The 46,525-nt window shown below is 34.9% G+C and carries 43 protein-coding genes and 1 tRNA gene (1 of these 44 only partly in view); 37 read left to right on the top strand and 7 right to left on the bottom strand.

The window, feature by feature from the left end; all coding sequences use genetic code 11:
• Window positions 1-413, top strand: partial view of a ribosome recycling factor gene (gene frr, locus OXQ85_RS18035; RefSeq protein ID WP_267406279.1) — the 3' portion only. It extends 142 nt beyond the left edge of the window; the window shows 413 of its 555 coding nt (coding positions 143-555); its start codon lies beyond the left edge, outside the window; it ends in the stop codon at window positions 411-413.
• Between the two features lie 53 nt (window positions 414-466).
• On the opposite strand, the gene OXQ85_RS18040 is transcribed toward frr, so the two are convergent.
• The 6 genes from OXQ85_RS18040 to OXQ85_RS18065 all read right to left on the bottom strand — a co-directional run bounded on the left by OXQ85_RS18040 (window position 467) and on the right by OXQ85_RS18065 (window position 7,831).
• Window positions 467-1,099, bottom strand: coding sequence for a hypothetical protein (locus tag OXQ85_RS18040; protein ID WP_267406280.1), 633 nt, complete (start codon window positions 1,097-1,099; stop codon window positions 467-469).
• Window positions 1,100-1,204: 105 nt separating this feature from the next.
• A complete protein-coding gene (locus OXQ85_RS18045; protein WP_267406281.1) occupies window positions 1,205-1,990 on the bottom strand; it encodes a hypothetical protein in 786 nt (261 codons plus the stop codon).
• A gap of 138 nt (window positions 1,991-2,128) precedes the next feature.
• Window positions 2,129-3,577 (bottom strand): LptF/LptG family permease, encoded by a 1,449-nt coding sequence (locus OXQ85_RS18050; RefSeq protein WP_267406282.1) that lies wholly within the window; start codon window positions 3,575-3,577, stop codon window positions 2,129-2,131.
• A 122-nt stretch (window positions 3,578-3,699) separates the two neighbouring features.
• Window positions 3,700-4,347 carry an outer membrane lipoprotein carrier protein LolA gene (locus OXQ85_RS18055; protein WP_267406283.1) on the bottom strand — a complete coding sequence of 216 codons (648 nt, stop codon included), beginning with the start codon at window positions 4,345-4,347 and terminating at the stop codon, window positions 3,700-3,702.
• A 70-nt stretch (window positions 4,348-4,417) separates the two neighbouring features.
• Window positions 4,418-7,009: a DNA translocase FtsK gene (locus OXQ85_RS18060; RefSeq protein WP_267406284.1), complete on the bottom strand. Its 2,592-nt coding sequence runs from the start codon at window positions 7,007-7,009 to the stop codon at window positions 4,418-4,420.
• Between the two features lie 348 nt (window positions 7,010-7,357).
• Window positions 7,358-7,831, bottom strand: a complete 474-nt coding sequence (locus OXQ85_RS18065) for a hypothetical protein (protein WP_267406285.1) — start codon at window positions 7,829-7,831, stop codon at window positions 7,358-7,360.
• 192 nt (window positions 7,832-8,023) lie between these two features.
• Here OXQ85_RS18065 and OXQ85_RS18070 point away from each other — a divergent pair, with 192 nt between their 5' ends.
• From OXQ85_RS18070 to OXQ85_RS18100, 7 genes are all read left to right on the top strand, one after another.
• Window positions 8,024-8,575, top strand: a complete 552-nt coding sequence (locus OXQ85_RS18070) for a cysteine hydrolase family protein (protein ID WP_267406286.1) — start codon at window positions 8,024-8,026, stop codon at window positions 8,573-8,575.
• A gap of 42 nt (window positions 8,576-8,617) precedes the next feature.
• Entirely contained in the window at window positions 8,618-9,265 is a 648-nt protein-coding gene (locus OXQ85_RS18075) for a cysteine hydrolase family protein (RefSeq protein WP_267406287.1), read from the top strand.
• 28 nt (window positions 9,266-9,293) lie between these two features.
• Window positions 9,294-9,938 carry a cysteine hydrolase family protein gene (locus tag OXQ85_RS18080; protein ID WP_267406288.1) on the top strand — a complete coding sequence of 215 codons (645 nt, stop codon included), beginning with the start codon at window positions 9,294-9,296 and terminating at the stop codon, window positions 9,936-9,938.
• An 80-nt stretch (window positions 9,939-10,018) separates the two neighbouring features.
• Window positions 10,019-10,600: a Crp/Fnr family transcriptional regulator gene (locus OXQ85_RS18085; protein ID WP_267406289.1), complete on the top strand. Its 582-nt coding sequence runs from the start codon at window positions 10,019-10,021 to the stop codon at window positions 10,598-10,600.
• Window positions 10,601-10,899: 299 nt separating this feature from the next.
• Window positions 10,900-14,145, top strand: coding sequence for a cytochrome c biogenesis protein CcsA (gene ccsA, locus OXQ85_RS18090; protein ID WP_267406291.1), 3,246 nt, complete (start codon window positions 10,900-10,902; stop codon window positions 14,143-14,145).
• 325 nt (window positions 14,146-14,470) lie between these two features.
• On the top strand, window positions 14,471-15,337 hold the full coding sequence (locus OXQ85_RS18095) for an SPFH domain-containing protein (RefSeq protein ID WP_267406293.1): 867 nt from the start codon (window positions 14,471-14,473) through the stop codon (window positions 15,335-15,337).
• Window positions 15,338-15,562: 225 nt separating this feature from the next.
• The gene (locus OXQ85_RS18100) at window positions 15,563-15,751 is read left to right on the top strand and encodes a hypothetical protein (protein ID WP_055986973.1); all 189 of its coding nucleotides are present in this window, start codon (window positions 15,563-15,565) and stop codon (window positions 15,749-15,751) included.
• 151 nt (window positions 15,752-15,902) lie between these two features.
• Here OXQ85_RS18100 and OXQ85_RS18105 read toward each other — a convergent pair whose 3' ends face one another.
• Entirely contained in the window at window positions 15,903-16,103 is a 201-nt protein-coding gene (locus OXQ85_RS18105) for a hypothetical protein (RefSeq protein WP_267406294.1), read from the bottom strand.
• Between the two features lie 135 nt (window positions 16,104-16,238).
• On the opposite strand from OXQ85_RS18105, the gene OXQ85_RS18110 reads away from it, so the two are divergent.
• The 29 genes from OXQ85_RS18110 to OXQ85_RS18250 all read left to right on the top strand — a co-directional run bounded on the left by OXQ85_RS18110 (window position 16,239) and on the right by OXQ85_RS18250 (window position 46,375).
• Window positions 16,239-17,789: an aldehyde dehydrogenase family protein gene (locus tag OXQ85_RS18110; RefSeq protein WP_267406295.1), complete on the top strand. Its 1,551-nt coding sequence runs from the start codon at window positions 16,239-16,241 to the stop codon at window positions 17,787-17,789.
• A gap of 113 nt (window positions 17,790-17,902) precedes the next feature.
• Window positions 17,903-19,231, top strand: coding sequence for an L-lysine 6-transaminase (lat, locus tag OXQ85_RS18115; RefSeq protein WP_267406296.1), 1,329 nt, complete (start codon window positions 17,903-17,905; stop codon window positions 19,229-19,231).
• A gap of 62 nt (window positions 19,232-19,293) precedes the next feature.
• A complete protein-coding gene (locus OXQ85_RS18120; protein WP_267406297.1) occupies window positions 19,294-19,524 on the top strand; it encodes a DUF2007 domain-containing protein in 231 nt (76 codons plus the stop codon).
• A 384-nt stretch (window positions 19,525-19,908) separates the two neighbouring features.
• Complete coding sequence (locus OXQ85_RS18125; RefSeq protein WP_267406298.1) at window positions 19,909-20,184, top strand: SemiSWEET family transporter; 276 nt, start codon at window positions 19,909-19,911, stop codon at window positions 20,182-20,184.
• Window positions 20,185-20,408: 224 nt separating this feature from the next.
• On the top strand, window positions 20,409-20,921 hold the full coding sequence (locus OXQ85_RS18130) for a GNAT family N-acetyltransferase (protein ID WP_267406299.1): 513 nt from the start codon (window positions 20,409-20,411) through the stop codon (window positions 20,919-20,921).
• A 117-nt stretch (window positions 20,922-21,038) separates the two neighbouring features.
• The gene (locus OXQ85_RS18135) at window positions 21,039-21,494 is read left to right on the top strand and encodes a transcriptional regulator (protein ID WP_267406300.1); all 456 of its coding nucleotides are present in this window, start codon (window positions 21,039-21,041) and stop codon (window positions 21,492-21,494) included.
• A 1-nt stretch (window position 21,495) separates the two neighbouring features.
• Window positions 21,496-22,680, top strand: coding sequence for an efflux RND transporter periplasmic adaptor subunit (locus OXQ85_RS18140; RefSeq protein WP_267406302.1), 1,185 nt, complete (start codon window positions 21,496-21,498; stop codon window positions 22,678-22,680).
• 1 nt (window position 22,681) lies between these two features.
• Window positions 22,682-25,828, top strand: a complete 3,147-nt coding sequence (locus OXQ85_RS18145; protein ID WP_267406304.1) for an efflux RND transporter permease subunit — start codon at window positions 22,682-22,684, stop codon at window positions 25,826-25,828.
• Window positions 25,829-25,911: 83 nt separating this feature from the next.
• Window positions 25,912-27,327 carry a TolC family protein gene (locus OXQ85_RS18150; protein ID WP_267406305.1) on the top strand — a complete coding sequence of 472 codons (1,416 nt, stop codon included), beginning with the start codon at window positions 25,912-25,914 and terminating at the stop codon, window positions 27,325-27,327.
• A gap of 195 nt (window positions 27,328-27,522) precedes the next feature.
• Window positions 27,523-27,596: transfer RNA gene (locus OXQ85_RS18155), tRNA-Ala, on the top strand.
• Window positions 27,597-27,636: 40 nt separating this feature from the next.
• Entirely contained in the window at window positions 27,637-28,017 is a 381-nt protein-coding gene (locus tag OXQ85_RS18160) for a hypothetical protein (RefSeq protein WP_267406306.1), read from the top strand.
• A gap of 166 nt (window positions 28,018-28,183) precedes the next feature.
• Window positions 28,184-28,753, top strand: coding sequence for a C40 family peptidase (locus tag OXQ85_RS18165; protein ID WP_267406308.1), 570 nt, complete (start codon window positions 28,184-28,186; stop codon window positions 28,751-28,753).
• 54 nt (window positions 28,754-28,807) lie between these two features.
• Window positions 28,808-29,410: an isoprenylcysteine carboxylmethyltransferase family protein gene (locus OXQ85_RS18170; protein WP_267406310.1), complete on the top strand. Its 603-nt coding sequence runs from the start codon at window positions 28,808-28,810 to the stop codon at window positions 29,408-29,410.
• A gap of 105 nt (window positions 29,411-29,515) precedes the next feature.
• Window positions 29,516-30,328, top strand: coding sequence for a 2,3,4,5-tetrahydropyridine-2,6-dicarboxylate N-succinyltransferase (locus OXQ85_RS18175; RefSeq protein ID WP_267406311.1), 813 nt, complete (start codon window positions 29,516-29,518; stop codon window positions 30,326-30,328).
• Window positions 30,329-30,357: 29 nt separating this feature from the next.
• Window positions 30,358-31,527: a glycosyltransferase family 87 protein gene (locus OXQ85_RS18180; protein ID WP_267406312.1), complete on the top strand. Its 1,170-nt coding sequence runs from the start codon at window positions 30,358-30,360 to the stop codon at window positions 31,525-31,527.
• 3 nt (window positions 31,528-31,530) lie between these two features.
• Window positions 31,531-32,460 (top strand): glycosyltransferase family 2 protein, encoded by a 930-nt coding sequence (locus OXQ85_RS18185; RefSeq protein ID WP_267406313.1) that lies wholly within the window; start codon window positions 31,531-31,533, stop codon window positions 32,458-32,460.
• Window positions 32,461-33,237: a polysaccharide deacetylase family protein gene (locus tag OXQ85_RS18190; protein WP_267406314.1), complete on the top strand. Its 777-nt coding sequence runs from the start codon at window positions 32,461-32,463 to the stop codon at window positions 33,235-33,237. It abuts the gene before it with no gap.
• Window positions 33,234-34,331: a glycosyltransferase family 1 protein gene (locus OXQ85_RS18195; protein WP_267406315.1), complete on the top strand. Its 1,098-nt coding sequence runs from the start codon at window positions 33,234-33,236 to the stop codon at window positions 34,329-34,331. The genes OXQ85_RS18190 and OXQ85_RS18195 overlap by 4 nt, the downstream gene beginning before the upstream one ends.
• 251 nt (window positions 34,332-34,582) lie before the next feature.
• Window positions 34,583-35,440 (top strand): ATP phosphoribosyltransferase, encoded by an 858-nt coding sequence (gene hisG / locus OXQ85_RS18200; RefSeq protein WP_267406316.1) that lies wholly within the window; start codon window positions 34,583-34,585, stop codon window positions 35,438-35,440.
• Window position 35,441: 1 nt separating this feature from the next.
• The gene (gene hisD, locus OXQ85_RS18205) at window positions 35,442-36,737 is read left to right on the top strand and encodes a histidinol dehydrogenase (RefSeq protein WP_267406317.1); all 1,296 of its coding nucleotides are present in this window, start codon (window positions 35,442-35,444) and stop codon (window positions 36,735-36,737) included.
• Window positions 36,724-37,749, top strand: coding sequence for a histidinol-phosphate transaminase (gene hisC, locus OXQ85_RS18210; protein ID WP_267406319.1), 1,026 nt, complete (start codon window positions 36,724-36,726; stop codon window positions 37,747-37,749). Before hisD ends, hisC begins: the two co-directional genes overlap by 14 nt.
• A 4-nt stretch (window positions 37,750-37,753) precedes the next feature.
• Window positions 37,754-38,848 (top strand): bifunctional histidinol-phosphatase/imidazoleglycerol-phosphate dehydratase HisB, encoded by a 1,095-nt coding sequence (hisB, locus tag OXQ85_RS18215; RefSeq protein WP_267406320.1) that lies wholly within the window; start codon window positions 37,754-37,756, stop codon window positions 38,846-38,848.
• Window position 38,849: 1 nt separating this feature from the next.
• Window positions 38,850-39,428, top strand: coding sequence for an imidazole glycerol phosphate synthase subunit HisH (hisH, locus tag OXQ85_RS18220; RefSeq protein ID WP_267406321.1), 579 nt, complete (start codon window positions 38,850-38,852; stop codon window positions 39,426-39,428).
• A gap of 2 nt (window positions 39,429-39,430) precedes the next feature.
• Complete coding sequence (gene hisA, locus OXQ85_RS18225; protein ID WP_267406322.1) at window positions 39,431-40,153, top strand: 1-(5-phosphoribosyl)-5-[(5-phosphoribosylamino)methylideneamino]imidazole-4-carboxamide isomerase; 723 nt, start codon at window positions 39,431-39,433, stop codon at window positions 40,151-40,153.
• Window positions 40,146-40,898, top strand: a complete 753-nt coding sequence (hisF, locus tag OXQ85_RS18230; protein ID WP_267406324.1) for an imidazole glycerol phosphate synthase subunit HisF — start codon at window positions 40,146-40,148, stop codon at window positions 40,896-40,898. Before hisA ends, hisF begins: the two co-directional genes overlap by 8 nt.
• Window positions 40,895-41,485, top strand: coding sequence for a bifunctional phosphoribosyl-AMP cyclohydrolase/phosphoribosyl-ATP diphosphatase HisIE (gene hisIE / locus OXQ85_RS18235; RefSeq protein WP_267406326.1), 591 nt, complete (start codon window positions 40,895-40,897; stop codon window positions 41,483-41,485). The genes hisF and hisIE overlap by 4 nt, the downstream gene beginning before the upstream one ends.
• A gap of 207 nt (window positions 41,486-41,692) precedes the next feature.
• Window positions 41,693-41,947 carry a hypothetical protein gene (locus OXQ85_RS18240; protein ID WP_267406327.1) on the top strand — a complete coding sequence of 85 codons (255 nt, stop codon included), beginning with the start codon at window positions 41,693-41,695 and terminating at the stop codon, window positions 41,945-41,947.
• A 69-nt stretch (window positions 41,948-42,016) separates the two neighbouring features.
• A complete protein-coding gene (locus OXQ85_RS18245) occupies window positions 42,017-43,228 on the top strand; it encodes a T9SS C-terminal target domain-containing protein (RefSeq protein ID WP_267406328.1) in 1,212 nt (403 codons plus the stop codon).
• A 42-nt stretch (window positions 43,229-43,270) separates the two neighbouring features.
• The gene (locus tag OXQ85_RS18250; protein ID WP_267406330.1) at window positions 43,271-46,375 is read left to right on the top strand and encodes a hypothetical protein; all 3,105 of its coding nucleotides are present in this window, start codon (window positions 43,271-43,273) and stop codon (window positions 46,373-46,375) included.
• Window positions 46,376-46,525: the final 150 nt, after the last annotated feature.

Here is a 46,525-nt window from a genome sequence, read left to right on the forward strand (position 1 = left end):
GGGCTCCGACTCCGCTTAATCAGGTGGCTAACGTTTCTGTACCGGATGCCATGACAATCTCTATTCAACCTTGGGACAGAACAGCGATCAACGCTATTGAAAAGGCAATTATTAACTCAAACTTAGGTTTTGCACCTTCTAACAACGGGGAAAATATTATCCTTAATGTACCGCCTTTAACAGAGGAAAGAAGACGCGAATTGGCAAAACAGGCTAAGGGAGAAACTGAAGATACAAAAATCGTTGTAAGAAACGCAAGACAAAATGGTTTGAAAGAACTTAAAAAGTTAGACGGTGTTTCTGAAGACCTTATTAAAGGGATTGAAGTAACTATTCAGGAGCTTACAGATAAATATGTGAAAGCTTGTGATGATCATCTTAAAGTAAAAGATGCTGAAATTATGAAAGTATAATTTTCAGTCTTGAAAATATAAAAGAGGTTTCCGCTTTGGGAATCTCTTTTGTTTTATGGGCAAAGTACTTTGTCTTTTTTATCTTTGTTTTTCAGAATGGTTTGGTAGGTTTTCATCAATTCTTTTACATCACATTTTCCTTCTTTATTCGGAACCGTTTCGGGATCTACATTTTTACCGGCTGATCTGATGATGAAGTTTTTCTCTAAACACTGGATCGGATTATCGTTTTGCAGATAAATTCTTTGTTGATTGATACTGTCTTTTGTAATCGGTTTTTCAGGAGTTCCACCATCAAATTGCCATAATGTATCATCTTTAAAAATAAAAAATACCTTGTCATTTTTCACATAATATTTCGTGACAGAAGAAAAATGACTATCCGAAAAAAAGTGTTTTACCATTTTCAGGCTCTTGTTTTCATAATAGAAATACACGTCACCTTCTATTTCTTCACAGTTATAATCAAAGCCGGTTGAATCGAGTTCTTTAGCTAATAATTTATTGTTGAGAAGAGCAAATTCTTTCTTGATTTCATCAATGTTTTGAGGATTTTCGTTGGATTGGGTTGAATCATTTTTAACTATTAAACTATCTTTTGATGATTCATTTTGAATAGCCGAATTCGATTCTTTTTTGCATGAAATAACCAATGCGAGGCAAAGTGTTGTGATTACAATTTTCATATAATAAATTTGGTTGCCCAATAATACGAAAAAAATATACTTCAGATAAAGAAAAAAGCAGTTTCAAAACTGAAACTGCTATTATTTTTATTAAAATTAAACTGTCTATTTACAGTTTTCGTTATAATCGTAAATTACTTCATTTACAATAGATAATTTGTCTACGGTTGCATTTTTAATTTCATCTCTGATGAATTTTCCAAGACCTGTTCTTTGCTTTTCTTCATTTTTTAAAGAACCATATTCACCTTTTGTCATTTTTCCTTTGGTGAAAGGGCAATCTGCAATCGCTATTTTTACTTTTGCAGGCGTAAAATCTTCAACTTTTCCTCCTTTTTTTGAATAAACATAATCCGGATTGTTGATCAATCTGTCAGATTCCTGCTTGGTAATAGCTTGCGAACTGTTGGATAGTAATGCCGTTGGATAACCGTATAATTTATACACTTTAATCTTACCTTCTGTTACCAATTCTGCAAACTGAGAGGTTCTCGTAAGATTATTTAAGGCTTTAAAACCTGCGCCCAATCCTGTAGAGCTTTCAGAGCTGTTAAGTGCTTCTCTGGTATTGGTATATTTTATAGATTGAAAAACTCTTGGCGTATCACCTTCAAAAAGCATATATTCTTTAATATCATCGGCATCATACGTTTTGAATTTTATTCTGTTTTTCGTTTTATCGATGTCTGAAACTGCGGCAAATTTAACTTTCACCTGATTTTGCCACGGACTGGAATAACCACCGTATAACTGTACAACCCCGTCTACTTTTTTTCCGGCTTTATCGATGATATAACCATATTTTTCACCATTGTACGTTTCAGTTTCTTCCTGAGCATAAGCATTGAAAGAAGCAAGGCTTAATAAACCCACGAGTAAAAATTTCTTCATGTTATTAATTTTAAAATTCGGACAAAGATAATTTTTTATCCTTAATTAAAGATTAAATAAATAAAATTAATATACCATAAAAAAGATCCAGAAAACTCTGAATCTTTTACTATTATTTCGAAATTTTTAATTAAATAATTATTGATAACGTTTGTGTTCTTCGCTTTTTACAAACAGCTTTCTGATTGGTTTAAAGAATGCTTTGTATTTTTCAGCATCAAACAACTGAGAGTCGGTCAGTGCTTTAAATGTCATCCAAATTCCGAAAGGAAGCAAGATCATATTCGGAAGCCATGCTGCTAAATAAGGATCCATTGTTCCGCCCCATGCAACGTTTTCGATTCCGAGATTCATTACATAAAATATGATGAAAATCACGATAGCAATAATCACCGGAACTCCCATTCCTCCTTTTCTGATGATGGAACCTAAACTCGCACCAATTAAAAAGAAAATAATACACGTTACAGAATAAGAAAGAATTCTCTGTTGATAAATAATAACTTTACTGAAGTACTTTACATTTTGTTTGATCTCAGTAGTTTTCCCATCCACCGTATTTTTAAGATTATCCAGTCTGCTATGTGCATTGAAAATCATTTCAAGCTTTTTATTGCTTTTTACAGTGTCTAGTTTTACCTGTTGTTTTGGCTTAGCTTTAGATTTATTTTGATCCATATAGCCAATCACAGGATTTGCCTGATTCATCGCGTCGCTGCTTACCGTGGTAAAAAACGTCTGATTATCTTTCTTAATTTTCGCAATGGTCGTATTAAGCTCGGTATAGGTATTGAAGCGGTAATCGTCTGTAATTTGTTCTTTTTCAATAGCCTGATTAATGATTTCGCTAATGTCGAAATGCGAAACCAACGTATCGAATTTTATCGCCTGATCGGGTTGTTTCTGCCTTGCGTCGCCACCTTTAATATTGTCTTCATAAATATATCCGTTATATAAAACCAATTTTAAAAAGTTTTTATTGGCAGCCGGAGCAAATTTCCCTTTTTCAGCAACGATGGTCTGTTGATTTTCGTAGTTACTTGCTTTTTTATGAACGAAAACCCCTTCTATGTTTTCACCGTTTTCACCATAAATCTTATCAAATTTCACCATATATCCGGGAAGCTGATCGAGAAACTGACCGGGAGTGAAATTCAATGCGGGTTTGGTTTGTGCGATGTTAAAAAGCATATTCTTTGCCTTCTTCTGGAAATCCGGAATAATATTATTAGAGAAGAAGTAGAGTAGGATAGCGAGAATGGTGGTTACGCCAAATAACGGCAGCATTACTCGTGTTAGTGAGATTCCGGCGGCTTTCATGGCGGCAAGTTCGTACCGCTCTCCAAATTCTCCGAATGACATGATACTTGCCAAAAGAATCGTCAACGGAAGTACCAAGCTGACGACGCTTACCCCAAGATAAAAAAGTAATTTAAGGATTTGCCAGTAGCTTAATCCTTTTCCCATAAATTGCCCCAATTGAACCCAGATAATGTTTACAATAAAAATGAAAAACAATACACTGAATATAAAGAAAAACGGTCCAAAGAAGGTTTTTATGATATATCGATCTAGTATTTTTAACATGCGCCAAAATTAATGAAAAAGCCACAAAGTTTTCTTTGCAGCTCTTATATTTTATGAAATTTTTATGAAAGAAAATGGCTTCTACGCTAAATCGCTCCTCTGCCTTATTCACTTTCTTTATTTTACAATTCTGTAATCACGTAATTTTTAAACTTATTCTTGTCAAAAACAAACATATTAGGATCTAATTCCTGATTTTCTTTGTATTCTTTGATAGCAATTACGGCAACATCTTTATTGTTTCCGTGTTGTTCTAGTTTTACCATTTGCTTTTTCGCCGAATCTACAAAAAGATAAACATATTTTAATCCGTTTGCTTTTACAGGAGTCAATTTTATGAAATCTACATTCACGCCATTTACGTTTTTCTTACCTCCGTACGTTACATTATAATCGTTTCTGTAGGTGGTAAGATAATTGATAGGAGAGAACATGGTACTGCTTCCGTTAGGCTTGGCAATGGTAACTTCCATATCATCAGCGCTGATGTTGTAGATTTTATTGCCGTCAAAAATCTGCTCAGTATCCATGATCTTCAGTTTGTATTTATCGCCTGCTGTGTAATAAATTCCGGGTTCCGTTTTGGCTACCTGACCGTTTACACCGCTTCCGAATGAAAATTTGAAATACGAATTCTTTTTAGATTTATAATTTGCTGTAATGTCGTCTAAGATTTGTTTAGCCTTCGCATCAATTTTCTGTGCGTTAGAAAAACCAACGGCTCCCACAACAAAACTTCCTAATATAATTTTTGAAATAATACTTTTCATTTTTTTCTTAATCTTTTAATTTTAGATTTTTATAAGTCTTAAAGGTTAAACCTAAATCCTTTATTTATGCTTAACTGCGCAGGTCTTCCAAAAACTGTTCCAAAGAATGAAGATCGCTGATAATAACTTCTCTTGCTTTTGCACCATTAAAACCGCCTACAATTCCGCTAGCTTCCAGCTGATCCATAATTCTTCCTGCTCTGTTGTAGCCTAACTTTAATTGTCTCTGAAGCATAGACGTCGAACCTTGCTGAGTCGAAACAATAATTCTTGCTGCTTCCTCAAACAACGCATCTTTTTCATTTGGATCAAAAGCACTTACCGTACTTGTAGAATCTTCAGAAACATATTCCGGAAGGATAAATGCCGAAGCATATCCTTTCTGTTCGCCAATAAATTCTGCCACTCTTTCAACTTCAGGCGTATCTACAAAAGCACACTGAAGTCTTAAAATTTCATTTCCATTAAAATAAAGCATATCTCCTTTACCGATCAACTGGTCTGCACCCGGCGAATCTAAAATCGTTCTTGAATCGACACTTGAGATTACTCTAAATGCCGCTCTCGCAGGGAAGTTGGCTTTAATCATACCTGTAATTACGTTTACAGAGGGCCTTTGTGTTGCAACAATTAAGTGAATTCCAACCGCTCTCGCCAGCTGTGCTAATCTGGCAATTGGTAATTCTACTTCTTTTCCGGCTGTCATGATCAAATCGGCGAACTCATCCACCACCAAAACGATGTATGGCAAATAACGGTGACCGTTTTCAGGATTTAATTTTCTTTCCGTGAATTTTTTGTTGTATTCTTTTAAGTTTTTACAGAAAGCATTTTTAAGCAAATCATACCTCGTATCCATTTCGATACAAAGAGAGTTCAGCGTGTTGATTACTTTGTTGGTGTCTGTAATAATCGCTTCTTCTGCATCAGGAAGTTTTGCTAAGTAATGTCTTTCAATCTTTGAGTATAAAGAAAGTTCCACTTTTTTAGGATCCACCATTACGAATTTCAGTTCGCTTGGATGTTTTTTGTAAAGAAGAGAAGTCAAAATTGCGTTAATCCCAACCGATTTACCTTGTCCCGTTGCACCCGCCATTAGTAAGTGAGGCATTTTTGAAAGATCGGCCATGAAAATTTCATTCGAAATCGTTTTACCGAAAACAACAGGCAAATCCATATCTGTATTTTGGAATTTCTGCGAGGCAATCACCGAACGCATAGAAACCATCGTAGGGTTTTTTCTCGGAACCTCAATCCCAATCGTTCCTTTTCCAGGCATCGGAGCAATAATTCTGATTCCTAAAGCCGAAAGATTTAACGCAATATCATCCTGCAGTTTTTTAATGGCTGCCACACGAATTCCCGCTTCCGGTACAATTTCATATAAAGTAACAGTTGGCCCAATCGTCGCTTTAATTTCAGAAATTCCTACGTTAAAGTTTTTCAGCAATCCAACGATTTTGTTTTTATTTTCTTCTAATTCATCTTTGTTAATAGAAATTTCTTCGTTTCCGTAATCTTTCAACAATTCAACAGGTGGCATCTGGAATTTAGCCAAATCAAGCTTATGATCGTAAAGACCGTGCTGATCTACCAATTCCTGAGATTTTCTGTCGGAATCGTCTAAAATATCTACAACCGGAGCTACCTCAACATTAAATTTAATTTCCTCTTTTACTGCTGTTGAAACTGCTGCGACCGAAGTCGGAGTAGGCGTTGGATGAAGATCAAAAGCCTGTTCCGGAGTTGACGTCGGAAAGTTAGGTTTTGTATTTACGTTTAAATTAATCGAGTTTGAAAAATCATTTTTATTGTCTTCTTCAAATGAAGTATGATTTGGCGTAACGATCGTATCTAAATTGGTAGAAACCGGAACTTCAGGAAATCCTTTCGGAACGCTCACTGGTTCCGGTTCTGTAAATTTAGGAGCCGGTTTTTGAACAACTTCTGTTACGGTTACCTTGGGCTCTTCAGCTTTTACTTGTTGAATTTCTTCTGGCGTTTCAATTTCTTCGATTAATTCTTCGTCTGCTTCAAAGTTTTCATCAGAACTTGGCATCATCGATTTTACTTTTCCAATGGTATTTTCGTTGATTTCGTTGAATTTATTTTTAATTGAACTTGGTCTTAAATTAAATTCCAATACGAAATACAGGATAATACTCGAAATCAAAACCAGCCAAAGACCGTAACTTCCGATAATGGCATTCAAAGAATCCATAATCTGGTATCCGTAAACGCCGCTCAAGACGCCTTGCCCTTTTGTAATGGCTCCGAATAAAATAGGAAGCCAGCAAATGAAAAACAAAGAGTGACCAACGGTTTTCCAAGGCTTGAAGATTTTCTTTTTCAGAATAATTGTTCCGAAAACCAAAAATAAAAAGGCTATAATAAAAGAAGCGACCCCGATACTTTCAAAAATGAAAATATTTCCGAGCCAGTCTCCCAATTTTCCAAAAATATTTGAAGATTTTATACTTTTATCGAGCATAGTTCCTGCCTGGCTTTGGTCTGCCTTCCAGTTTGTTAAATAAGAAACAAATGAAAACGTAAGAACTATAGAAAAAAGAATAAACGTGAGCCCCGAAAATACTCGTGGCTTTGATAAAAATTTGCCTTTATCAGGCGATTCCTGCTGCGTGTTTTGTGTCTTTTTATCCATAATATAATGTGGGCAAATTTAGTGTTTTTTCAACATTCAAAGAATCTTTTTTATTTAAAAAGAATGGTAAATTTCGCCTTTCACAAAAGGCTTTTTCGTTTTGTTTTCTTTGAATAATTTTGATTAAAAATATTTAAAATAATTGAATTATCAGTCTAAATTTTCCTTTGTTTTGATTTAAAAATAGTAAAAAATATGTTTTAAACTGTATCGTAAAACTTTTTTAACTTGTCTGAATGATGTCTTTCTTTTTTTAGAATAGATTTTAAATACAATATTTTAGCCAACAAAAGAAAAAGCCTTTTAAAACTTTAAAAGACTTTCAATATTGTATAAATTGTAATGAATTTATTTCAAAAGCGACCAAACTAAAACGCCAATTCCGGTGTAAACGGCCACAGTGATAATATCTGCAATAGGTTGTGAAAAACGTTTTTCAGCAATTTTTTCACTATTGATTTGGTTCTTATGGAATTTCAGAATTTTTTTAGGACTACGAATCGGATGGGCAACCAAGCTGTCGCTTTCCCAACGATCCACGATTACTTTGTAAGTTTTGCCATCAACTTCAATTCTCACATTTTTATTGGGAGTCAATTTCTCCTGAATACTCATAGGAGCGGGCGGTTGTGGCGAACTCAAATTTTGAGGCGCTTCCGTGATGCTTTTTGCTTGAAGGGCAATGTCATTATTCGCAGTAGCTGTTTTTTTTGATCCGGATTTTGTTTCTGCTGAGGCTGGATCAGGCTGTTTTTTTACCTGATACGTATAACAACTCACAAGAAAAAATGATATGATGATGAGATAAAGATTCTTTTGCATTGGCCAAATTTAAGAATTAAACGGAATATTTCGCATTTTCTTTTACAAGATCCATCCTTTTTAAAAAAGTTTAATGATAGATAATTTTATAAAGAAGATTTGCATAAATCACTTTTTGAACTAGTTCAAATGTATTGCGCTTTCCACGGTATAACTTTGCAAGTGTAAAATTAAATAATTAATAAAATCATTATGAAAAACGCACTTTTAATTATCGATGTTCAAAACGACTATTTCGTTGGAGGAACACATACTTTATATCAACCGGAAATCGCAGGTGAAAATGCGGGTAAATTATTGAAAGATGCTCGTGAAAAAGGAATAGAGGTTATCCATATTCAGCATATCGCAACCAATGAAGGTGCTGATTTCTTTTTGCCAAATACTTACGGAGCTGAAATTAATGATTGTGTAAAACCGCTAGAGGATGAGAAAATTATTCAGAAAAATTATCCGAACAGTTTTAGAGAAACAAAACTTTTAAGCTACCTGAGAGCTTTGGGAATCGAAGATCTTGTGGTTTGCGGAATGATGACTGATGTTTGTGTAGATGCAACAGTGAGAGCTGCAATGGATAATGGTTTTAATACCACTTTAATCGGCGATGCTTGTGCTACTGAAAGCAGAGAATTGTATGGTAAAACAGTTGAAGCAAAAGACATTCATACAGGTTATCTTGCCGGGTTAACGGCTTTGGGCGGACTTTACGCGAATGTAATGACAACTGAAGATTATTTGAAATAATTTAAAAGCTATTATAAAAATTAATTTAAAATTTTCACACAAATGATAAAGTTTCTTTTAAAGACCTGTGTGGTCGCATGTGTTTTCTTAACGTCTGTTTTGCAGAATGCTTTTGCTCAAAGTACAAATTTTGACAACAGTGCGCTTCTGATTATCGATGTTCAGAACGATTATTTTCCTGGTGGAAAAATGACGTTGGTAAATGCTGACGGAGCAGGGCAAAAAACAAAAGAATTGCTGGCGGCTTACAGAGCAAAAGGTAAGCCTGTAATTCATATTCAGCATATTGCAACGAATGCCGGAGCTACTTTCTTTTTACCAAACACTGCCGGAGCGGAGATCAACGCATTGGTTACTCCAAAATCAGGAGAAAAAGTAATTGTAAAGCATTATCCGAACAGTTTCAGAGATACAGATTTGCTGCAATATCTGAAAAGTATTGGGGTTAAAAACCTTACCATCACCGGAATGATGACGGATGTTTGCGTGGTTTCTACAACAAGAGCTGCTTTCGATTTCGGATTCAATAATACTGTAATCACAGATGCGACAGCTACGAGAGACAGAACGCTGAACGGAAAAACAGTAAGTGCTGCAAATGTTCAGAAGTCTTATTTGGCGGGATTAAATTCTCTTGGAGGGTTATATGCTAAAGTGAAAACAACAGCACAATTTGTAAATGGTCAATAATTTAAAATTTAATTCAAATTCAATAAAAATGAAAAAACTATTCTTAGGATTGTTATCTTTAATGCTGATGGTTTTAGTAGGATGTCATGATTCAGATAATGTAAAAAATACTAAATCGGATACTGCATTATTAATTATAGATGTGCAAAATGACTATTTTCCTGGCGGAAGCATGGAATTGGTAGGCGCAAAAGAAGCGGGTGAAAACGCAAAGAAAATGTTGGAATATTACAGATCTAAAAAAATGCCAATCATTCATATCAAGCATATTGCAACCAACGCAGGAGCTACTTTCTTTTTACCAAACACTCCGGGAGCGGAAATCAATGCTTTGGTAGCGCCTAATAAGGATGAAAAAGTAATCATCAAACATTATCCAAACAGTTTCAGAGAAACAGATCTTCAGGAATATCTTAAAGCTCAGGGCATCAAAAATCTTGTAATTACAGGGATGATGACAGACGTTTGTGTAGAGTCTACAACAAGAGCTGCTTTCGATCTTGGGTACAACAATACAGTAATTGGGGATGCTTGTGCAACAAGAGACAGAGAATTGAATGGTGAAGTGGTTCCGGCTGCTACTGTTCACGAATCTTTCCTTGCGGGTATTTCTGCACTGGATAACCTTTATGCTAAAATTGTAAACACGCAAGATTACCTTAAAGGAAAATAATAAAACAAAACACAAATGATTAGTTTTATAAGTAAGGATACCAATAATTATTGGTATCTTTATTCGTTAAAAAAGATAAAATGCTGGAAAAACTATATAAAAACATCGGATTACGTGTTCAATTTTCTGAAGAAGAATTCAAACAATTTTCGGCTCCTTTTGAGCTTAAAAAATTTAAAAAAAGAGAAGTTGTTCTTAGCGAAGGAGAATATTGCCTTTTTGAAGGTTTTGTAACGAGCGGATGTTTTAAAGTATATTTTATGAACGAAGAAGGTTTGGAGCAAACTTTATATTTTGCTGTTGAAAACTGGTGGATTTTAGATCTCGATAGCCTTATCAATAATGTCCCAAGTACTTTAAGTATTGAGGCACTGGAAGATAGCGAGGTGTTGATGATCTCTAAAAAAGATAAGAATTTGTTGTACGAAACTATGCCACAAGTAGAAAAACTCTTCAGGATCATGAATCAGCAGACTTCTATTTCGCTGCAAAGAAGGATTTTATCTCTAATGCATAAAACAGCAGATAAACGTTATATCGAGTTTCTTGAAAAATATCCAACTTTGGAACAAAGATTAACTCAACAGCAGGTTGCTTCTTATCTTGGGATTTCTCATGAATTTTTAAGTAAAATCAGAAAAAGAACTGTCTTAGGTAAATAATTTTCAGTTTAAATTTTTCTTTAAAATCAGGAATCTATCTCTTTTGGTGCTGTAACATGCTATATATTATTATTTTAAGTCAAATTTAAATATTTTGTAAATAGAATTGCTCAATAACTAGAATTGCTATTATGAATTCATATTTTTCAGAGATTACAATTTAAATTTTTCTCAATTTAAATTAGCTTATTAAGAATGATTCAAAATAGCGTAAACAGGGGCTAAAGTGATAAAAAACAGCTTTTTTTAACGTCTTTGTGGTTTTACATGCTTATTTTTGCATGTCAAGTATATAAATCATGAAGAAGCTCCAAGATATTCTTATCTCAACCAGAACAATGGCTGTATTGTTGCTGGTTTACGCGTTCGCGATGGCTTATGCAACGTTCCTTGAAAATGATTACGGAACGCCCACGGCAAAAGCACTAATTTATGAAGCAAAATGGTTTGAATTAATCATGCTATTGCTCATTCTCAACTTCATCGGAAATATCGGAAGATATAGACTTTGGAAAATAGAAAAATGGCCGATTTTGGTTTTCCACTTAGCATTTGTATTGATCTTCGTCGGAGGTGCTATCACAAGATACATCAGTTTTGAAGGTACAATGCACATTCGGGAAGGGGAAACATCTAACGAAATTGTAACCGACAAAAATTTCTTTAAAATTAAAATCGAAGAAAAAGGTGATGCTCTTGATTATCAGGATATTCCTTATATGATGTCTCCGTTGCATAAAGATTTCAATGCGACTTATGATTTCCACGGAAAAACGGTGAAAATTGAAGCTAAAGATTATATTCAGAGAAAAAAAGACAGCTTAATTGCTGATCCTAATGGTGCTGAATATCTTCACCTGGTTTCAACAGGAAATACCGGAAGACAAAATATTTACATCAAACCGGGAGAAACTAAATCAATCAACGGTACATTGGTAACTTTCAACAGAGCAATTGATGGCGCAGTTGAATTTAGAAATGAAGGTGGAAAATTGTTCATCAAAACTCCTGTAGATGCAACGTATATGACGATGGCGACTCAGGCGACAGGAAATACAACGAAAGACGAATTCCAGCCGTTGGCCATGAGAAGTTTATACACGATCAATGAGTTGAAACTGGTTGTTCCTGAAGGTCTTAAAAAAGGCAAACTGTTAGCGATTGAAGGTGACAGAAAAAAAGACCAGAACGTTCCTGATATGTTGAAAGTTGAAATTCAGGGGCCAAAAACAAAACAATTGGTTGAACTTTCAGTTGAAAAAGGAAATCCGAATGGTTTCAAACAAATCACAATGGATGGTTTGAATATCATGTTAGGTTTCGGACCTAAAGTTTACAACACTCCTTTTGCACTTAAACTAGATGATTTCGTGATGGAGACTTATCCCGGAAGTTCATCGCCGAGTGCTTATGAAAGCCACATTAAAATTATCGACGAAGGAAAAGAAACGCCTTTTAAAATTTATATGAACCACGTTTTGAATCATAAAGGATACCGTTTCTTCCAGTCTAGTTTCGATCCGGACAGAATGGGAACAGTACTTTCTGTAAACCACGATTATTGGGGAACTTTAATTTCTTATATCGGATATACATTTTTATTCGGAGGAATGTTCTTTATGTTCTTCTGGAAAGGAACGCACTTCTGGAAATTAAATAAAATGCTGAAAGATGTAAATAAAAAGAAAACGGTTGCTGTTGTTTTATTGCTTTTAAGTTTCGGTTTGAATGCTCAGAAAATTGAAACCCACGGAACTACAGATGGAAGCAGAGAGCATATTCACGTTGAAGGTGATGGTCATACACACGATACAGGTTCTGAAACAATTCGTCCGCAAGGCGCACAGCCTTTTGGTAAAATGAAAGTGGTTTCTGCTGATGAAATTATTGCAAGAAATAAGATCAGCGCAGAGCATGCAGAAAAATTCGGACATCTTTTGGTGCAGAATTTTGAAGGAAGAATTGTTCCGATCAACACCGAAGCTTTAGATGTTTTAAGAAAACTGTATAAAAAAGACGAGTTCAAAGGAACGGACGGCAAATCGCTTACTGCAGACCAATGGTTTTTATCAGTAAATACAGATACACCAAGCTGGACGATGGTTCCGATGATTAAAATCGGTTCAAAAGGTGGTGATGCATTAAAGCAAAAAACAAAGGCTAATGATGACGATTACACGTCATTAATGAACCTTTTCCCGGCAGATAAAAACGGAAATTTAACGTATATTCTTGAAAGTGATTACAATGCTGCTTTCCGTAAAAAACCGTCTGAACAGACAAATTATGATAAAGAAGTAATTGCTGTAAATGAAAGAGTTCAGATTTTCAACGAATTTTTCAGCGGACAGTTTATGAGAATCGTTCCTGTAAAAAATGATGCGAATCATACATGGCATTCTTGGTTGGATCAAAAGTTCGAACCAGATATGGAATCTCAGCAGGTAATGGGGCCTTATTTTGCAGAAGTTTTACAGGCTCAACAAAACGGAAACTGGTCTAAGGCAGATGCTGAATTATCAAAACTTTCAGATTATCAGCAAAAATGGGGTAAAGCAGTTGTTCCTTCAAAATCTAAAGTAGATCTTGAGGTTTTCATGAATAAAGTAAACATCAACTTTAAATTATTAATCTTCTATACCATTGTTGGAGGTTTGCTTCTCATTCTTGGTTTTGTTGAATTATTCAAGAAAAATAAAGTTTTAAACAAGGCTATTAAAGCAATTATTGTTATTGGAATTATAGGCTACGCTTTCCACTTCTTAGGATTGGTGGCGAGATGGTATATTTCTGGTCACGCACCTTGGAGTAACGGTTATGAAGCTATTATCTTCATCTCTTGGGTAGGTATTACTGCTGGTTTAATTTTATATAGAAATTCAAACGCTTTGATTCCTGCAGCCGGATTTATGGTAGCGGTTATTATGATGGGGTTTGCACACGGAGGTTCAGCGCTTGATCCACAGATTACGCCACTTGTGCCTGTATTGAAATCATATTGGTTGATCGTTCACGTTGCGATTATTACTTCAAGTTACGGTTTCTTCGCCTTGTCGATGATTATTGCCGTAATTTCATTGGTATTCTATATTATTTCAAATAAAGAAACGTATAAAATTCACCATGATACGACATTGAAGGAATTGGTTATTGTTTCTGAAATGTCTTTAACGATTGGTTTATTTGCATTAACAGTTGGGAACTTTTTAGGTGGAATCTGGGCAAATGAATCTTGGGGAAGATACTGGAGCTGGGACCCGAAAGAAACTTGGGCTTTCATTTCGATCATGGTGTACGCATTTGTATTGCACATGAGATTAGTTCCGGGATTGAGAAGCAAATGGGCATTCCATGTAGCGACAATGTTTGCATTCTGTTCAATGGTTATGACGTATTTCGGAGTTAATTATTACCTAAGCGGTCTGCACTCTTACGCAGCAGGAGATCCGGTTCCGGTTCCGGCTTGGGTGTATATCGGATTAGCTTCAATGGCACTTTTATCAGCTGTTTCTTTCTTTAAATTTAAAGCGTTAAACAAAAAATAAATTCCATTTATAAATAAAACAGTATCCCTGAAATTAATTTTTCAGGGATTTTTTTGTGCAACATTTAAAGACTTAGGAAACTGAAGCATTAAGAAAATTAAAAATTAATCCGTTAAAAAATTTCCACTGTTCGAAGCGCGACACAAATATTCAATTAACAAATCGGTTTTGAATTCGCGCGAGTTTTGGGAATTTTAGGATTAAATTTTAATTTTTAGCATTCAGTTTCCAAGTCTTGAATTTTTGTTTCTTTTGTTTCAAGACAAAAGAAATTATTACTATCTTTATGATATCAAAATAATATCAAATTTTAAAAATCATATTTATGGAAAAAATCCTAAAACCAATTTCAGGTTACCTTACATTGGTTATTTGTTTAGGCTTATTTATCGTAGCGGCTTATTTGTTTATCACCTCAGTTGAAACAAATATTTTACTGGTCGGTGTGGCATTGATCTGTTTTCTTCTATCATGCTTTTTATTGAAAGGATTGATGATTATTCAGCCTAATCACTCAAGAGTTTTGAACTTTTTCGGAAAGTATGTGGGCACAGTAAAAGAGAACGGATTGTTCTTTATTAATCCTTTGTATTCTTCTCAAAAAATCAGTTTGCGTTCAGAAAACCTTCAAGGACAAACTTTGAAAGTGAACGATAAAATGGGTAATCCAATTGAGATTGCGGCGGTATTGGTTTGGAAAGTGGGAGATACCTATAAAGCGGCATACGAAGTGGAAAGATACTCTGATTATGTGAGAATGCAAAGTGAAGCAGCGGTGCGACATTTGGCGGTAAGCTTTCCTTATGATAATCTGGAAGATGAACATGCAGATATTACTTTGAGAGACGGTGGTGATCAGGTAAATAAAATTTTAGAAGGTGAATTGCTCGAAAGATTAGCTCCTGCAGGAATTGTGATTCAGGAAGCCCGAATTACACATTTGGCGTATGCTTCCGAAATTGCCGGAGCGATGCTTCAAAGACAGCAGGCAACAGCGATTGTGGCAGCAAGAACTAAAATTGTGGAAGGCGCAGTTGGCATGGTAGATTTAGCCTTGAAAAAACTTTCAGAAGATAATATCGTTGAGTTGGATGATGAAAGAAAAGCAGCAATGGTAAGCAATTTAATGGTCGTTCTTTGTGGCGAAAAAGCCGCAACTCCAATTTTGAATGCGGGAACGCTTTATAATTAATAATGAAGAATTAATAATTAAATTTTGCTTTGTAAAGCTTAAAGCAAAGAGTTTCAATTAGGATTAGGTTTGTCAGGCTGAGGCTCTCGAAGCCCTCATAATTATCATTTGCTGAGTGAAACGCCTTTGCGAACAAAAATATTCACAGCAAATTAAAAAAAATATTTGCGCCCTTTGGGTTAAAAAACAAAAGACATCAAGCAAGAAATCAGAAAAGTAAAAAAAATGAAATCAGAAAAAGCTCAGAATCCATCAGAAAACAAAGGCAAAAAATCTTTCGTCTTAAGGATCGATGAGTCCACATACAAGCTTTTGGAGAAATGGGCGAATGATGAATTCCGAAGTGTAAACGGGCAGATTGAGTATTTGCTGCATCAAAGTTTAACGAATTCGGGAAGGAAAAAGAAAGAGTAATCTTTTATATCTATTGTTGAAAATTTCGACAATTTAGATATTTACAGATAAAATTAGCATTATCAGTCTGAATGAAGTGGAAGAGAAGACCTTCAAAATAAAAAAGCAGAGAAAAAATCTCTGCTTTCTGTGTTTTTTTATCTCAATTAAATTAATCAAATATTCCTGTAAAATAGCCTGCAATCACGCTCCACGCATTTTTTCCAAGAAAATAAATAAGAGTAGAAGAAATAATTCCTTTTACGGTAAAAAATATAATTCCACCGATTCCAAATTTCTTCACCAGGCTTTTCCATTTCGATGGTTTCTTTTCCTCTGTAGCCGGCTCGTTGATCGTCTTATTATTTTCCATTTCTGAAATTCAAATGATTACCCTACAAAGATAAGCATGTTTATAATTAGTCCAAATAAAAAACACGTTAAAAAAATTAAAATTTTGCGGTTCGCATAATATTTTTAACTTTAGGCAAAACGAAAAGTAATATTTATGTCTAAAAAAGTAAAGGATTTTGGAATCGAGAAAACACTCAAAAATCTAGGAATTAAAGATGAAAATAAAGGAACTTCAGTAGGCGGAAAATATTTTGCATCAGGAAAGACAATAGAAAGCTATTCTCCTGTAGATGGCAATTTAATTGCTAAAATAAAGACTTCCGGAGTATCAGATTATGATAAGGTGATCGAAACTGCTGAAAAGGCATTTAAAGAGTTCAGACTCATTCCGGCTCCTAAAAGAGGGGAAATTGTAAGACAGCTTGGTCAGAAATTAAGACAATATAAGGACGATTTAGGAAAACTTGTTTCTTATGAAATGGGTAAATCTTTGCAAGAAGGTTTAGGTGAAGTTCAGGAAATGATCGACATCTGCGACTTTGCTGTGGGAGTTTCAAGACAGCTTCATGGCTACACCATGCACTCCGAAAGACCTGGACACAGAATGTACGAGCAGTATCATCCACTGGGAATTGTAGGAATCATTACGGCATTCAACTTTCCGGTAGCAGTTTGGGCTTGGAATACAGCATTGGCTTGGATCTGTGGTAACGTAACGATCTGGAAACCGTCTGAAAAAACTCCGTTCTGTGCGATTGCTTGTCAGAACATTATGAATGAAGTTTTAAAGGAAAATAATCTTTCAGACGGAATTTCAAGTGTGTTGGTGGCAGATCACGAGATCGGACAAAAATTAGTTGACGATAAGAGAGTGGCTTTGGTTTCTTTCACAGGTTCTACAAGAGTGGGAAGAATGGTTTCTACCAATGTGGCTCAGAGATTCGGGAAATCTATTCTTGAATTGGGTGGAAACAATGCGATTATTATTTCTAAAGATGCAGACATTAATATGTCGATCATCGGTGCCGTTTTCGGAGCTGTAGGAACAGCTGGACAAAGATGTACATCTACAAGAAGGCTGATTATTCACGAAAGCGTTTACGATGAAGTGAAAAACAGACTGGTAAAAGCTTACGGACAATTAAAGATCGGAAATCCTTTGGATGAAACCAATCACGTAGGTCCTCTTATCGATACCGATGCGGTAAATATGTATCAGGAAGCGATTAAAAAAGGGAAGAAAGAAGGTGCTAAATTCATCGTTGAAGGTGAAGTGTTGAAAGGAAAAGGCTACGAATCCGGTTGCTACGTAAAACCATGTATTGCTGAAGTGAAGAATTCTTATGAGATCGTTCAGCACGAGACTTTTGCCCCGATTTTATATTTAATTAAATACAAAACGTTAGACGAAGCGATTGCGATTCAGAATGATGTGCCACAAGGGTTATCCTCTGCAATCATGACGCAAAATCTGAGAGAAGCAGAATTATTCCTTTCTCATGCAGGTTCAGATTGCGGAATAGCTAATGTAAATATCGGAACTTCCGGTGCAGAAATCGGCGGTGCTTTTGGTGGAGAAAAAGAAACCGGAGGCGGAAGAGAATCTGGATCAGACGTTTGGAAATACTATATGAGACGTCAAACCAATACTATAAATTATACAACCAATCTTCCTTTAGCACAAGGGATTAAGTTTGATTTGTAAGAATTTACTTTAAGTTTAAAAAATTCAAAAATTCAGAGATTTAGATATTCAGAAATGACCAATCACAAATTTCTAAATCTCTGAATTCCTTCATCACTAAATTTTAAAACAATATGGAACAAACAATAATTGATATACAGGCAAATAAAGTAAAAGAAACCATTGGTAAACACGTGTTGGCAGATGGTTTTGATTTCGTAATGGATATTGAAAAATCTCACGGATCATGGCTTTATGACAAACTAACCAATAGAGAATATTTAGATATGTTCTCCATGTTCGCTTCGGCATCTGTGGGGTATAATCACCCTTATCTTGTTGAAAAATCGGCTTGGTTAGGAAAAATGGCGGTGAACAAGCCGACGTTGGCAGATGTTTACTCTGAGGAATATGCACACTTTTTAGAAGTTTTTGAAAGGGTGGTAATTCCTGAAGAACTGCAGTATGCTTTTTTCATTGAAGGTGGAACATTGGGCGTTGAAAACGCGATGAAAGCTTGTTTCGACTGGAAAACACGCAAGAATTTCGCAAAAGGTCTTGATACAGAAGCTGGAATTTGCATCCATTTCAGACAGGCTTTTCACGGAAGAAGCGGTTATACGTTGAGCTTAACAAATACTTCAGATCCAAGAAAGTATCAGTATTTTCCGATGTTTGAATGGCCAAGAATCTTAAATCCTAAATTAACTTTCCCGATTACGGAAGAGAATTTAGAAGAAACTATTAAGAACGAAAGATTAGCGTTAATTCAGATTGAAGAAGCAATTTTGATGAATCCTGATAAAGTGGCGTGCATCATCATCGAGCCTATTCAGGCTGAAGGTGGCGACAACCATTTCAGAGATGAGTTTTTATTAGGGTTAAGAAGAATTTGTGATGATAATGATATTCTGTTGATCTTTGATGAAGTGCAAACGGGGATCGGAATCACAGGAAAAATGTGGGCTTTCCAGCATTTTACGGCAAAGCCGGATATTATATCTTTTGGTAAAAAAGCGCAGGTTTGCGGTGTTTTGGCGAATAAAGAAAAGTTTGATGAAGTTCCGGACAATGTGTTCAGAGAAAGTTCAAGAATCAATTCTACGTTTGGAGGTAATTTTATTGATATGCTTCGTTTCCAATTGACGATGGAGGTTATTGAAAAAGAAAATTTGGTAGAAAATGCAAGAGTGGTTGGTGATTATCTGTTGGGAGAGCTTAAATTATTAGCAGAAAAATATCCTAAGAAAATTTCAAATGCAAGAGGAAGAGGGCTAATGTGTGCGATAGATTTGCCAACAGCAGAACAGAGAAATACTTTAAGAGAAGTACTTTGGAATGATGGTTTAATTATCTTACCATGTGGAGATCAGTCACTTCGTTTCCGTCCGCATCTGAATGTTACGAAGGAAGAAATCAAGTTGGCTTTAGATAAAATTGAAAATAATATTAATAAAATTTAAAACTGATAATTTGTAATTTTCAAAAAAACGTCATATATTTAGATACTCAAACGGAAAAGAATATGGAAAGAAGTACAAGAGTATCAGTTTTTGAAAGTGACAAACAAGCAGAAATACAGCTTATCAAATCCAAATTAGACGATGCGCAGATTAAAAATGCGATCGAGAACAGTTATCTTACTTTTACGACTACGCCCACAGCTACATCGTTGAAAGTAATGGTAAAATTGGAAGATGAGAAGAAGGCATTCGAGGTAATCGACGGCTATCTTCAACAAAGTGAAAATCAATAAAAAACAATTTCATAATTTTAAATTTTACTACTTCGAACCGAAAATTAATTTTAATTAGTTTTCGGTTTTTTTTGGTTTAATGATTGTTCTTATTGATTAAACTCAGATTTCACTTAATATTAGAGATGTCATATTAAGCGAAGTCGAAATGTTTTCAGCCATAATTAAAAGGTAAAGGAAACATGATAAATTAAACCTAACAGGTTTTTAAAACCTGTTAGGTTTGAATAGCGCACATTTTAACTAAATAAAATATATTGAGTGAAATCGAAAAATATTTTCAAACTTAAAAATAAACTTAAAATTATATTAGAAGCAAAGGTTTAACGTTTAAGCTTTGTTTTATTTTTAATATCTTTAAGGTTAATTCTAAAAATATTAATTATGATAGAACAAATCATTGGGTACTCAGGAGCGTTAATTTCATCAATATCATTTTTACCGCAGGTGATTAAATTGTGGAAGACCAAATCGGGACACGACCTTTCTATGGTGACCTTATTTTTTCTTACACTGAATGCCATACTTTGGGTAATTTACGGTTTGATGAAAGATGCAAAACCGCTTTGGGTTACCAATATTCTGATGCTGACGATGCTGATTGTGATGATTATTCTGAAGATAATGTATAGAAATAATGCACCAATTTCTAAGGATTAAAGCTGAACGACCTTCTTATTCATCTTTATGTAAACAAAATTTAATGAATTTATTTTTAATTAAATGGCTAATATTCAGGGTTTAAATAATCATTATCTGATATGAACAGAGATTCTGTTTTAACTTATGCTCATAAAAACTATCAATGAATATAGTGTCCATGAGCTTTTTAACATAAAAAACTTTATAAACTACACTTTTAAATATTTCAATTTATTATAAACATGGAGCAAGAAATTAAACTAAGAACGGCAGAAATTGAAGACAGAGACATTATTTGGGATATTCTGCAACAGGCCATCGAAAGAAGAAGATTAGACGGAAGTACGCAGTGGCAACAGGGATATCCTAATCTTGGAACCGTGGAAAGCGACATCGAAAAAGGTTTCGGATATGTGATGACGGTGGATGGGGAAGTAGCGGTTTATGTTGCTTTAATTTTGAATGATGAACCTGCTTATAGCTCAATTGAAGGGGCTTGGTTGAGCGATGGAGAATTTGTCGTGGTACATCGTGTGGCGGTTGATGAAAAGTTCGCAGGACAAGGATTGGTTAAAAAATTATTTGATCATATTGAAGATTTTACAAGATCACATGACATCCAAAGTGTAAAAGTAGATACCAATTTCGATAATGTAGCGATGCTTAAAATCCTTGAAAGTAAAGGATATTCTTATTGTGGAGAGGTTTTTCTCGCCGGTGGAATGAGAAAGGCATATGAGAAGATTATTATTTGATAAAAAAATTAAATCTACTTTCATTGAATTTTTAAAAGATCCTATATTTATAAACTCTATTGAGTTTGTTCGTTTGGTTCAGAACTAATTTCTACATTTGTTCAAATTTTATATACAATGCATAATAGTATAGAGATTGATGAAAAAATTTTTCAGGATGCCGTAAGATTTTATGGCGCCATTTTCAACATTCCTCCTTTAGCATCAAAAATATATGCCTATTTGCTGTTCGATCACGAACGGGTTGGGATTACGTTTGATGAATTTGTAGAAGTACTTTCTGCGAGTAAAAGTTCTGTTTCCACAAGTATTTCACTGCTATTAAATGCAGAATTAATTGTAGATCACAACAAGATGGATGAAAGGAAAAGGTATTTTTTCCTCAACGATGAATATAAGAAGATAAGATTTGAAAAAATAGTTCAAAAGATGCAAGACGAATTAAAACTACTGGATGACCTCAACAATTTTAAAAAAAATCAGGACGAAGAATACAATGAAAGAATTGAAGCTTATAAGGCACTTTTAAATAAAAACATAATAAATATTCAAGAATCTCTTAATAAACTATAAAATGAACAACAAGCTAGTTATACTTTCTATTGCAGCGCTTTCACTTACAGCCTGCAACAAAGAAGCTCCAAAACAGGATGGCGCAAAACCATATCCTGTTGTAAATGTGGAGGCAAAAAATATAGTGGGCTATCAGACGTTTCCGGCGACCATTCAAGGTAGGGTAAACAATGATGTTCGCGCGAAAATACAGGGATATATCACTCAGGTTTTAGTAGATGAAGGGCAGTACGTTACCAAAGGACAGCCGTTATTCCGTCTTGAAACGAATATTCTGAATGAGAGCGCAGCCGCTTCCAAAGCGGGAATCGGTGCAGCTGAATCTACCATTGCAGCAGCTCAGGCAGCTGTAAGTGCGGCGAATGTAGAAGTTAATAAACTGAAACCACTGGTTCAGAAAAACATCATCAGTAATGTTCAGTTGCAGACGGCTCAGGCCAATTTGGCTCAGGCTCAGGCTCAGTTAAAACAAGCTCAGGCTTCTAAAAGTCAAGCGGTTGCCAATTACAAAGGTGTAGAAGCAAACATCGAATATTCCATTATCCGTGCGCCTATTTCCGGAGTCGTGGGCAGACTTCCTTTAAAAGTGGGAAGTTTGGTTGGTCCAACAGATCAGACTGCTTTAACTACAGTTTCTGATACTTCTCAGATCTACGCGTATTTTGCAATGAATGAAAAAGAATATTTTGATTTCCTTGAAAAATCTCCGGGAGCTTCAATGCCTGAAAAGATCAAAAATCTTCCGATGGTTGAGTTACAGTTGGCAAACGGAAGCCTTTATCCTGAAAAAGGTAGAATTGAAGCAATTACAGGGCAAATTGACCCTACAACAGGTACCATTCAGTTCAGAGTTGGATTTACCAATGCTCAGAAATTATTAAGTAACGGTAATAGCGGAACGATCAGATTCCCTCAAACGTACGACAATGTTTTGGTGGTTCCTGAAAGTGCTACTTACGAACAACAGGGGATCGTTTACGTTTATAAAGTGGAAAAAGATACTGCTAAAAATGTTGTGGTGAATGTAATCGACAGAATCGACAATATGGCTTTAATTAAAACAGGGGTAAACAAAGGCGAAATGATTGTGGCTGCAGGAATTGGAGGATTAAAATCCGGAACTGCCGTGAAGCCGAAGCCAGTGAAAATGGATAGCCTTGTTCAATCTATAAAACCGAAATTCTAAGATGATTAAAAATTTTATAAACAGACCGGTCTTATCCACCGTAATCTCAATCTTGATTGTGATTCTCGGGGTGCTAGGACTGATCTCGCTGCCGGTTACCCAGTATCCGGACATTGCGCCGCCTACGGTAAGTGTAAGTACAACCTACACCGGAGCCAATGCCGAGACTGTAATGAAAAGTGTGGTAGTACCTTTGGAAGAGCAGATCAACGGGGTGGAAGGTATGGATTATATTACCTCTACTGCCGGGAATGATGGTTCTGCACAGATTCAGGTATTCTTTAAACAAGGTATAGACCCGGATATTGCTGCGGTAAACGTACAAAACCGTGTATCGAGAGCAACTCCGCTTCTTCCAAGTGAGGTAACGCGTTCTGGGGTTGTTACTCAGAAACAGCAGACGAGTGCCTTGATGTATATGTCTTTCTATTCTGAAAATAAAGATCTTGATGATGTATACCTTCAGAACTTTTTGAATATCAACGTTATTCCCAATCTTAAAAGAATTAATGGGGTAGGTGATGCCAACGTTTTCGGAGGTAAAAACTACTCGATGAGAATTTGGCTAGATCCTGCTAAAATGGCGGCTTACAGTGTAACTCCTACCGATGTTACTAATGCCATCAACGAGCAGAGTAGAGAAGCTGCAGCTGGTTCTATAGGGCAAAACAGTGGTAGCTCTTTCGAATATATCATTAAATATGTTGGTAAATTCAACGATAAAGAGCAATACGATAATATCATCATTAAATCTCTTGCAGACGGACAAAACCTGATGTTGAAAGACGTTGCCAAAGTAGAATTGGCAGGTCAGTCTTACACAGGAATCGGGGAAAACGGAAACTATCCATCGATCAGTATGGGGATCTTCCAGACGCCGGGATCTAATGCTCAGGAGATTATTGCTAATATTAAAACGTATCTGAAATCAGCGGAAGGAAGCTTCCCTCAGGGAATTAAATATACATACAACTTCGATACTAACGAATTCTTGGATGCATCTATTGAAAAGGTAATCCATACCTTGATTGAAGCATTTATTTTGGTATTCATCGTGGTGTATATCTTCCTTCAGGACTTTAGATCTACATTAATTCCGGCTATTGCGGTTCCGGTTTCTATTGTGGGAGCGTTCTTCTTCCTGAATTTATTCGGTTATTCATTAAACTTATTAACGTTATTCGCGTTAGTACTTGCAATTGGTATTGTGGTGGATGACGCGATTGTCGTCGTGGAAGCCGTTCACGCCAAGATGGAGCACGGTATTCCTGATGCTAAAAAGGCAACGGTGGCAGCGATGGACGAGATCACGGGAGCGATTATTTCAATCACCTTGGTAATGGCATCGGTATTCGTTCCGGTAACGTTTATCACTGGGCCAACAGGGGTTTTCTATCAGCAGTTCGGTATTACACTAATTGTGGCCATCGTAATTTCTGCGGTAAACGCCTTGACATTGAGTCCGGTTTTATGTTCATTATTCTTAAAGCCACACGATGCTCATCATGCAGAATATAAAAATTTAAATTTCCTTCAGAAGTTTTTCTATAAGTTCAATATTGCTTTTAAAACAACAACAGATCGTTACGGAAGAGGATTTGTATTCTTGTTGAGACATAAATGGGTAACGTTACTTATCTTCGCTGTTACAGGTGGAATTTTATATTGGGCGAGTACAACCATGAAGAAAGGTTTCGTACCAACGGAAGATAGAGGGATCATCTTTACCGATGTTCAGTTGCCTCCGGGAGCTTCTATGGAAAGAACATACAACGCTTTGAAAACACTTCAGGCAAATGCTATGAAAGTACCGGGTGTTCAGAACGTAACGATTTCTACAGGTAGAGGTTTCTTATCCGGAAATGGTAGTAATAATGGTTTGGCTTTCATTAAATTAGCACCATTTGAAGACCGTAAAAAAGAAGGACAGACTTCTGAAGATATCACGAAAAAATTATTCGGTATTTCGGGTAAAGTTCCTGATGCTAAAATTGTATTCTTCCAGCCGCCGAGTGTACCAGGGTTTGGTAACAGTGCCGGTTTTGAGATGGTACTATTGGATAAAGCAGGTGGTGAATATGCAGATTTGGATAATACAACCAATGAATTCATCGGAAAGCTAATGCAGAGACCGGAGATTGAATTCGCGCAGACTTCATTCAACACAAAATATCCTCAGTATGAAATGCAGGTAAACGTTCCTCTTGCGAAAAAAGTAGGAGTTTCGGTAAGTGATATCTTATCAACCATGCAGGGATATATTGGAGGTATTTATACCGCTGACTTTACCAAGTATGGTAAGCAGTTCAGAGTAATGGTTCAGGCACTTCCTGAAAACAGACAGAACATTGAAAATCTTAATGAATTGTATGTGAAAACAGGTTCAGGCGTGATGTCTCCGATTTCACAGTTCGTGACGATGAAAAAAGCATACGGACCACAATCTGTAAGCCGTTACAACTTGTTTACTTCTGTGAAGATTACAGGTTCAAACTCTGGAGGATACAGTTCCGGAGATGCAATTGCTGCAGTACAGCAAGTAGCTAAGGAAAGCTTGAATCAGAATTATGATGTAGAGTTTACAGGATTAACGAGAGAAGAATTAAACTCAGGTTCTCAAACTGTTTTGATCTTCGGATTAAGTTTAATTTTCGTGTATTTCATCCTTTCGGCTCAGTATGAAAGTTATATTCTTCCTTTGGTAGTGGTAATTTCTCTTCCTCTTGGGGTAATGGGAGCGTACTTTGGGCAAAAAGTGATGGGCTTGGAAAACAATATTTACTTCCAGATTGCCCTGATCATGTTAGTCGGGTTGCTCGCGAAGAATGCGATTTTGATCATTGAGTTTGCGGTTCAGAGAAGGAATCACGGTGAAACCATCGTTATGGCTGCCATTAATGCCGCAAAAGCGAGATTAAGACCGATCCTGATGACGTCATTTGCCTTCATCTTTGGTTTATTACCATTGGTTTTAGCAAGCGGAATTGGTGCGGTTGGTAACAGATCCATTGCAACGGGTGCGGCCATCGGGTTGTTGATAGGTACTATTTTAGGACTTTTCGTAATTCCGGTATTGTTCGTTATTTTCCAGACCTTGCAGGAGAAAGTGAAACCTATCAAGCACGAAGAAATCAATTTAGCAGAATAAATTAAGTTCGTTTAAGGTTTTTAGTTTAAAGTTACATGACTCGAAACTAAAAACCTTAAACAATAAACTTTAAACCTTACATAATGAAGAGTTTATTAAACATCATAAAAGGAATAACTTTTTCAGTCGCTATTCTTGCTGCCGTATCATCTTGTATGGCAAGAAAAGAATATGAAAGGCCGAAAAATGTGGTAGACGAAAAGCTTTTCCGTACAGATATGCTTCCTTCCGACAGTACAAACGTCGCGAATGTTTCTTGGAAAGAAATTTTCACAGATCCTATACTTCAGGGGCACATCAACAAAGCTTTAGATAATAATTTAGATATAAGAATTGCGTTACAAAGCATTAATTCGGCGGAAGCTTATTTAAAGCAAAGTAAAGCAGCCTATCAGCCGACATTGTCAGTTGGTCCGAACTATACTTTCCAAACGCAGTCGATCAATACACAGTTTGGTCAGATCATCGGGTCGAGAAGATATGTGAATCAGTTTGATATTACAGCCAGTCTTGCTTGGGAAGCAGATGTTTGGGGTAAATTGAAAGCTCAGCAAAAAGCTCAGTTGGCAACTTATCTGGGAACCGTTGCTGCTCATAAAGCGGTAAAAAGTGACTTGGTGGCATCTATTGCTTCTGCCTACTATCAATTGTTGACGTATGACGAGCAGAAAAAGATCATCACAGAAACTATTAAAGTTCGTGAGCAGAATTTAGAAACAACAAAAGCGTTAAAAGAATCAGGAACATTAACGGAAGTTGCTGTTCAGCAAAGTGAAGCGCTTGTTTTTAATGCTAAATCTTTATTAATTGATATTGATACACAGATTCAGCTATTGGAAAATACGATGAGCCTTTTAATGGGAGAGCCTTCTCACGCGATTGAAAGATCTACATTAACGAGCCAAAAAGTTCCGATTGATCTGAAATTAGGATATCCTGCTCAATTATTGGCCAACAGACCAGATGTAATGCAGGCGGAATTTAGCTTAATGAATGCTTTTGAATTAACAAATTCGGCAAAAGCACAGTTTTATCCAACGTTGAAGCTTACCGGAAGCGGTGGTTTCCAATCGGTAGATATTGATCATTTGTTCAGCGTAAACTCTTTATTTGCAACGGTAGTCGCTGGTTTGGCACAACCGATTTTGAATAAAAGAGCAATTCAGACCAATTACGATGTAAGTTTGGCGAACAAAGAAACGGCTTATCTGAATTTCAGAAAAACAGTTCTTACCGCTGGAAAAGAAGTGTCGGATGCGATCAGAGTTTTTTCGGTGCAGGATCAGTATATCGATTTAAAGCAAAAAGAACTGGATGCTTACAAAAAATCAGTTGACTTTTCTCAGGAATTGGTCAACTACGGTATGGCAAACTATCTTGAGGTATTGAATGCAAGCGTAAATTCATTAAACGCAGAATTGAATATTTCAAATGCAGAATATAGTAAAATGAAGGCTGCTGTTGAGCTTTATCAGGCTCTTGGCGGTGGCTGGAAATAATCATTACTAGATATTTTTCTTGGAAACGTATGTTATTTATTAGCATACGTTTTTTTTATTTGTCTTAAAACATCACAAAAACTGATTATTATATAGCAAATTACAGATCTTATTAAATAAAATTTAATAAACTATTTGTATATGTGGTTTAAATACTTATTTTTGTACGGCTTTTGTAAAAAGAAAGCATAGTAAGGGGGATTAGCTCATCTGGCTAGAGCGTTAGACTGGCAGTCTAAAGGTGATGGGTTCGATCCCCATATCCTCCACTAGGTGGAATTTATTTCATAAAACTATTATTAAAAGACTATGAAGAAACTTTTTTTACTTTTATTTACAACGCTTTTGTTTGTGGGATGTAGTACGGATGATGATACGATTTATGATTACATCGGAACTTGGTCCGGAACATACGAAGGAGCAGATAAAGGAACTTGGAATATAGTTGTTGCCAGCGACGGAAAAGTAACGGGAACAATGCATTCTGAAGACAATCAGGAAAATTATTACATCTCTGGTCGTCTTTCTGATTCTGGAGATTTGAATGCTGTTGTAGGAACTCCTGAAGATGGTGAATTCAAAGGAACTCTGAACAGAAAAGATAAAAACGGAAACGGAAACTGGAGAAATTCAATTCCTACTCCGATCAGAACCGGAACTTGGAAAGGAGAAAAAAGTAAAAAGAAATAAGATAAATTTCAAAAAATATAATGAAAGCCTGTAAATTTTACAGGCTTTTTTGTTGTCTGAAAGTTCGTTTTTAACATTTCTTTAAGTATCAACAATGCCCTTTCTATCGTTAATATTAATGTATATTTGTATATATTAAGTTACTTTTAGTAAAAATCAGATGCGTATGATGACGAGATTACTTTCAGAAAATAGTAAATGGAATAAAATTTTTGTTTTAATTATTGCCTCAATAATTGCCGTTTCTTGTGGAAGTTCAAAAAATGTTGCTTCTAAGAAATCAGGTTCTAAAACAGTAACTAAAACTGAAAATCTCAGAAATCTGGATTCAAAATTTGACGGAAAAGTTTCCAAATCAATCAGCAGTATTCTGAAAGATGCCGAAAAATACATCGGAACACCTTATAAATTTGGCGGAAATACCTCTTCAGGTTTCGACTGTTCAGGATTTACGGTGAAAGTTTTTGATGAAAATGATTTTAAATTGCCAAGAAGATCATCTGATCAGGCAGAAGCCGGTAACAAAATCGATATTAATGAAGTGAAGCCTGGAGATCTTTTATTTTTCGCGACGGCTGGCGGAAGTAGAGTTTCTCATGTCGGAATTGTACATGATATCGGAAACGATGGCGAAGTGAAATTTATTCATGCATCAACATCAAAAGGAGTTATTATTTCTTCATTAAACGAAAAATACTGGAATAAAGCTTACTTACACGCAAGAAGAGTTTTATAGTTTGCAATAGAATTGCACTTGCATAAATCAGAGATTTGTTGAAAATTATTAATTATGACAGATTTCCTGAGATTTTTTATTCCTTTATACTTTATTTTGTTTTTCACCATTGCTTTCTTTAGAGCAAGTTTTATCGTTGCCAAAAGAATTGGTAAAAATCCGAATGTGCTTCCGAAAGACGATTCCGCGTATGGATTGATCGGGCGTTACTTTAAGCTTTGCCTTCTTGGGCTTTTTCTTTATACAATTCTGTTATTTCTCTTTTCTGATGATCTTTTTCAGCTTTACTTAATTCATTTTTTAGATATTAAAATTTTAAAATATGTTGGAATTTTTCTGATGATTTTAAGTTTCATTTGGGTTGTTATTGCTCAGATTCACATGAAAAACTCATGGCGGATCGGCATTGATGAAGAATCTCGAACAGAACTTATCACTTCCGGACTTTTTAAATTTTCGCGAAATCCTATTTTTCTTGGAATGATTGTAAGCTTAATAGGCTTTTTTATGATTCTTCCGACGATGATCTCTTTGTTATTTTTGATTCTTGGAATTGTTTTAATTCAAATCCAAATCAGGCTGGAAGAAGTTTTTCTTTTAAAGCAACACGGTGAAAATTATGTAGATTATGAAAATCGTGTGAGACGTTTGTTGTAAGTTGACGGAAATCATTTCAGCATTATCAATTTTCAAAATTATTTGCTTGATCTTTTTTGTATCTTTGGCGACGTATAATTTTTTAATTTAAATTAAATAACAGAAATGTCGTTACAACAAACTATTGAAAATATCTGGGACAACAGAGATTTATTGCAGAATGAAGACAGCCAAAAGGTGATTAGAGAAGTTATTTCTTTGGTAGACAAAGGTGAACTTCGTACCGCTGAGCCTACAGAAAACGGTTGGCAGGTAAATGAATGGGTGAAGAAAGCAGTGGTTATGTATTTCCCGATCCAGAAAATGGAGACGATTGAAGTAGGTCCGTTTGAATTTCATGACAAAATGCCTTTGAAGAGAAATTATGCTGAAAAAGGAGTAAGAGTTGTACCGCATGCAGTGGCTAGAGAAGGCGCATATATTGCTCCGGGCGTGATCATGATGCCATCTTATGTAAATATTGGGGCTTATGTAGATTCGGGAACGATGGTAGATACTTGGGCTACGGTAGGAAGCTGTGCGCAAATCGGTAAAAACGTTCACTTGAGTGGTGGTGTTGGTATCGGTGGTGTTTTAGAACCGCTTCAGGCTGCTCCGGTAATTATTGAAGACGATTGTTTCATCGGATCAAGATGTATCGTAGTGGAAGGTGTTCACGTAGAAAAAGAGGCTGTTTTGGGAGCAAATGTTGTATTAACGGCATCTACAAAAATTATCGACGTAACAGGCGAAACTCCGATTGAAATTAAAGGAAGAGTTCCTGCTCGTTCAGTAGTAATTCCAGGAAGCTACACAAAGCAATACCCAGCTGGTGAATATCAGGTTCCATGTGCATTGATCATTGGTCAGAGAAAAGAATCTACCGATAAAAAGACTTCTCTTAATGACGCGTTGAGAGATAACAATGTGGCAGTATAAGCTTGTTTTAAAAACTAATACACACAATCTTGAAAGATAAATTTCTTAAAATACTGTTAAACCCTAAATATATATTTGGGGTTTATCTTATTATAGCGGTTGTAACTGCGATTTCTAAATTTTCCAGAGGATATCAGGCCATCAACAACTACATGATTTTTAAAAATGTATTTTTTAATACTATTGATGAAAAAAATCTGTATTTGCAATATCCTGAACGTTATTTTGATATGAATCATTATGGTGTATTTTTCAGCTTATTGATTGCTCCGTTTGCTTTAATGCCAGACTGGCTGGGGATTTCTCTTTGGAATATTGCCAATACAGTGGTTTTTCTCTATGCCATTCATAAGTTGCCATTTTCAGATTCAAAAAAAGCCCTTTTTGCTCTTCTTTGTTTACAGGAATATATTACTGCGGCTATCAGTTTACAATTTAATATAGCTTTGGTTGGGCTTTTAATGTTATCAGCAACGTATATTTATGAAAAAAAGGAAGTGAAATCTGTTACAGCAATAGTTATCGGGATTTTTGTGAAGCTTTATGGAATTGTAGGATTATCACAATTCTTTTTTATCAAAAATAAAATGAAATTTATTCTTGCAGGTATTGTGGTTGCTGTTCTTTGCTTGGTAATTCCAATGGCTTATTCCAGTCCGCATTTCGTTATTCAAAGCTATTCAGACTGGTCGCATTCTCTCATTTCTAAAAATAATGATAATCAGGTTTTAGGAAATATGCAGGATATTTCTTTAATGGGATTTGTAAGAAGAATTTTAGGAGATGCTTCGATCTCAAATCTTACTTTTTTAGCTTTTGGAGTTCCCTTATTTGTAATACCTTATATTAGAGTAAAACAATATAAAAATTATGCGTTTCAACTCATGATTTTGGCTTCTACATTATTGTTTTTAGTGTTATTTAGCTCAGGCTCAGAGTCTCCCACGTATATCATTGCAGTGGCCGGAGTAATGATTTGGTATACGCTTCAAAAAGAAAAGACGCCTTTAATTTTAGCATTATTAATTTTTGTAATTATTTTGACGTGCTTTTCGCCATCAGATTTGTTTCCGAAATTTATCAAGAAAAATTATATTATTAAATATTCACTAAAAGCTGTACCTTGCATTATCGTTTGGTTCAGAGTTATTTATGAACTTTTAACAAAGGATTTCGAGAAAGATTATACTTTGAATTAATTTATGAAGAAAATTTCAATAGTCATTCCTGCCTACAACGAAGGGGGTAATGTTGCCTTAGTCCATGAAAAAATTAAAGAAGTTTTTTCAGGATTAAAGAATTATGATTTCGAAATAATCTTTGTAAACGACGGAAGTAGAGACGATACTCAGCAAAAATTGGAAGATCTTTCCAAACAGTTTGAAGAAGTAAAATTTATTGAATTTTCAAGAAATTTTGGGCATCAGCCTGCTGTAAAAGCAGGAATGGACAATGCTCACGGAAATGCTGTTATTTCTATGGATGGCGATCTTCAGCATCCCCCCGAATTGATTCCACAAATGATCAAAAAGTGGGAAGAAGGATATGATGTGGTTTTTACTATAAGAACCTATCCTAAACAGATTTCATGGTTCAAAAGAAAAACTTCAGATTTTTTCTATAAAATTTTATCAAGCCTTTCTGATGTCAATCTTACCAAAGGTGGCGGTTCAGATTTCAGATTAATGGATGCTAACGTAGTTCAGGTAATGAGAGATTTTAAGGAAGATGATCTTTTTTTACGTGGTTTAACCAGCTGGATGGGCTTCAAACAAACAGGAATTGATTTCACAGCTTGTGAAAGAATTGCTGGAGAGAGCAGTTATAACCTCAAAAAAATGCTCACTTTTGCCTTTACTGGGATTACAGCATTTAGCGTAAAACCTCTTTATATTGCGGCTTATTTAGGTTTTCTTTTTTCAGGACTTGCGGCTATTGGTTATATTGGTTATGTTATTTATGCTTTTGTGGTTCATACAGAAATCTCGGGTTGGGCATCTTTGATTATGACGATTGTGTTTTTCGGAGGACTCCAACTCATTATTATGGGAATCATCGGAATTTATTTAGGTAAAATTTTTAAGCAGGTGAAAGAAAGACCCAACTATATTATAAAAAATAAAAATTTTTAAATGGTTCTACTAAGTTTTGATATCGAGGAATTTGATATGCCTTTGGAATATAAAGGCGAAATTTCTTTCGATAAACAAATCTCCATATCTCAGAACGGACTTGAAAATATTCTAAACGTTCTTAAAAAACATCAGGTAAAAGCTACTTTTTTTTCCACAGTAGTTTTTGCTGAAAATAGTAAAGATTTAATTAAAAGATTATTGAGCGAAGGTCATGAACTAGCTTCTCACACTTGGTTTCACTCAGAATTTGAGGAAAAGCATTTACAGGAATCGAGAGAGCGTTTAGAAGAATTGTTTTCTGTAAAAGTAACAGGATTACGAATGCCCAGAATGATGCCTGTAGATGAAAAAGCAGTGGAAAATGCCGGATATTCTTACAATTCATCCATTAATCCCACCTTTTTACCGGGAAGATATAACAACTTGAAAGTTTCAAGAACATATTTTAAAGAAGGTAACGTCATGCAGGTTCCAGCTTCGGTGTCACCTAATTTCAGAATACCTCTATTTTGGCTGAGTTTCCATAATTTCCCTTTGTTTTTCTACAAAAAATTAGCCTCGGATACCTTAAAAAAGGATAATTATCTGAATGTTTATTTTCATCCATGGGAATTTTCAGCCATAAAGGATGAAGCATTTAAATTACCGGGTTTTACCGTAAAAAATTCTGGAAAAGACATGGTTGAAAGATTTGATGAATTTATAGGCTGGCTTAAAAGTAAAAACTATATCTTTGGAACCTTTCAGGAATTTCAAAAACAAATTACACTATGAAAATTGCATTTGATGCAAAGCGTTTTTTTCACAACACATCAGGTTTAGGCAACTATTCCAGAGATTTGGTAAGGATACTTTCTCGGTTTTATCCTGAAAATGATTACGTTTTACTCAATAAAAATAAATCCGAAAGAGGAAAAGATATTCTTGAAAAGCCAAATGTTCATTTTGTTGAAACTTCCAAAGGAAAGCTTTCCCGACAATTAAAAATGGGAAAAGATGCTCAAAAACAAAATGCTGATATTTTTCATGGATTATCCGGTGAATTACCTTTGAAATGGGACAAAACGCCTATTAAAAAAATTGTGACAATTCACGATTTGATTTTCGTGAGATACCCTCAGTATTATTCTTTTTTTGACCGAAAAATTCATCTTTGGAAATTTAAAAAAGCGGCACAAATGGCAGACGAAATTATTGCCATTTCTGAACAGACAAAACAGGATGTCATTGAGTTTTTAAAAGTTCCTGAAAGTAAGATTACAGTTGTTTATCAGGGATGCCATAATGCTTTTAAAGAAGAAAAGTCTGAAGAGATGATTCAGTCCGTAAAATCTAAATTTCAGCTTCCCGAAAGATTTATTTTAAATGTTGGAACCATTGAAGACAGAAAAAATCTTTTGGCTGTTGTTCAGGCGATAAAAGATACTGATATTCCGTTGGTTGTCGTGGGAAAAAAAGCTAAATATTTTAAGAAGATTGAAGATTTTATCAAAAAAAATAAAATGGAAAAGCAGGTTCATTTCCTTGAAGGTGTTTCAATGGATGAGCTGGCTGTAATCTATAAATTGGCTGATATTTTCGTATATCCAAGTTTTTTCGAAGGCTTTGGAATTCCTGTGATAGAGGCTCTTTTTTCAAAAACAGTAACCATTACGAGCAATGCAAGTTGTCTTCCGGAAGCAGGCGGACCAGATTCTGTGTATATCGATCCGAAAAATTATTTAGATATTCAGTCTAAAATAAAATTTTTATGGGATAATGAATCTGAACGTAAACGCCGTGCTGATAAAGGTTTCGACTTTGTTCAGAAGTTTAATGACCAAGCCATTGCAAAAGAGCTCATGAAACTTTATCAAAAAAATAACTAGAAAAAATCTTGCAGGTTTAAAAATAAGTCCTACATTTGTAACACAAAATTTCAACAATGAAACCGAATTTTTTAACAGTACATCATTATCATCATCATCTCTGCTAAGACGGAATTGATTGATATGTGACTATGTTAAAAATCAAAATAATTAAAAACCGTCTGAGTAAATTAGGCGGTTTTTTTGTTTTCTGATATTTCACGAAAATACTTAAAGTATCACTTTATTTACTCAGATTCAATGATAACGAAATGAGTAAATTAAAAATTGCAATCCAAAAAAGTGGCCGGTTATACGAAGAGTCTTTACAGCTATTGAAAGACTGTGGAATATTCGTTAACAATGGGAAGGATCAGCTAAAAGTTTCCGTAGATAATTTCCCGATGGAGATCATGTATCTGCGCAATTCAGACATTCCTCAATACCTCGAAGATGGGGTTGTGGATATCGCTATTGTCGGGGAAAATCTATTGGTGGAGAAACAGAAAAATATAGAGATTATCCAACAGCTTGGATTTTCTAAATGCAGGGTTTCTTTGGCTGTTCCTAAAGAAGTGGAAACAGATGATCTGAATTATTTTCAAGGGAAAAAAATTGCGACTTCTTACCCTAATACACTTAAAAATTTCTTAGAAACAAATAATATTTCGGCAGATATTCACATCATTTCAGGCTCCGTAGAAATAGCGCCTAATATTGGTCTGGCAGACGGAATTTGTGATATTGTAAGTTCGGGAAGTACATTGTTTAAAAATGGATTAAGAGAAACGGTAGCCTTATTAAAGTCTGAAGCCGTTCTTGCCCAAACCTCACGTTTAGATGCTGAAAAAACAAAGATTCTTAACAAATTTCTGTTTAGAATAAAATCGGTTTTGAAAGCAAAAAATTCAAAATATATTTTAATGAATGTTCCGAATGAAAAGATTCAGGATATTTCAAATGTCCTTCCCGTATTGAAAAGTCCGACGGTAATTCCCTTGGCGGAAGAAGGCTGGAGCAGTATTCATTCAGTGATTGATGAACTTAGATTCTGGGATGTTATTGATGAATTGAAAGAAAACGGAGCACAGGATATTTTAATAATTCCAATTGATAAAATGGTGATTTGATATGAACATAAATAAATACCCTAAGAAAGAAAGCTGGCAGGAACTGGTAAAACGACCAACCTTTGAAAGAAATGAAATCTCGGAAGTTATAGAAAATATTTTCACGAAAGTAGAAAAAGAGGGAAATAAGGCACTGTTTAACTTTAACAAACAATTTGATAAAGTTGAAATTCATAACCTTAAAGTTTCTGAAAATGAATTAAATGAAGCCGAAAATCTGATCAGCGAAGATTTGAAAATCGCCATTCAACAGGCAAAGGATAATATTACAGAATTTCACGCTTCTCAAATGGTTGACATTGAAAAGATTGAAACTACAAAAGGCGTGGTTTGCTGGCGAGAAAACCGCGCCATTGAAAAGGTCGGAATTTATATCCCCGGAGGGACAGCACCGCTTTTTTCAACGGTTTTAATGCTTGCGATTCCTGCACAGCTGGCAGGTTGTAAAGAGATTATTCTTTGTTCTCCTCCCAATCAGAACGGAAATATCAATCCTGCGATTTTGTATACCGCTCAGTTGTGTGGCGTTAGTCAGATTTTTAAAACAGGCGGCGCTCAGGCGATTGCAGCGTTAACTTTCGGAACGGAATCTATTCCGCAAGTGTATAAAATTTTTGGACCCGGAAATCAGTTTGTGGTTGCGGCTAAAGAATACGCTCAGAAATTTGGTGTGGCGATCGATATGCCTGCAGGTCCCAGTGAGGTTTTGGTCATTGCCGATCAACAGGCAGATCCTAGCTTCTGTGCGGCAGATTTACTTTCTCAAGCAGAGCATGGAAGCGACAGTCAGGTGATTTTTATCGCTGATAATGAGAAAATTTTTAACCAAACCATCGAAGAAATAGAAAAACAGATTAAAGAGCTTCCAAGAAATGAATTGGCTCAGAATGCTTTGGAAAAAAGCCATTTTATTTTGGTGGAAAAGATAGAGGAAGCTCTTGATTTCAGTAATTTATATGCTCCCGAGCACCTCATTTTGGCCATCAGCGATTATGAAAAGTATATTCCGAAAATTCAGAATGCAGGTTCTGTTTTTCTTGGGAATTATTCATGTGAAAGTGCTGGAGATTATGCAAGCGGAACCAATCATACACTGCCAACAAACAGTTTTGCAAAAAACTACAGCGGCGTTTCGCTGGACAGTTTTGTAAAGAAAATCACCTTTCAGAATTTATCAAAAGAAGGAATACAGAATTTAGGAAAAACTATCGAACTCATGGCAGAGGCAGAAGGTCTGTTCGCTCATAAAAACGCAGTTTCCATCCGATTAAAACAATTAGAAAATGACAACAATTAATATCACCCAACTGGTTCGAAAGAACATTCTCAACTTACAACCTTATATTAGTTTTAGAGATCATAACGAATTTAATTCACCTGTTTTATTGGACGCTAATGAAAATCCTTTTGGTGAATGGAACCGTTATCCGGATTCTACACAGAAAAAATTAAAAGAAAAACTAGCTCAGGTTAAAAATATTCCTACAAATCAAATAGCAGTTGGAAACGGAAGTGACGAGTTAATTGATTTAATTATTAAAGTGTTTTGCGAACCAAAAGCAGATTCGATTTTAATGATGGATCCTTCTTTTGCGATGTATGGTTTTTATGCAGCGATTAATGAAAACAAAGTTGTAAAGCTTCGTTTAAATAAAGATTTTGATATTGATAAAAAGTTTTTTTTAAATGTTATTAACGAAAATAAGTTAAAAATATTCTTTTTGTGTTCACCCAATAATCCAACAGGAAACAGTATTGAGGATATTGAATTTTACATTGAAAATTTTAATGGAATTGTAGTTGTCGATGAAGCTTATATTGAATTTTCTCAACAGAGGTCTGCATTAGAATTACTAAAAAAATACCCTAATCTTATTGTATTACAGACCTTTTCAAAGGCTTGGGGAAAAGCCGGCGCAAGAGTAGGAGTGGCTTATGCTTCGGAAGAAATTATCAGTTTTATCAATTTGGTAAAGGCGCCTTACAATGTCAATTCTTTAAGTCAGGAACTCATTATTAATGCTCTTGAAAATATAGATGAATTTAATCAAAACTTAGAAAATATTGTCATTGAAAGAGAATGGCTTCGTTCTGAATTCAGCAATTTAAATTGTATAAACAAAATATATCCCACCGATGCTAATTTCTTTTTAATTGATTTTAAGAATGTTGAGGATATTTATGAAAATTTAACTTTAAATGAGGTGTTGACCAGTAAAAGAACTCCTGCCATTCCCAACTGCATCCGAATTAATATCGGTACGAGAGCTGAAAATGAAAAACTGATTAATATTCTGAAAAATTGTTGATTTTATGAAAAAAGTATTGTTTATAGATCGTGATGGGACACTGATTTTAGAACCGCCTGTTGATTTTCAGGTTGATTCTTTGGAAAAGCTGGAATTTTATCCGGGAATATTTCAAAATCTGTCTAAAATTGTAAAAGAACTGGATTTTGAGCTGGTAATGATCACCAATCAGGACGGTTTGGGAACAGAGAGTTTTCCGTATGATGATTTTATAAAACCTCAGGAAAAAATGCTTCAGGCATTTAAAAATGAAGGAATTGTTTTTAATGATATCCTTATCGATAAAAGTTTTGAGCATGAAAATCTGCCAACCAGAAAGCCGGGAACAGGAATGTTGGGTAAGTATATTTACGGAAATTATGATTTGGAAAATTCATTGGTGATTGGCGACCGGATCACAGATATTCAGCTGGCAAAAAATTTAGGAACAAAAGCAATTTTCATTAATAAAATTCAGAATGATGAGGCGGATCTCACGACAGAGAGTTGGAGTGAAATTTATTCTTATTTAAAACAAATTCCGAGAAAGGCAAAAGTATCAAGAAAAACAAATGAGACGGATATAGAAATTGAAATTAACCTCGATGGAAAAGGTGATTCAGAAATATCCACAGGTTTATATTTTTTTGATCATATGCTGGAACAGATTTCAAAGCATGGGAATTTAGATTTAAAAATTAAAGTTAATGGCGATTTACAGGTTGATGAACATCACACGATGGAAGATACAGGAATTGTTTTGGGTGAAGCCGTTTTAAAAGCCTTGGGCAATAAAAAAGGAATTGAAAGATATGGTTTCCTGCTGCCGATGGATGACTGCCTGTCGCAGGTTGCGCTGGATTTTGGAGGAAGACCGTGGCTGGTTTGGGATGCCGATTTTAAAAGAGAGAAAATTGGAGATGTACCGGCGGAAATGTTTTTTCACTTCTTTAAATCTTTCACCGATTCTGCAAAATGTAATGTAAATATTAAATCTGAAGGCGAAAATGAACACCACAAAATAGAATCCATTTTTAAAGCCTTTGCCAAAGCGATAAAAATGGCAGTAAAGCAGACAGATATTAATTTTAATTTACCTTCTACAAAAGGAAGTTTATAAGATGATTGCGATTATAAAATATAACGGAGGAAACGTAAATTCTGTACAGAATGCTTTGGACAGACTGAATGTAGAATCGATGGTTACAGATGATTTTGATTTGATTCAAAAGGCAGATAAAGTTATTTTTCCTGGTGTGGGTGAAGCTTCATCAACAATGAAAATTTTAAAGCAAAAAGGCTTAGATCAGTTAATTCCAACATTAAAACAGCCTGTCTTGGGCATTTGTTTGGGAATGCAGCTGATGTGTGGAAATAACGAGGAGGGAAATACAATAGGAATGGGGATTTTTGATATTGAAGTTAAGAAATTTCCTCCTCAGGATTTGGTTCCGCACATGGGCTGGAATACGATTTCGGATTTTAAGTCACCGATTTTTTCGGGAGTTTCAGAAGAGAATGATTTGTATTTTGTTCACAGTTTTTATTGTGAACTGTCTGAAAATACGACTTCTGTCTGCGATTATATTTTGCCTTTCAGTGCTTCTCTGCAAAAGAATAATTTTTATGCGATGCAGTTTCATCCGGAAAAATCGGGAGTTATTGGAAGTACATTACTTAATAATTTTTTAAAACTATAAACATGAAAATTATTCCTGCAATTGACATTATTGACGGAAAATGTGTACGTCTCTCGAAAGGTGATTATCTTACGAAGAAAATTTACAATGAAAATCCTGTAGAAGTTGCCAAAGAATTTGAAAGCTTCGGAATACAGTATCTTCATTTGGTGGATCTGGACGGTGCAAAGTCAAAGCATATTGTCAATCAAAAAATATTAGAAAATATTGCTAAGGAAACTTCTCTGCAAATTGATTTTGGTGGCGGATTAAAAACTGAAAAAGATATTGAAATTGCTTTTAATTCGGGAGCTAGACAAATTACCATTGGAAGTATTGCGGTTCAGAATCCTGAATTTTGTTTTAGTTTAATTCAGAAATATGGTTTTGAGAAAATTATTCTGGGAGCTGACTGTGATGATAGAAAAATAAAAACTTCAGGTTGGATAGAGGAAAGTGACTTGGATGTTATTGATTTTATTCTTCAATATCAGAAAAATGGGGTGAAAAATGTGATCTGTACAGATATTTCAAAAGATGGCATGCTTAAAGGCCCTTCCACAGAACTTTATAAAGAAATTTTAAATAAAACTGATGTAAAATTGGTAGCCAGCGGAGGGATTTCCGGAATGGTAGATGTTGAGCGGATGAAAGAAATGGGTTGCGCCGGAACAATTATCGGAAAAGCAATTTATGAAGAAAAAATCAGTCTGAAAGAAATTCAAAAATTTATTGAAAATGCTTAAAAAAAGAATTATTCCCTGTTTGGATATTAAAGACGGAACGACAGTAAAAGGAATCAACTTTGAAGGACTGAGAAATGCCGGAGATCCTATAGAGTTGGCTAAAAAATATGAAATCGATGGTGCAGATGAACTGGTCTTTCTCGACATTACAGCGACGATCGAAGAGCGAAAAACTTTCGTTGAATTGGTGAGAAATATAGGAAAAGAATTAAGTATTCCTTTCACAGTTGGGGGCGGAATCTCAACGGCTGAAGACGTCCGTAAATTATTGGATGCCGGAGCTGATAAAATAAGCATTAATTCTTCTGCCGTAAAAAATCCGACACTTATTTCAGATCTTGCAAAAGAGTTTGGCAGCCAGTGTGTTGTGGTGGCTATTGATACGAAGTTTGTTAATGTAGATGATTGGGTTCACGTGAAAGGAGGAAGAGAAATAACTACATTAAAAACGTTGGAATGGGCACAAAAAGCAGAAGAACTAGGTGCTGGTGAAATTCTTTTAACCTCAATGGATGGCGACGGCACAAAAAGCGGCTTTGATCTGAGAATAACTCAATTAATTTCAGAAAATATTAATATTCCGGTTATTGCGTCGGGTGGTGCAGGTACAGTTAAAGATTTTGAAGATGTTTTTACGTTAACTTCAGCAACAGGAGGTTTGGCGGCGAGTATTTTTCACTTTGGAGAAATTAATATATCAGATTTAAAAAAAGAATTAAAAACTAAAAAAATTGCGATACGATGAAAATAAATTTTGATAAAAATAACGGATTGGTTCCTGTTGTTATTCAGGATGACAGAACGTTGCAGGTTTTGATGTTGGGTTATATGAATGATGAAGCTTTTGATAAAACTCAGAATGAAAAAATAGTCACTTTTTTTAGTCGTTCAAAGAATAGACTTTGGACAAAAGGTGAGGAATCCGGAAATTTTTTAATGGTAAAGAGCATAGCTGTTGATTGTGATAATGATACGATATTAATTAAAGCAAAGCCTAAGAATATTGTCTGCCATACCGGAAGTTTCAGTTGTTTTGGTGAAAAGAATTCTAAAGGTTTTGTTTATGAGCTGGAAGAAAAAATTTCACAAAGAATTAATGGTCGGGTAAAAGATTCCTATACTTATTCTTTATTTAAAAAAGGAATTAATAAAGTGGCTCAAAAAGTAGGAGAAGAAGCGGTAGAAGTAGTGATTGAAGCCAAAGATAATAATGATGATTTATTTAAAAATGAAGCCGCAGATCTGTTATATCACTATTTGATTTTATTAAAGGCGAAGAATTTTACTTTTGAAGATATTGAGAACGTTTTAAGAGCCCGTGATCATAAATAATTACCATTATTTCGTGATAAAATTTTCAATTATTAAAATTTAAGTTAATATTGTATATTGAAAAATATATAATGATATTCGTTTATTAATGTGTTGTTGGTTTGTTATTGCTTTATGTTTTGATAAATAATTAGTTTTGTTTTAATTATTTATCAAAACATAAAATAATTACAGAGCAAAAAAAAGTAATAAACCAAAAAACACTAAATGACAAAACTCTATGTTACTGCACTTTCTATGTGCACAGTCTTGGGCGTTTCAGCTCAGGAAGTTGTCTGGCAAAAAGACATCAAATCCTCGACACAGGATTTTCTAAGCCAAGTCACGACAACCATCGATCAGCAATATTTGATTTCTGGAAGTAGTATTCAAGCGGCCACCTCCAAACTATCATATGCTAGCTCAAACAACGGCTACGATTTCCATTTGTTAAAACTCAACCAACAAGGTGAGGAAGTCTAGGAAAAGTATTTTTCGGGAAACAATCATGATTTTTTATCGGCAACGGTTGTCACACAAGAAGGTGGTTTTTTGCTTTCTGGAACCACTTATTCCACAAAAGGTTTAGACAAAAAAGAGGATTCTAAAGGCGGATCTGATATTTGGCTGATTCGCTTGAATGAATTCGGAGATGAATTATGGCAGAAAACCATTGGTTCTGCTTCGGATGAGGAATCTCGAGCAGTGATTCAGACGACGGATCTTGGATTTGTCGTGGCTGGAAATGTTCAGAATTCAGGAAAAGGATACGGTTCTAAAGATGTTTTAATCATCAAATTAGACAAAAACGGAGGCATAGCCTCTCAAATTATACTTGGCGGAAAAGGCTTAGATGAAGTTGAAAAAATGATTCCCACGAAAGATGGCGGAGCTTTGGTAGGGATGTATTCCAGAAGTGGTGAAGTGAAGGATGGAAACAGGAAGTCTGAAGCTGGAGGAAATATAACCGTCAACTCTCAACCAAAAACCAGCAACAATTTTGGTGAAGGCGATTATTGGATTGTTAAACTCAATAAAGAAGGAAAAGTGGAATGGGAAAAGAATTTTGGAGGAAAAGGTGATGATCATTTAAGAACACTTTCTTTAACGTCGAATGGTTATCTAATAGGTGGTGAAAGCCGTTCTGAAAGATCAGGCAATAAAACAGTTGGTTTGGAAGAAGGAACGGATATCTGGCTGATTTCGTTGAATGAAAGAGGTGAAGAAATTTGGCAAAAATCTTACAACTTCAAAAACAGAGATGTTTTGATGGGAATGAGCACTATAAATTCTTCAGATGACAAGTCTAAAGGCTTTTTGCTGGGCGGTTATACTCAGGCGGAAGGTAGGATTGAAGCTGATGATGAGACTTTTTGGATGTTGTATTTGAATCAAAATGGAGATGAGCAGTGGAGAAAGCATGTAAAAGGTGAATCGAGAAAACGCGAGGAAAGATTATCTGATATAAAACTTAACCGAGATGGTTCGATTATTTTGGCTGGAACCAGTGCGGAAGAACTTGGAAAAGAAAACTGGAAAATTGTAAAACTGGGCGATAAACAAATCGATCAGTTGATTGAAAAACAGAATATTAAGATTTATCCAAATCCTGTGTCAGATTACGCGTATGTAGAAATTGGGTTTGATTTTAAAGAAGCTGAAATCAATGTGTTTGATATGAGTGGAGGGCAGCTACAAAGCTTGAAAATAAAATACGCAATCTTTGATTCAGGGAGCGTATCTGGTAACGATAAAAACGGATGAGAATAAAACGGCGAATGCGAAATTGATAAAAAACTAAACATCATGAAAAAATTACAATTAAATATATTCCTTTTAATAATATTATTTATAAGTACTACTTTTTTAAAAGGGCAAGATAGTTCAATAAATAAATATGTTAACTTTATTAAGCCAACTCCTGAGGTCGCCAAATTAATCTCTTCTATTGATTTTCCTATAGCTCAGACTAGCGGGAGTTTAGATTTAAAAATTCCTTTATATACTATTAAAACCAAAAGTCTTGAGGTTCCCATTACACTTTCGTATAAAAATTCTGGTTTTCAGGTGAATGAAGAAAGTTCAAATGTTGGTTTTGGTTGGGATCTTACTGTAGGAGGAAGAATATATAGACAGGTTAGAGGAGGAACAGATGATGAGTATGCTAATTTTAGAAAATATAGACAATCCAGTAATCGAGTTTTATTTCCGGAATGCCCTGATATTTCTTATAATGCTTTAGATGCATTCGAGGCTTGTAATGATGATTACAAATATATGTTTAGTGTGTTTGGAAAGCCTGTCATGAATTATAGTTTTAATGGAAATGTTTATAATCTTGGTGGAATGGGAATGTATGTTCCTATACAAAATCAGTGGCCATTTATGTCAGCAAATACACTTCATATCAACGCTGAAAGCGAAGCGGATATTTTTTACTATAATTATCCGTCTGGTAGTGGGAAATTTTTTTATGGAGATCAATTTAAAATTAAAACAATACCATTTACAAAAGAAAAAATAACAGAAAATACTATTACAGATACTCAAGGAAATATTTTTTATTTTAATGATAAGGCTGACGTTATAGATTTATCAACAACAAACATTACTCAATATTTTATAAATAGTAATACGGTTGCAAATATTGCTAAAATTTATAATAATTCTTATTCAATGCTTCTAAGTAAGATTGTAACAACGTCAAACGATATTATTCAATTTACTTATTCTGATGTTGAATATACTAAGTTTGGACCAACCGTTTTTAAATTTCGAAAAAGTATGAATACTATACCTTCAGCAGGACAGTATAATCTTACTCCTATAACAAATGGCTATTTTGATAGTGAAGAAATTAATAAGCAAAAAATTAAGACAAAAAAAATAGAGACTATAACATTAAATAATAAAATAATTGCAAAGTTTATATATTCGGATCTACCACGTAAAGACTTATTTTTTGAATCAATATATTCACCAAAATCGCTTTCTAAAATATTAATATTTGATGAAGTTGGTAATACAGTTAATACAATAGAATTTAACCAATCTTATTTTGGACAAAATAGTACTATACAAAATGCTATATCTGAAACTTCAAAATATTATAGATTAAAGCTTAATTCTTTAAAAAATAATGGTGCTATTTATGCATTTGATTATTTTGATGAAGATAGTGGTGTTTTACCTAATAAATCTATTATTGATAAAAAAGATCACTGGGGTTTTTTTAATGGAAAAATAGCTCATTATAGAAATTATATGCCGCTTAATCAGATCTTTGAAGAAATAGGTGCTAATTTTAAATCGCCTGATCTAGAGAAAACAAAAATTACTGTTTTAAAAAGTACTACTTACCCTACCAAAGGCAAAGAGTTTTATGAATATGATTTAAATAATGTTAATGGAGCAAGTATAGGAGGATTAAGAATAAAAAGTATTATAAAGAATGATAATAACAATGGAGTTATAAAAAAAAATATAAAGTATGAAAACGGTTATGTTTATATGGAACCACAATATGCAAGTTATGAAGTGGCTAATGCTTATCGTCAAAATTCTTCATTTTTTCCAACACCTCTTAAATATCGTTTTACTGTATTCTCTTCAACTTCTGTCAATGATTTATTGGGTTTCAATGGATTTCCTGTTTATTATTCTAAGATTACAGAAGAAAATGTAAACGTAAATAACCAAGATTTAGGAAAAATAATATATGACTATACTCATTTTGAAGATGTAATTGGAGATACGGGCTATACTCCGAGTTATTATCAGACCAATATTTCTTATGATTGGAAAAGAAATTTGCCATTACAAATTTCTTACTATAGAGCGAATGAGGTAATACCTTTTAAGAAAATTATCAATCATTATACATTCCTAGATACTCCAATAGATTTAGCAGATGCAATGTATTCTGGTCCTGGAGGAGGTTTTCCGACATCATTTTATCCGAATGAATCTCAATATACCTCTTATAAAATCTATGTTAATAGGCTTCAAACAGATATTCATAACACTGCTCAAGATGTTTGGATATATGGTATACGTCCTGATGATATGAAAGCAGAATTTGAATTTAGTGTTTCGCGATTGATTTCTGCTCAATATTACAAGGATAAAGAAACAATCGAAGAGAATATTAACGGTAATCTTTTAACAACTGTAACAAATTTCAAGTATGATAATCCTTTAAGTATTCAGTTAACCTCTAAAATAATAACATTTCCAGATAAAAGTATTCAGGAGACTTTATTCAAATATGCCCACGAAAAAGGCAACCAGTTAATGATTGATAAAAATATGATCGGTATCCCGTTGGAAACCACCACTAAACAGACCATCGGAGCTACCATCAAAACATTATCAAGAACAGAAACCGTTTATCCAACTTCTACACCAACTCCACAAGCTGGAAACTTGATATTACCATTATCCGTAAAGTCCTATGATTTACAAAACAATCCATCTACCGAAGTGAACTATGACCAATACGACTCCAAAGGCAATCTACAGCAATATACCACCAAATCAGGCATTCCCGTAGCCATAGTTTGGGGTTACAATGGCACTCAGCCGATGGCCAAAATAGAAGGAGCGACGTATGCCCAAGTTCAGAATTTGGCGATGGCTATCATGACGGCGTCTGATACCGATGCGTCGGCAGCTCCCAGCAATGATGAAGCGGATCTTTTAAATGCTTTAAAAACGTTCAGAGCAGGTTTACCAAATTATCAAGTTACGACCTATACGTACGATCCTTTGATTGGTGTTCGCAGCATTACGCCTCCATCGGGTATTAGAGAAGTATATTTATATGACACGGCGAACCGCTTAATGGAAGTCAGAGAGCAAAGTAAAACGGGTAAACTATTAAAAGAATTCAAGTACAATTATAAAAACTAACAACCGATGAAAAAAATATTAATCCCTATAAGTGCTTTGCTGGTCGCGGGTTTGGCTCATGCGCAGGTAAGTACCACAGAAAATTACGTACAAACGAAAACCTATTTAGATTATAACGGAACAACGCCTTCCAAAAGCTCAGAAACGGTT

Source organism: Chryseobacterium sp. GM_Chr_2 (assembly GCF_026540445.1).
Classification (GTDB): Bacteria; Bacteroidota; Bacteroidia; order Flavobacteriales; family Weeksellaceae; genus Chryseobacterium.

Coding starts and splice junctions, on each gene's coding strand:
- OXQ85_RS18175 (WP_267406311.1), top strand. CDS start 29,516: ATGTCGTTACAACAAACTATTGAAAATATCTGGGACAACAGAGATTTA.
- OXQ85_RS18065 (WP_267406285.1), bottom strand. CDS start 7,831: ATGCAAAAGAATCTTTATCTCATCATCATATCATTTTTTCTTGTGAGT.
- hisC (WP_267406319.1), top strand. CDS start 36,724: ATGACAACAATTAATATCACCCAACTGGTTCGAAAGAACATTCTCAAC.
- OXQ85_RS18105 (WP_267406294.1), bottom strand. CDS start 16,103: ATGGAAAATAATAAGACGATCAACGAGCCGGCTACAGAGGAAAAGAAA.
- ccsA (WP_267406291.1), top strand. CDS start 10,900: ATGAAGAAGCTCCAAGATATTCTTATCTCAACCAGAACAATGGCTGTA.
- OXQ85_RS18250 (WP_267406330.1), top strand. CDS start 43,271: ATGAAAAAATTACAATTAAATATATTCCTTTTAATAATATTATTTATA.
- OXQ85_RS18145 (WP_267406304.1), top strand. CDS start 22,682: ATGATTAAAAATTTTATAAACAGACCGGTCTTATCCACCGTAATCTCA.
- OXQ85_RS18150 (WP_267406305.1), top strand. CDS start 25,912: ATGAAGAGTTTATTAAACATCATAAAAGGAATAACTTTTTCAGTCGCT.
- OXQ85_RS18240 (WP_267406327.1), top strand. CDS start 41,693: ATGACAAAACTCTATGTTACTGCACTTTCTATGTGCACAGTCTTGGGC.
- OXQ85_RS18080 (WP_267406288.1), top strand. CDS start 9,294: ATGAAAAAACTATTCTTAGGATTGTTATCTTTAATGCTGATGGTTTTA.
- OXQ85_RS18140 (WP_267406302.1), top strand. CDS start 21,496: ATGAACAACAAGCTAGTTATACTTTCTATTGCAGCGCTTTCACTTACA.
- OXQ85_RS18135 (WP_267406300.1), top strand. CDS start 21,039: ATGCATAATAGTATAGAGATTGATGAAAAAATTTTTCAGGATGCCGTA.
- OXQ85_RS18100 (WP_055986973.1), top strand. CDS start 15,563: ATGAAATCAGAAAAAGCTCAGAATCCATCAGAAAACAAAGGCAAAAAA.
- hisG (WP_267406316.1), top strand. CDS start 34,583: ATGAGTAAATTAAAAATTGCAATCCAAAAAAGTGGCCGGTTATACGAA.
- hisIE (WP_267406326.1), top strand. CDS start 40,895: ATGAAAATAAATTTTGATAAAAATAACGGATTGGTTCCTGTTGTTATT.
- hisH (WP_267406321.1), top strand. CDS start 38,850: ATGATTGCGATTATAAAATATAACGGAGGAAACGTAAATTCTGTACAG.
- OXQ85_RS18110 (WP_267406295.1), top strand. CDS start 16,239: ATGTCTAAAAAAGTAAAGGATTTTGGAATCGAGAAAACACTCAAAAAT.
- OXQ85_RS18185 (WP_267406313.1), top strand. CDS start 31,531: ATGAAGAAAATTTCAATAGTCATTCCTGCCTACAACGAAGGGGGTAAT.
- OXQ85_RS18095 (WP_267406293.1), top strand. CDS start 14,471: ATGGAAAAAATCCTAAAACCAATTTCAGGTTACCTTACATTGGTTATT.
- OXQ85_RS18125 (WP_267406298.1), top strand. CDS start 19,909: ATGATAGAACAAATCATTGGGTACTCAGGAGCGTTAATTTCATCAATA.
- OXQ85_RS18190 (WP_267406314.1), top strand. CDS start 32,461: ATGGTTCTACTAAGTTTTGATATCGAGGAATTTGATATGCCTTTGGAA.
- OXQ85_RS18160 (WP_267406306.1), top strand. CDS start 27,637: ATGAAGAAACTTTTTTTACTTTTATTTACAACGCTTTTGTTTGTGGGA.
- OXQ85_RS18075 (WP_267406287.1), top strand. CDS start 8,618: ATGATAAAGTTTCTTTTAAAGACCTGTGTGGTCGCATGTGTTTTCTTA.
- hisA (WP_267406322.1), top strand. CDS start 39,431: ATGAAAATTATTCCTGCAATTGACATTATTGACGGAAAATGTGTACGT.
- OXQ85_RS18055 (WP_267406283.1), bottom strand. CDS start 4,347: ATGAAAAGTATTATTTCAAAAATTATATTAGGAAGTTTTGTTGTGGGA.
- hisF (WP_267406324.1), top strand. CDS start 40,146: ATGCTTAAAAAAAGAATTATTCCCTGTTTGGATATTAAAGACGGAACG.
- OXQ85_RS18045 (WP_267406281.1), bottom strand. CDS start 1,990: ATGAAGAAATTTTTACTCGTGGGTTTATTAAGCCTTGCTTCTTTCAAT.
- OXQ85_RS18085 (WP_267406289.1), top strand. CDS start 10,019: ATGCTGGAAAAACTATATAAAAACATCGGATTACGTGTTCAATTTTCT.
- OXQ85_RS18120 (WP_267406297.1), top strand. CDS start 19,294: ATGGAAAGAAGTACAAGAGTATCAGTTTTTGAAAGTGACAAACAAGCA.
- OXQ85_RS18060 (WP_267406284.1), bottom strand. CDS start 7,009: ATGGATAAAAAGACACAAAACACGCAGCAGGAATCGCCTGATAAAGGC.
- OXQ85_RS18040 (WP_267406280.1), bottom strand. CDS start 1,099: ATGAAAATTGTAATCACAACACTTTGCCTCGCATTGGTTATTTCATGC.
- hisB (WP_267406320.1), top strand. CDS start 37,754: ATGAAAAAAGTATTGTTTATAGATCGTGATGGGACACTGATTTTAGAA.
- OXQ85_RS18130 (WP_267406299.1), top strand. CDS start 20,409: ATGGAGCAAGAAATTAAACTAAGAACGGCAGAAATTGAAGACAGAGAC.
- OXQ85_RS18165 (WP_267406308.1), top strand. CDS start 28,184: ATGATGACGAGATTACTTTCAGAAAATAGTAAATGGAATAAAATTTTT.
- OXQ85_RS18070 (WP_267406286.1), top strand. CDS start 8,024: ATGAAAAACGCACTTTTAATTATCGATGTTCAAAACGACTATTTCGTT.
- OXQ85_RS18170 (WP_267406310.1), top strand. CDS start 28,808: ATGACAGATTTCCTGAGATTTTTTATTCCTTTATACTTTATTTTGTTT.
- lat (WP_267406296.1), top strand. CDS start 17,903: ATGGAACAAACAATAATTGATATACAGGCAAATAAAGTAAAAGAAACC.
- hisD (WP_267406317.1), top strand. CDS start 35,442: ATGAACATAAATAAATACCCTAAGAAAGAAAGCTGGCAGGAACTGGTA.
- OXQ85_RS18050 (WP_267406282.1), bottom strand. CDS start 3,577: ATGTTAAAAATACTAGATCGATATATCATAAAAACCTTCTTTGGACCG.
- OXQ85_RS18195 (WP_267406315.1), top strand. CDS start 33,234: ATGAAAATTGCATTTGATGCAAAGCGTTTTTTTCACAACACATCAGGT.